The 46,670-nt window shown below is 71.1% G+C and carries 56 protein-coding genes; 36 read left to right on the top strand and 20 right to left on the bottom strand.

Annotated features, from left to right (window positions below; genetic code table 11):
* The 3 genes from ACSNOG_RS11970 to ACSNOG_RS11960 form a co-directional block, all read right to left on the bottom strand.
* A partial coding sequence (locus tag ACSNOG_RS11970) for a sporulation-delaying protein SdpB family protein (RefSeq protein ID WP_436752584.1) occupies positions 1-883 on the bottom strand: 883 nt, incomplete at its 3' end.
* Positions 876-1,475, bottom strand: a complete 600-nt coding sequence (locus ACSNOG_RS11965; RefSeq protein WP_436752583.1) for an SdpA family antimicrobial peptide system protein — start codon at positions 1,473-1,475, stop codon at positions 876-878. The genes ACSNOG_RS11970 and ACSNOG_RS11965, both read right to left, overlap by 8 nt.
* 3 nt (positions 1,476-1,478) lie before the next feature.
* The gene (locus tag ACSNOG_RS11960; protein ID WP_436752582.1) at positions 1,479-2,099 is read right to left on the bottom strand and encodes a hypothetical protein; all 621 of its coding nucleotides are present in this window, start codon (positions 2,097-2,099) and stop codon (positions 1,479-1,481) included.
* Between the two features lie 236 nt (positions 2,100-2,335).
* Here ACSNOG_RS11960 and ACSNOG_RS11955 point away from each other — a divergent pair, with 236 nt between their 5' ends.
* A complete protein-coding gene (locus tag ACSNOG_RS11955) occupies positions 2,336-4,735 on the top strand; it encodes an Orn/Lys/Arg decarboxylase N-terminal domain-containing protein (protein ID WP_436752581.1) in 2,400 nt (799 codons plus the stop codon).
* On the opposite strand, the gene ACSNOG_RS11950 is transcribed toward ACSNOG_RS11955, so the two are convergent.
* The 6 genes from ACSNOG_RS11950 to ACSNOG_RS11925 form a co-directional block, all read right to left on the bottom strand.
* Entirely contained in the window at positions 4,722-5,318 is a 597-nt protein-coding gene (locus ACSNOG_RS11950) for an HAD family hydrolase (protein ID WP_436752580.1), read from the bottom strand. The two genes, ACSNOG_RS11955 and ACSNOG_RS11950, sit on opposite strands and share 14 nt — an antisense overlap.
* A 7-nt stretch (positions 5,319-5,325) precedes the next feature.
* Positions 5,326-6,732: a sugar porter family MFS transporter gene (locus tag ACSNOG_RS11945; protein WP_436752579.1), complete on the bottom strand. Its 1,407-nt coding sequence runs from the start codon at positions 6,730-6,732 to the stop codon at positions 5,326-5,328.
* Positions 6,729-7,769, bottom strand: a complete 1,041-nt coding sequence (locus ACSNOG_RS11940) for a Gfo/Idh/MocA family protein (RefSeq protein WP_436752578.1) — start codon at positions 7,767-7,769, stop codon at positions 6,729-6,731. Before ACSNOG_RS11940 ends, ACSNOG_RS11945 begins: the two co-directional genes overlap by 4 nt.
* On the bottom strand, positions 7,766-9,271 hold the full coding sequence (locus ACSNOG_RS11935) for a GMC family oxidoreductase (RefSeq protein ID WP_436752577.1): 1,506 nt from the start codon (positions 9,269-9,271) through the stop codon (positions 7,766-7,768). The genes ACSNOG_RS11940 and ACSNOG_RS11935 overlap by 4 nt, the downstream gene beginning before the upstream one ends.
* Positions 9,272-9,377: 106 nt before the next feature.
* Positions 9,378-10,127 (bottom strand): SDR family NAD(P)-dependent oxidoreductase, encoded by a 750-nt coding sequence (locus ACSNOG_RS11930; RefSeq protein ID WP_436752576.1) that lies wholly within the window; start codon positions 10,125-10,127, stop codon positions 9,378-9,380.
* Positions 10,124-11,329 (bottom strand): sedoheptulose 7-phosphate cyclase, encoded by a 1,206-nt coding sequence (locus ACSNOG_RS11925; protein ID WP_436752575.1) that lies wholly within the window; start codon positions 11,327-11,329, stop codon positions 10,124-10,126. The genes ACSNOG_RS11930 and ACSNOG_RS11925 overlap by 4 nt, the downstream gene beginning before the upstream one ends.
* Positions 11,330-11,726: 397 nt before the next feature.
* Here ACSNOG_RS11925 and ACSNOG_RS11920 point away from each other — a divergent pair, with 397 nt between their 5' ends.
* Positions 11,727-12,014, top strand: a complete 288-nt coding sequence (locus ACSNOG_RS11920; protein ID WP_436752574.1) for a hypothetical protein — start codon at positions 11,727-11,729, stop codon at positions 12,012-12,014.
* 372 nt (positions 12,015-12,386) lie between these two features.
* Positions 12,387-14,033 carry a hypothetical protein gene (locus ACSNOG_RS11915; RefSeq protein WP_436752573.1) on the top strand — a complete coding sequence of 549 codons (1,647 nt, stop codon included), beginning with the start codon at positions 12,387-12,389 and terminating at the stop codon, positions 14,031-14,033.
* 47 nt (positions 14,034-14,080) lie between these two features.
* Here ACSNOG_RS11915 and ACSNOG_RS11910 read toward each other — a convergent pair whose 3' ends face one another.
* The gene (locus ACSNOG_RS11910) at positions 14,081-15,181 is read right to left on the bottom strand and encodes an alpha/beta fold hydrolase (RefSeq protein ID WP_436752572.1); all 1,101 of its coding nucleotides are present in this window, start codon (positions 15,179-15,181) and stop codon (positions 14,081-14,083) included.
* Between the two features lie 131 nt (positions 15,182-15,312).
* Here ACSNOG_RS11910 and ACSNOG_RS11905 point away from each other — a divergent pair, with 131 nt between their 5' ends.
* From ACSNOG_RS11905 to ACSNOG_RS11895, 3 genes are all read left to right on the top strand, one after another.
* Positions 15,313-16,086, top strand: a complete 774-nt coding sequence (locus ACSNOG_RS11905) for a TetR/AcrR family transcriptional regulator (protein ID WP_436752571.1) — start codon at positions 15,313-15,315, stop codon at positions 16,084-16,086.
* A gap of 294 nt (positions 16,087-16,380) precedes the next feature.
* Positions 16,381-17,490, top strand: a complete 1,110-nt coding sequence (locus ACSNOG_RS11900; RefSeq protein WP_436752570.1) for a serine hydrolase domain-containing protein — start codon at positions 16,381-16,383, stop codon at positions 17,488-17,490.
* The gene (locus tag ACSNOG_RS11895) at positions 17,487-19,082 is read left to right on the top strand and encodes an alpha/beta hydrolase (protein ID WP_436752569.1); all 1,596 of its coding nucleotides are present in this window, start codon (positions 17,487-17,489) and stop codon (positions 19,080-19,082) included. Before ACSNOG_RS11900 ends, ACSNOG_RS11895 begins: the two co-directional genes overlap by 4 nt.
* A 75-nt stretch (positions 19,083-19,157) precedes the next feature.
* On the opposite strand, the gene ACSNOG_RS11890 is transcribed toward ACSNOG_RS11895, so the two are convergent.
* The 6 genes from ACSNOG_RS11890 to ACSNOG_RS11865 all read right to left on the bottom strand — a co-directional run bounded on the left by ACSNOG_RS11890 (position 19,158) and on the right by ACSNOG_RS11865 (position 26,504).
* A complete protein-coding gene (locus tag ACSNOG_RS11890) occupies positions 19,158-20,435 on the bottom strand; it encodes an MFS transporter (protein WP_436752568.1) in 1,278 nt (425 codons plus the stop codon).
* A 29-nt stretch (positions 20,436-20,464) separates the two neighbouring features.
* Positions 20,465-22,327: an outer membrane protein assembly factor BamB family protein gene (locus ACSNOG_RS11885; protein WP_436752567.1), complete on the bottom strand. Its 1,863-nt coding sequence runs from the start codon at positions 22,325-22,327 to the stop codon at positions 20,465-20,467.
* 185 nt (positions 22,328-22,512) lie between these two features.
* Positions 22,513-23,289: a flavin reductase family protein gene (locus tag ACSNOG_RS11880; RefSeq protein ID WP_436752566.1), complete on the bottom strand. Its 777-nt coding sequence runs from the start codon at positions 23,287-23,289 to the stop codon at positions 22,513-22,515.
* A gap of 25 nt (positions 23,290-23,314) precedes the next feature.
* A complete protein-coding gene (locus tag ACSNOG_RS11875) occupies positions 23,315-23,983 on the bottom strand; it encodes a GTP cyclohydrolase II (protein ID WP_436752585.1) in 669 nt (222 codons plus the stop codon).
* A gap of 297 nt (positions 23,984-24,280) precedes the next feature.
* Positions 24,281-25,891: a D-alanyl-D-alanine carboxypeptidase/D-alanyl-D-alanine endopeptidase gene (gene dacB / locus ACSNOG_RS11870; protein ID WP_436752565.1), complete on the bottom strand. Its 1,611-nt coding sequence runs from the start codon at positions 25,889-25,891 to the stop codon at positions 24,281-24,283.
* Positions 25,892-26,102: 211 nt separating this feature from the next.
* Positions 26,103-26,504, bottom strand: a complete 402-nt coding sequence (locus ACSNOG_RS11865) for a MerR family transcriptional regulator (RefSeq protein WP_436752564.1) — start codon at positions 26,502-26,504, stop codon at positions 26,103-26,105.
* A gap of 765 nt (positions 26,505-27,269) precedes the next feature.
* Here ACSNOG_RS11865 and ACSNOG_RS11860 point away from each other — a divergent pair.
* Positions 27,270-27,557: a hypothetical protein gene (locus ACSNOG_RS11860; RefSeq protein ID WP_436752563.1), complete on the top strand. Its 288-nt coding sequence runs from the start codon at positions 27,270-27,272 to the stop codon at positions 27,555-27,557.
* A 79-nt stretch (positions 27,558-27,636) separates the two neighbouring features.
* Here the strand turns inward: ACSNOG_RS11860 and ACSNOG_RS11855 are convergent, their stop codons facing one another.
* Together ACSNOG_RS11855 and ACSNOG_RS11850 are read right to left on the bottom strand one after the other, a co-directional pair.
* Positions 27,637-28,632 (bottom strand): S1 family peptidase, encoded by a 996-nt coding sequence (locus ACSNOG_RS11855; RefSeq protein ID WP_436752562.1) that lies wholly within the window; start codon positions 28,630-28,632, stop codon positions 27,637-27,639.
* A gap of 308 nt (positions 28,633-28,940) precedes the next feature.
* A complete protein-coding gene (locus tag ACSNOG_RS11850; RefSeq protein WP_436752561.1) occupies positions 28,941-29,945 on the bottom strand; it encodes a winged helix-turn-helix transcriptional regulator in 1,005 nt (334 codons plus the stop codon).
* Positions 29,946-30,070: 125 nt separating this feature from the next.
* Here ACSNOG_RS11850 and ACSNOG_RS11845 point away from each other — a divergent pair, with 125 nt between their 5' ends.
* Positions 30,071-31,012 (top strand): SMP-30/gluconolactonase/LRE family protein, encoded by a 942-nt coding sequence (locus ACSNOG_RS11845; RefSeq protein ID WP_436752560.1) that lies wholly within the window; start codon positions 30,071-30,073, stop codon positions 31,010-31,012.
* A gap of 107 nt (positions 31,013-31,119) precedes the next feature.
* Here the strand turns inward: ACSNOG_RS11845 and ACSNOG_RS11840 are convergent, their stop codons facing one another.
* Together ACSNOG_RS11840 and ACSNOG_RS11835 are read right to left on the bottom strand one after the other, a co-directional pair.
* Positions 31,120-32,412: an integrase gene (locus ACSNOG_RS11840; protein WP_436752559.1), complete on the bottom strand. Its 1,293-nt coding sequence runs from the start codon at positions 32,410-32,412 to the stop codon at positions 31,120-31,122.
* Positions 32,413-32,843: 431 nt separating this feature from the next.
* Entirely contained in the window at positions 32,844-33,284 is a 441-nt protein-coding gene (locus ACSNOG_RS11835) for a helix-turn-helix domain-containing protein (RefSeq protein ID WP_436752558.1), read from the bottom strand.
* Between the two features lie 175 nt (positions 33,285-33,459).
* On the opposite strand from ACSNOG_RS11835, the gene ACSNOG_RS11830 reads away from it, so the two are divergent.
* From ACSNOG_RS11830 to ACSNOG_RS11695, 28 genes are all read left to right on the top strand, one after another.
* Positions 33,460-33,702: a helix-turn-helix domain-containing protein gene (locus ACSNOG_RS11830; protein WP_436752557.1), complete on the top strand. Its 243-nt coding sequence runs from the start codon at positions 33,460-33,462 to the stop codon at positions 33,700-33,702.
* A 1-nt stretch (position 33,703) separates the two neighbouring features.
* Complete coding sequence (locus tag ACSNOG_RS11825; RefSeq protein WP_436752556.1) at positions 33,704-33,982, top strand: hypothetical protein; 279 nt, start codon at positions 33,704-33,706, stop codon at positions 33,980-33,982.
* Between the two features lie 91 nt (positions 33,983-34,073).
* On the top strand, positions 34,074-34,331 hold the full coding sequence (locus ACSNOG_RS11820) for a hypothetical protein (RefSeq protein WP_436752555.1): 258 nt from the start codon (positions 34,074-34,076) through the stop codon (positions 34,329-34,331).
* Positions 34,331-34,507, top strand: a complete 177-nt coding sequence (locus ACSNOG_RS11815; protein ID WP_436752554.1) for a hypothetical protein — start codon at positions 34,331-34,333, stop codon at positions 34,505-34,507. The genes ACSNOG_RS11820 and ACSNOG_RS11815 overlap by 1 nt, the downstream gene beginning before the upstream one ends.
* Positions 34,504-34,827 carry a hypothetical protein gene (locus ACSNOG_RS11810; RefSeq protein ID WP_436752553.1) on the top strand — a complete coding sequence of 108 codons (324 nt, stop codon included), beginning with the start codon at positions 34,504-34,506 and terminating at the stop codon, positions 34,825-34,827. The genes ACSNOG_RS11815 and ACSNOG_RS11810 overlap by 4 nt, the downstream gene beginning before the upstream one ends.
* Complete coding sequence (locus tag ACSNOG_RS11805) at positions 34,824-35,150, top strand: phiSA1p31-related protein (protein ID WP_436752552.1); 327 nt, start codon at positions 34,824-34,826, stop codon at positions 35,148-35,150. The genes ACSNOG_RS11810 and ACSNOG_RS11805 overlap by 4 nt, the downstream gene beginning before the upstream one ends.
* Positions 35,147-35,458, top strand: a complete 312-nt coding sequence (locus tag ACSNOG_RS11800; RefSeq protein WP_436752551.1) for a hypothetical protein — start codon at positions 35,147-35,149, stop codon at positions 35,456-35,458. The genes ACSNOG_RS11805 and ACSNOG_RS11800 overlap by 4 nt, the downstream gene beginning before the upstream one ends.
* Entirely contained in the window at positions 35,455-36,126 is a 672-nt protein-coding gene (locus ACSNOG_RS11795; RefSeq protein WP_436752550.1) for a hypothetical protein, read from the top strand. Before ACSNOG_RS11800 ends, ACSNOG_RS11795 begins: the two co-directional genes overlap by 4 nt.
* Positions 36,127-36,678: 552 nt before the next feature.
* Entirely contained in the window at positions 36,679-36,927 is a 249-nt protein-coding gene (locus tag ACSNOG_RS11790) for a hypothetical protein (protein ID WP_436752549.1), read from the top strand.
* Complete coding sequence (locus ACSNOG_RS11785; RefSeq protein WP_436752548.1) at positions 36,924-37,856, top strand: YqaJ viral recombinase family protein; 933 nt, start codon at positions 36,924-36,926, stop codon at positions 37,854-37,856. The genes ACSNOG_RS11790 and ACSNOG_RS11785 overlap by 4 nt, the downstream gene beginning before the upstream one ends.
* Positions 37,856-38,815 carry an ATP-binding protein gene (locus ACSNOG_RS11780; RefSeq protein WP_436752547.1) on the top strand — a complete coding sequence of 320 codons (960 nt, stop codon included), beginning with the start codon at positions 37,856-37,858 and terminating at the stop codon, positions 38,813-38,815. Before ACSNOG_RS11785 ends, ACSNOG_RS11780 begins: the two co-directional genes overlap by 1 nt.
* A gap of 60 nt (positions 38,816-38,875) precedes the next feature.
* Complete coding sequence (locus tag ACSNOG_RS11775) at positions 38,876-39,235, top strand: hypothetical protein (protein WP_436752546.1); 360 nt, start codon at positions 38,876-38,878, stop codon at positions 39,233-39,235.
* Positions 39,232-39,429, top strand: a complete 198-nt coding sequence (locus tag ACSNOG_RS11770; RefSeq protein ID WP_436752545.1) for a hypothetical protein — start codon at positions 39,232-39,234, stop codon at positions 39,427-39,429. The genes ACSNOG_RS11775 and ACSNOG_RS11770 overlap by 4 nt, the downstream gene beginning before the upstream one ends.
* Positions 39,426-39,794 carry a hypothetical protein gene (locus ACSNOG_RS11765; protein WP_436752544.1) on the top strand — a complete coding sequence of 123 codons (369 nt, stop codon included), beginning with the start codon at positions 39,426-39,428 and terminating at the stop codon, positions 39,792-39,794. The genes ACSNOG_RS11770 and ACSNOG_RS11765 overlap by 4 nt, the downstream gene beginning before the upstream one ends.
* Complete coding sequence (locus ACSNOG_RS11760) at positions 39,791-39,985, top strand: hypothetical protein (RefSeq protein WP_436752543.1); 195 nt, start codon at positions 39,791-39,793, stop codon at positions 39,983-39,985. The genes ACSNOG_RS11765 and ACSNOG_RS11760 overlap by 4 nt, the downstream gene beginning before the upstream one ends.
* Positions 39,982-40,848, top strand: a complete 867-nt coding sequence (locus tag ACSNOG_RS11755) for a hypothetical protein (protein WP_436752542.1) — start codon at positions 39,982-39,984, stop codon at positions 40,846-40,848. The genes ACSNOG_RS11760 and ACSNOG_RS11755 overlap by 4 nt, the downstream gene beginning before the upstream one ends.
* The gene (locus tag ACSNOG_RS11750; protein WP_436752541.1) at positions 40,845-41,102 is read left to right on the top strand and encodes a WhiB family transcriptional regulator; all 258 of its coding nucleotides are present in this window, start codon (positions 40,845-40,847) and stop codon (positions 41,100-41,102) included. Before ACSNOG_RS11755 ends, ACSNOG_RS11750 begins: the two co-directional genes overlap by 4 nt.
* Positions 41,099-41,446, top strand: a complete 348-nt coding sequence (locus tag ACSNOG_RS11745; protein WP_436752540.1) for a hypothetical protein — start codon at positions 41,099-41,101, stop codon at positions 41,444-41,446. The genes ACSNOG_RS11750 and ACSNOG_RS11745 overlap by 4 nt, the downstream gene beginning before the upstream one ends.
* A 528-nt stretch (positions 41,447-41,974) precedes the next feature.
* Positions 41,975-42,244 (top strand): hypothetical protein, encoded by a 270-nt coding sequence (locus tag ACSNOG_RS11740; RefSeq protein ID WP_436752539.1) that lies wholly within the window; start codon positions 41,975-41,977, stop codon positions 42,242-42,244.
* Positions 42,244-43,563, top strand: coding sequence for a DnaB-like helicase N-terminal domain-containing protein (locus ACSNOG_RS11735; RefSeq protein WP_436752538.1), 1,320 nt, complete (start codon positions 42,244-42,246; stop codon positions 43,561-43,563). The genes ACSNOG_RS11740 and ACSNOG_RS11735 overlap by 1 nt, the downstream gene beginning before the upstream one ends.
* Positions 43,560-44,009, top strand: a complete 450-nt coding sequence (locus ACSNOG_RS11730) for a hypothetical protein (RefSeq protein WP_436752537.1) — start codon at positions 43,560-43,562, stop codon at positions 44,007-44,009. Before ACSNOG_RS11735 ends, ACSNOG_RS11730 begins: the two co-directional genes overlap by 4 nt.
* A 163-nt stretch (positions 44,010-44,172) precedes the next feature.
* The gene (locus tag ACSNOG_RS11725; protein WP_436752536.1) at positions 44,173-44,760 is read left to right on the top strand and encodes a hypothetical protein; all 588 of its coding nucleotides are present in this window, start codon (positions 44,173-44,175) and stop codon (positions 44,758-44,760) included.
* On the top strand, positions 44,757-44,885 hold the full coding sequence (locus tag ACSNOG_RS11720; RefSeq protein ID WP_436752535.1) for a hypothetical protein: 129 nt from the start codon (positions 44,757-44,759) through the stop codon (positions 44,883-44,885). Before ACSNOG_RS11725 ends, ACSNOG_RS11720 begins: the two co-directional genes overlap by 4 nt.
* Entirely contained in the window at positions 44,882-45,127 is a 246-nt protein-coding gene (locus ACSNOG_RS11715) for a hypothetical protein (protein ID WP_436752534.1), read from the top strand. The genes ACSNOG_RS11720 and ACSNOG_RS11715 overlap by 4 nt, the downstream gene beginning before the upstream one ends.
* Positions 45,124-45,345 carry a hypothetical protein gene (locus ACSNOG_RS11710; protein ID WP_436752533.1) on the top strand — a complete coding sequence of 74 codons (222 nt, stop codon included), beginning with the start codon at positions 45,124-45,126 and terminating at the stop codon, positions 45,343-45,345. The genes ACSNOG_RS11715 and ACSNOG_RS11710 overlap by 4 nt, the downstream gene beginning before the upstream one ends.
* Positions 45,346-45,485: 140 nt before the next feature.
* Positions 45,486-46,001, top strand: coding sequence for a hypothetical protein (locus ACSNOG_RS11705; RefSeq protein WP_436752532.1), 516 nt, complete (start codon positions 45,486-45,488; stop codon positions 45,999-46,001).
* A complete protein-coding gene (locus tag ACSNOG_RS11700; protein ID WP_436752531.1) occupies positions 45,976-46,389 on the top strand; it encodes a hypothetical protein in 414 nt (137 codons plus the stop codon). The genes ACSNOG_RS11705 and ACSNOG_RS11700 overlap by 26 nt, the downstream gene beginning before the upstream one ends.
* Positions 46,390-46,408: 19 nt before the next feature.
* Positions 46,409-46,639, top strand: a complete 231-nt coding sequence (locus tag ACSNOG_RS11695; RefSeq protein ID WP_436752530.1) for a hypothetical protein — start codon at positions 46,409-46,411, stop codon at positions 46,637-46,639.
* The last annotated feature ends 31 nt before the right edge of the window (positions 46,640-46,670 follow it).

Here is a 46,670-nt window from a genome sequence, read left to right as displayed (position 1 = left end):
CGGAGGGGGTGGCCAGAGGGGCGCGGTGGGGGGCGGCGGCGACCGCGGCACATCCGATCATGATGAGGCTGAAGCTCCAGAGCCCGATGGTCGCGATGATGCTCGCGTGGAGGAGGACGTCGAGCCCGAAGGCGGCCTTGCGCCACCGCTCGGGGCCCAGCAGGAACGCCGCGATCACCAACTCGATGACGATCCCTCCCCAGGTCAGTACTCCCAGGGTAAGACCGTGATCGGAAAGCCGGTGAGCCGGGCCGGTGAGCGGCTCGGCGGCCCCGAAAACGGGGTCCCGCAGGATGTAGTACTCGGCGGATCCGTTGAGCCAGTCCGGCACCCCGAACTTGCTGACGCCGCTCTGCACGTAAAGGATCACCAGCTGGATGCGCAGGGCCCACAGCGCCGCGAAGGCGGTGCCGCGTGCGGTCGCTCCGATCGGCGCCCGGGGGCGTTGCCAGTGCCAGCGCCGGTCGTCGGCCATGCCCATGGGGATCAGCAGCAGGCCGGCGATGCGGGCGATGGCCTCTCCGCCGTCGGGCAGGGCGATGCTGACGCCGATCGAGTACAGCAGCCAGGCGTGGATCCACACCGTCCAGCGCGGGCGGTAGCCGCTGGCGACGACGGCCAGCAGGGCGACCATGATCCAGCGGCGCCACTCCTGGCTCACCGCGTCGCCGCCCACGCAATAGGCGGATACGGCCAGGGCCTTCTGGCAGTGGGGGTACGGGGCCTCGTTGAGGAGCGGGTGCAGCAGCGCGGCCGTGGGGGTGAGGATCAGGGTGACCAGGTGCGCCGTGGCGATGAGGGTGCGGCCCCAGCCGAACCAGCGGGTCCGGGGGTCGAAGCGGCTCAGGGCCCGGTCCAGGGCCGAGGCGGGCCGGTCAGCCATGGCAGGTGATCCTCAGGTGCACGGTGCGGGTGATGTGCGACGTCTCGGGCGAGAGGTCGCGGTAGGCCCAGGGCACGGGGCGCTCGTTGGTCATGACGACGTCACCGCAGAGGGTGGGCTGGGGCGAGGTGTTGGTCACGGCGTGGGCCGGGCGGGCCGCGGCGGCGCGCAGGCACGCGTCGTTCGTGTCCTGGCAGGGATCCCAGCCGGGCACCGAGGCGTTGAGGAGCGCCTCTTCGGGGCCTTGGGCGCGCTGGCGGCGGGAGAGGCCGAAGAGGTTGGAGGCCTTCCCCTGCGGGGTCAGGGAGAGGTTGCCGGGCGCGTCGTCGCCGTGCGGCCGGTAGGCGCCCATCTGCTCGCTCTGCGGCGACTTGGTGAAGAAGGCCCAGCCCTGCGGGACGAAGGCCGAGGAGTAGAACTTGGCGGTGGGCGCCCAGGACGGGGTGGTGACGTTGTTCGGCAGGGCGAAGTAGACGGAGGCGGCCATGACGGCCATCAGGGCCGCGAAGGTTCTGGTGAAGGCAGCCCGCTGCCGGGCCGCGTCGTCCGCGGTCCGGCAGCCGGTGTCCTGTGAGGAGTCGTGCTGGAGCATGGTTTACAGAGCGCGAGCCACCGAGGCCGCCATGGCCTGCTTGGTGAACTGCGAGGTGTCGTCCGCGGAGCGGTAGGCGACCACGAAGACCACGCCGACCTCGGCGACCGCGGCGACGGTCGTGGCGACGGTGCCGGTCTGCACGACGGCCTGCTGGGTCTTGAACCACCAGGAGCCCAGCGCCACGGCGTCGGCGCGGTTGCCCTTGCCGTTGCTCACGGCCTGCACGTCGGCGGACAGGGTGGTGAGGGCCTTCTCCACCTTGTAGGGGTTGCCGCTCTGCACGTTCTCCGTGACCACCTGCCGGAAGGCCGGGTCGGCCTTGCGCAGCGCGGTCGTCAGACTCGCCACGCGGGCGGCGTCCACGTTCTGCCGGGGTATGCCGAACTTCTTGAGGAGCTCGGGGTGCTCGGTCGCCGCGCGGCCGGAGCCGAGGGTGAACAGGCCGACGATCTCCTCGTCGGTGTACCGGGCCTTCTGCGCGGCCTCGGCGGTGCTCTTCTTGACGGGCTCCGCGGCCTGGGCGGCCGGCGCGAACGTGGCCAGGACGGCGGCGGCCGTTGCGGCGCCGACGACGGCCGTCGTGGTGCGCCGGAGCGCCTTGCTCTTCATGTCGGTATCCACGATTCGATCTTGTCCGGCGGTCGGTTGCCCCACAACTGCCATCCGGCAGGGTGCCGAGTGGGGGGTGGCCCCGGCCACGGGCCCGTCTCCCGGCACCCCCGAGGCTCGCTGCCGTGCCTCCGTTTCCCCCGTCGGAGTGGTTTCCGCCCGGTCGCGGCTCTCGTGCCCGTGTTCTCGCGCTTACCTCGTCGGACGCTGCAGCAGATGCCGCAGCACCACAACAGCAGGGGGGCGTCATGGCAGACGGGACGGTTCTGTTCGCAGTGCGGGAGGGCTCGGGGGGCGGCGGCACCGGCGCCGAGCAACTGCGCAGGATCCGCGGCGAGTTGGAGGCGTCCGGATACGAGGTGCGCTGGGCTTCCACGAGCGACGACGCCCGGGCGGTGCTGCGCACCGAGGCCGGGCTGGCGGCGGCCGTCGTCGACTGGGGGCTCCCCGAGGGCTACGGGGAGGACGGCACGGGGGACGGAAAGGAAAGCGGCGCGGAAGGCGGCGAGCCGGGCGGCGCCGGGGTCCTGCGCCAAGTGGGGCGGCGCTTCCAGGGCCTTCCGGTCTTCCTGATCACGGCGAGCGAGGACCTCGACCACCTGCCGCTGTGGGTGGCGGAGACCGTCGTCGGCTACATCTGGCCCCTGGAGGACACCGCGCCCTTCATCGCCGGGCGGATCGCACGGGCCGCCCGCGGCTACCAGGAGGACCTGCTGCCGCCGTTCTTCAAGGCGCTGCGCCTGTTCGACGACACGCACGAGTACTCGTGGCACACTCCGGCCCACTCCGGCGGCGTCGCCTTCCTGAAGTCCCCGGTCGGCCGGGCCTTCTACGACCACTTCGGGGAGCGGCTGCTGCGCAGCGACCTGTCGATCTCGGTCGAGGAGCTGGGTTCGCTCTTCGAGCACACCGGCCCGGTCGGCGCGGCGGAGCGCAACGCCGCCCGCATCTTCGGGGCCGACCGCACCTACTTCGTCCTGCACGGCGACTCCACCTGCGACCGCATGGTGGGTCACTTCAGCGTCACGCGCGACGAGATCGCCCTGGTGGACCGCAACTGCCACAAGTCGGTCCTGCACGGCCTGGTGCTGTCGGGCGCGCGACCTGTCTACCTGGTGCCGACGCGCAATGGCTACGGGCTGGCGGGCCCGCTGCCGCCGGCCGAGGTCGAGGCCCGGTCGGTCGCCGCCCGGATCGCCCGCAATCCACTGACCCGGGGCGCCCTCTCCCCCGACGCCCAGTACGCGGTGCTCACCAACTCCACCTACGACGGCCTGTGTTACGACGCGCTGCAGGTGGCCCGGGCCCTCGCGCCCAGCACGCCGCGGCTGCACTTCGACGAGGCATGGTTCGCCTACGCCCGGTTCCACCCCCTGTACGCCGGGCGCTACGGCATGGCGGTGGGCCCGGACACCTTCCCCGAGCCGGAACGGCCCACGGTCTTCTCCACCCAGTCCACCCACAAACTTCTGGCGGCGCTGTCGCAGTCGGCGATGGTGCACGTCAAGCCCGCGCCCCGGGCGCCGGTGGAGCACGAGCGCTTCAACGAGGCGTTCATGATGCACGGCACCACTTCGCCGCTGTACCCGATGATCGCCTCCCTGGACGTGGCCGCCGCCATGATGGACGGGCCGCAGGGCCGCTGGCTGATCGACGAGGCGGTGGCCGAGGCCGTCCGCTTCCGTCAGACGGTCGTCCGCATCGGCCGGCGCATCGCGGCCGCCGGTGACCGGCCCGGCTGGTTCTTCGGCGTCTGGCAGCCGGAGACGGTGACCGACCCCGCCACCGGCGAGCAGGTGCCCTTCGCCGACGCCCCCGCCGAGCTGCTGCGCACCGAGCCGTCCTGCTGGCAGCTGGAGCCCGGCGCCGCGTGGCACGGCTTCCCCGGCCTGACGGAGGGCTACTGCCTCCTCGACCCCGTCAAGGTGACCCTCACCTGCCCGGGCATCGACGCCTCGGGGCGGATGTCCGACCGGGGCATCCCGGCCCGCGTCCTGACCGCCTACCTGGCCACCAGGAACATCGTGGTGGAGAAGACCGACAGCTACACCACGCTCATCCTGTTCTCCATGGGGATCACCAAGGGCAAGTGGGGCACCCTCATGGACGCGCTGATGGACTTCAAGGCGCTCTACGACGAGGACGCGCCGCTGGAGCGCGTCCTGCCGGAGCTGGTCGAGGCGTACCCGCAGCGCTACGCGGGCGGGACCCTGGGCGGGCTGTGCCAGGAGATGCACGAGCACCTGCGCGAGACGGACCTGGTCGACCTGCTCGACACCGCCTTCCAGGACCTGCCCGAGCCCGTCACCCCGCCCCAGCACTGCTACCAGCGCCTCATCCGCGGCGGAACCGAGCGGGTGCGGCTGGCCGAGGCGGCGGACCGGGTGGCCGCCGCCATGGTGACCGTCACCCCGCCCGGCATCCCCGTCCTCATGCCCGGCGAGAACACCGGCGCGCCGGACGGCCCGCTGCTGCGCTACCTGCAGGCCCTGGAGTCCTTCGACCGGAGCTTCCCCGGCTTCCACAGCGAGGCCCACGGCGTCACCCTCGACCCGGACAGCGGTGACTACCTCATTGAGTGCGTCCGCCGCATCCCGGCCCAGCAGGCCGGGCACGCGGCGTCGTCCGCAGAGGTCAGCGACGCGTGAACGGCCTCACGTCGATCACCGGCATGCCCGCCGCGTGCGCCGCGGCGACGCCCTCGTCGCTGTCCTCGTAGACCAGGCAGCGCGAGGGGTGCGCGCCGAGCGCCTCGGCCGCGGCCAGGAAGATGTCGGGGGCGGGCTTGCCGCGCTCGACGTCGTCGCGCGTGACGAGGGCCTGGAAGGCGTCGTGGAACGGCTGGTGCTTCAAGGTGGTCTCGATGATGTGCCGGGCCCCGCCCGAGGCCACCGCCATCGGGAGGCGGTGCCGCATGGCCTCCACCACGGCCAGGACGGCCTCGTGCGGGCGTACGGTGTGGGCCTCTTCGAGGAACAGGTCGTCACGTGCCGCGACGACCTCCTCGACGGGGCGGCCGAGCTCCAGTCCGCGCTCGTCGAGCAGCGTGCGGATCATCTCGGCCGAGGACAGGCCGGTCCGGGCGTCGAACCACTCCTGTGCGAGCTCGACGCCCTCCTGCCGCAGGGCGGCGGCCATGGCACGGTAGTTGGCGTACTGGCTGTCCACCAGGGTGCCGTCCCAGTCGAAGAGCAGGCAGGCGGCGCTGCGGGGTGCGAGGTCGGGGTGCATGGGGACATCACCTCTCTGTTTCCGGCGGATGGTCGGGAAGGACGGGGAGGACGGGAAGAGCGGGAGCGGCAGGGGCGGCGGGAGGGCCGGTGGCCGGGACGGCAGGGGGCGCGGCCACGCGGGCGGCCTTGGAGGCCGACTTCGTCTCCTGCATCCACGTGCCCAGCCCCACGGCCGAGGCGGCGGTGATCACCGCGTAGACGAGGAAGGCCCCTTCGAGCGACAGCCCCTGCACCAGCGGCAGGAACGTCGTGGCCACGACGAAGTCCGCGCCCCAGTGCGCCGCCGTGGCCAGGCTCATGAGGGCGCCCCGCGCGCGGGCGGGGTAGATCTCGGCGATGTAGACCCAGAACACGGCGGCCGGGCCGACGGCTCCGGCCGTGATGAACAGGCACAGCAGGACAGCCGTGGCCACGCCCGGGTCGCCGAGGCTCTGGACGGCGGCGATCGCCACGGCCGCGGCGGCCATCACCGCCAGTCCCCCGACCATGAGGGGCCTGCGCCCCCACCGGTCGAGGAAGACGATGGTGAAGACGGTCGCCAGGACGTTGCAGGTGCCCACGAGCACCGATCCCGCGACGCCTCCGCCGGGCGTCAGGCCGCTGTCGGCGAGGATGGTGGGGGCGTAGTAGATGGCCGTGTTCAGTCCGGTGAGGTGGACGAGGACGGCGATGGCCAGGCCCAGCGCCACCCACCGCGGCCCGGCGTGCGCCGCGGCCGCCCGCAGGCTCAGCCCCGGGGCGGCGGACGGGGCGTCGTCCGCGGCACGCACCGGCAGGCCCAGGCGGTGCGCCTCGCGCGCCGCACGGTCCGTCCGCCCGCGGCTGCGGAGCCACTCCGGGGACTCGGGGACGAAGGGGAGCCCGGCCAGCAGCACCAGGGCGGGGGCGGCGCCGAGCGCGAACATGGCGCGCCAGTTGCCGGAGGGCTCCAGTACGTACGCCGCGACGTAGGACAGCAACAGGCCCACGGTGATCATCAGTTGATTGAGCGTCACCAGCGCACCGCGGCGGGCCGGCGGGGCGATCTCCGAGATGTACAGCGGGACGGCGAACGACGTTGCCCCCAGCGCGAGCCCCACCAGCAGCCGTCCGGCGAGCAGCGATGCCGTGCCCTCCGCGGTCGCGGACAGCAGCGTGCCCGCGGCGTAGAAGGCGGTGGCGCCGCCCAGGACCGGCCGTCGGCCGAGGCGGTCGGCGAGCCGGCCGCTGGTGGGGGCGGTCAGCGCCGCGCCCAGCAGGGCGGCGGACACCGCCGCGCCCTGGGCCCACGACGACAGGTCGTAGGTGCCGGAGACCATCGGGAGGGCTCCTGCGATGACTCCCGTGCCGTAGCCGAAGAGGAGCCCTCCGAGTGAGGTCAGCAGCACCGTGAAGGCCCGCAGCGCCGATGGCCGGACATGCGTTCGGGTCACTGCGGAGCCGGGCTTCCGTCACCGCAGGACACCGGTGCGCCGTCCGCCGCCGCGGACGCCACGAGGGACTCCCCCACGCGGGCCGTCCGCCGGGAGTCCGCGAGCGGGACGCGTACGCCCGAGCCGGTGCGTACGGCTTCGGCGAAGTGGGCCACCTGCAGTTGGTAGTGGTTGGCGGCGGGCACCGTCTCCTCGCGGACGCCGTCCGCGGTGAGCACGGTGAGGACGCCGTCCTCCCCGCTCATGGCCCAGGCGTTCCGCACGGTGATGGTCCCGTGGGTGCCCTGGAGCTCGTACCAGGCGCGGGGACCGTAGTCGATGCTGTAGTCGACGACGGCGCTGCGGCCCCGGCCGAAGTCCATGGTCGCCACCGCGCTGGTGTCCACCTCGGCGGCGGGCCGCCGGCTGAAGCGGGCCGAGACGCGCTCGGGCGCCTGCGCGAAGAAGTACAGGGGCACGTCGATCGCGTAGCAGCCGACGTCCCAGGTGGCGCCGCCGCCGAGCGCCGGGTCGAGGCGGATGTTGCCGCTTCCGCTCTCGATGGCGAAGGCGAACGACGCGCGCACGACGCGCAGTTCGCCGATGGCGCCGGAGGCGAGCAGCTCGGCGGCGCGCGCCTGCTGCGGGTGGAAGCGGTACATGAACGCTTCCATCACGGTGCGGGAGGAGGCCTCCGCGGCCGCCTCGATGCGCGCGCAGCCCTTCTCGTCCATGGCCATGGGCTTCTCGACCAGGACGTGCTTGCCCGCTTCCAGGGCCCGTACGGTCCACTCGACGTGGTCGGTGTTGGGCAGGGCGACGTAGACCGCGTCGACGGCGGGGTCGGCGAGGAGGGACGCGTAGCCGGGGTGGGCGGTGGCGCCGAACGGCTCGCCCGCCGCCGCGGCCCGCTCGGTGCGCCCGGGGCGGCTGGCGACGGCGGTGAGCTCGCAGCCGGGGGTCGCGGCGACGGCCGGCATGAGGTGCGTGGCGATGTAGGACGTGGCGCCGAGGACGCCCCAGCGCAGGGCGGGCACGGGGGTGGGTGCGTTGCTCATGCCAGGTCCTCCTGTACGAACTCCGCCGCGCGCTCGGCCACTGCGGCCACGGCGGCGTGGATGTTTCCGGTGATCACGTTCGGGATGACCGAGGCGTCCGCGACGCGCAGCCCGGCGACACCCCTGACGTCCAGGCGCGGGCCGACGACCGCCATGCCGTCCGCCTCCTGCCCGAACCGGCAGGTGCCGACGGGGTGGAACTGCGTCTGGGCGTGGGCCCGGACGAAGTCCTCCAGCTCGCGGCGCGTGGCGGACGGGCCCAGCGGGCCGCCGGCGGCGACGTCCGACAGCGGGGCCGTCGCCGCGATGTCGCGGGCGATGCGCACGCCTTCCACCAGGGTGTCGACGTCGTGCGGGTCGGAGAGGTAGCGGGGGTCGATCAGCGGGTGGGCCGTGGGGTCGGCGGAGGCCAGGGTGAGGCTGCCGCGGCTGCGGGGGCGGGTGACGCCCGGCCCGATGGTGAAGCCGTGACCGAGCGCGGAGCCGTTGTTCAAATCCTTCATGGGGGCGAAGGACAGCTGGACGTCCGGGGCCGGGGAGCCGGGGTGGATCGTCACGAACCCGCCCGCCTCGCCGAGGTTGGAGAAGTCCGCGACGGGGTGCCCCTCGGTGGTGTCGTAGGCGAGGGAGACCTGGACGTGGTCGTGGAGGTTGGCGCCGACGCCCGGCAGGTCGGCGACGACGGGGATGTCCAGCGCGCCCAGTGCGGCCGCCGGGCCGATGCCGCTGAGCAGGAGCAGCTGGGGGCTGGCGACGGCGCCGCCGCACAGGATGACTTCGCCGGCGCAGCGCACGGTGGTGATCCGGCCCTCGCGCAGGATCCGTACGCCCGTGGCCCGCCCGTGGCCGGCCTCGACGCCGGTGACCGTGGCGCCGGTCAGGAGGGTGAGGTTGGGGCGGTCGAGGGCCGGGCGGAGGTGGGTGTGCGCGGTGTTGCCGCGGCGGGCGGCCGTGGCGTCCGCGGGGGCGGTGCGGGTGGTGCGGTAGAGCCCCGCGCCTTCCTGCACTCCCGAGTTGAAGTCGGGATTCGACGGCAGGCCGTACTTCTCCGCCGCCGCGACGAACGCGGCCGCGAAGGGGTGCGGGGCGGTGTTCTCCGCGACGGGGATCCGCCCGTACTGCGGCGCGTCCGCCGGGCCCTCCAGGGCTTCGAGGTACGGCATGACGTGCTGCGCGTCCCACATCGCGCCGCCCCAGCGGGCCCACGCGTCGAAGTCGGAGGCCGCGCCGCGGACGTGCACCATGGCGTTGACGGCTCCGGATCCGCCGACGACGCGGCCGCGGGGCCAGGCGAGGCGGCGGCCGCCGAGCGCGGCCTGCGGAACGGTGCGGTACTTCCAGTCCAGTTCGCCGCCCAGCAGGAACGGCCAGGACGCGGGGCGGGAGATTCTCGGGTCGTCGTCGGCCGGGCCCGCTTCCAGGAGCAGGACCGACCTGTCGCGCTGCTCGCTCAGCCGGGCCGCGACGATGCTTCCGGCTGCGCCTGCGCCGACGACGATCACGTCATAAGTGTCACGGGTGCCATCGGCACCGGGGGCACCATCGGTTTTCAAAGGGAGCCACTTCCGTTGGGGGGAACAAAGATGAACGTGGGCGCGTGCCGGCGGATCAGACCGCCAGGAAGCCGCCGTCGACGCCGATGGTCTGGCCGTTGACGTAGGAGGACGCGGGCGAGAACAGCCACATCGCCACGTCGGCGACCTGCCGCGGGGTGCCGATCTCACCCGAGGGGATCAGGCCCCGCCAGGTGGTCGCCCCGCCCACGGCCGCCTCGGAGGCGGCGAGCATCTCGGTCTCGATCGGGCCGGGGGCCAGCGCGTTGACCCGTACGCCGTCGCGGGCGTGTTCCAGCGCCGCGACGCGCGTCAGGGCCACGGCGGCGTGCTTGGACGCCACGTACGCCCCGATGCCGGGGAAGACGGTCCGCAGACCGTGGACCGAGGTGTTGTTCACGATGCTTCCGTGGCCCTGGGCCGCCATCAGCCGCAGTTCCTCGCGCAGGCAGAGCCACAGGCCCCGGGTGTTGACGGCGAACGCGCGGTCGAAGTCCTCCTCCGACACGTCGGCGAGGCGTCCGTCACCGGGCACGCCGGCGTTGTTGAAGGCGTGGTCCAGGCGGCCGTACGTCTCGGTGATGCGGGCGAACAGGTCGCGTACGTCCTCGGCTTGGGTGACGTCGCAGCGGAAGAACCGCGCCTTCCCTCCCCCGGCCCGGATCTCTTCGGCGGCTCGCAGGCCGCGCTCTTCGTTGCGGGAGGCGAGGACGACGGTCATGCCCGCTTCCGCGAACGCCGCCGCGGCTTCCCGTCCGATGCCGGCGCCGGCCCCCGTGACGAGGACGACGCGCTCGTCGCTCACCGGCTGCCCCGGACGGCGGCGGGGGCGGCGTCGAGCAGGTCCGCCATGGCGTCGCACGCCTGCTTGATCTCCACGTGTGTCACGTCGTTGAGGAAGCGGACCTCGCCGATGCCGGTCAGCATGGGGAGGTTCTGCCGGCCGTCGCGGTGGCGGACGGTGTCCTCCAGGGCTTCGAGGACCAGGTCCGTGTCGCAGAAGAGGGGGTGGGAGGGGGCCAGTCCGAGGCGGCGCGCGGCGGCGACGATGCGCCGGAGGTCCTCGGCGCCGATCAGCTCGCGGTGCGCGGCGATCACCGCGGAGAACACACAGTCCATGGCCACGGCCTCGCCGTGGAGGAGTTCGGGGATGGCGCGCATCTCCACCAGGGGGGAGAAGGAGTGGCCGTAGTCGACCGAGCGCTCGAGGTTCTTCTCCCAGAGGTTGGGCTCGAGTTCCTCGGCCATGCCCGCGATCGCGCGCCCGATCACCTCGTCGGCGATCTCGCCGGCCACGCCCTCCACGCCGTCGTCACCGGCGGCCGGGTCCTGGAAGCGCGCGCTGATCAGCGCCGCGCCGTACGTCTCCAGGAGCTCGAAGAGGCGGCGGTCCTTGATGAGGGCCATCTTGAAGATCTCGCCCATGCCGTTCCTCAGCTCCCGCTCCGGGACCGTGGCGAGGAACTCGCGGTCGATGAGCGTGCGGGGAGGCGGGCTGTAGCTGCCCAGGCGGTTGCGGTAACCGCCGTAGTTGATGCCGGTCTTGGCCGCGACGCTCACGTCGACCTGGGCCAGGAGGGTGGTGGGGACGCGGACGTACGGTATGCCGCGCCGGTACAGGCTCGCCGCCAGGCCCACCACGTCGGCCACCACGCCGCCGCCGATGACCAGGGGCGGGCTGCTCAGGCGGTGCGTGCCGACCTCGTTCAGCTTGTCGGCGACCTGCATCACCTGCTCGATGTTCTTGTTCTCCTCGGCGCCCTGGATCGTCAGGTACTCGACCGCGGCGCCGTGGTGTGCGAAGTAGTCGCGGATGCGGGTGCCGTAGAGGGCGTCGATGCTGTGGTCGAGGACCACCAGGCGGGTGCCGGCCGTGCTGCCGCCGCCCGGGACGGCTAAGAGGCTGTCGTTGCGGGGGTCGAGGAGGCCTCGCGTCTCGACGATCTCGTAGGCGATGGACTGCTGACTCCGCACCTGCCAGGTCTGGCTGCGGGACGCGTACACCATGCGGCGAATCTCTCTTTCGAGCTCGGCTCGGCGGGATCGGCGGCGGTGCGGCGGTCGCGCGCCGTGGCGCGGGCGCGCGGGGCTTCTCCCGTCGCCACCGAGCGGCGTTCAAGATCATTTCAATAGGAAGCTACTACCGCGCATCACGGCGAGGCAAGGGTTCCGCAGGCCGAAAGGTTCAAGACATCAATTACTTACAGGGAAGGGTCAGCGGCGTGTGTTCACCTTGTGAAGAGTGGCATCCTGGGCAGGCCCGGCTTACCGTCGCCGGGCGGAGGAACCGCCGCGAGTCGGCGGCGGGAGCAGCGAGTGAGGAGCCGAGGGTGCTGAGGCAGCGAGGCGGTGCGGCGCGGTCGCGCCGACGGCGTGGCGGGCACACGACGGCCCGGGGCGAACGGTGAACACCGAAGCCGCCGTGGGGCTGCTCCATCTCATCGCCGCCGAGCCCACACTGCTGCCGGGCGCGCCCACCGAAGCGGATGAATCGGATCTCCGCCTCCGGGTGCGCGAGGGACGGCACCTGTGCCTCGGCTGCGGGCAGCCCTCCCGGTGCACCGTCGTCGTCAACTCCGAGGCTCACGGCCCGCGTTGGCTGGACCTGTGCTCCCCCTGCTGGAAGACCGTGCAACTGGCCAACGTCGTGGGGGACGGGCCGGAGGGCGCGGGGGATCCCGGGGACGGGTAAGGGGCGGACGGGCTCGTAGGAAGTGGTGCCCCGGTCCGGAACGTCGCGCGGGGCCGCCGCCGGCCCCGCGAAAACCCCTGGCCGGGGGCGTCGCGGGGCTGGCAGGATCTTGGGCATGACCTACGGAATCGAGTCCCACCCCGCCTGGTGAGCCCCCAGGAAGAGCGCGCCGCGCTCCCCCCTCGGATCTCCCTGTACGCCTACGCCCTGCGCCTGCGGGACGCAGAACCCGACGGCCGCCCGCCTCGGAGCGGCTTCCGCCTGCCGGACCCGGAACCGGGCACAGGCACCCCGGCGCCCCCGGCCCCCTCTCAGAACCCCGGCAGTCCCGGCAACCCCGGCAGTCCCGCATGGACGGAAACCCGGGCAGCCGTGACCGCCACGGTCCTCCCGCTGCTGACCGACCGCGATGCGCTCCGCGCCGCGGGCGAAGTGCACCGCCGTCTTCACGAACTGGATGCCCGGGTCACCCATGTCCGGGGCATCCTCACCGATGTCCCGCTGGAGGACGAAGCGGCCGCCCGCGCCCTCGGCCGCCACCTGGTCCGTACGGGCACGAGCGCACCGGTCGTGAGCATCGGCCTCGACCTCCTGGCACGCCTCGGCGAGCCGGAGGACGTCCCCTGCCTCATGGCCCTCGGCCTCTTCAGGACGTTCACGCGCCCGGTCGTCACGGCCCTCACCGCCATCGACTGCCCGGCCGCCGCCCTCGTGTGGCTGAGCCGCTTCACCGAGGGCCGGGAGGTGCGCCGCCTGGTCGACGCCCTCCTCGCCCGCGACGAACGGGCGGCCCGCGCCGGGCTGCTGACCATCCCCCTCGACCCCCGTGCCGTGGGGTCGCAAACCGCCCGCCGAATCGCGGAGGCCGTCATGCTCGACGACATCATCGGTGACGACCCCGTCGACGCCGCCACCCTGGCCCAGGCCGGGCGCCTGCTGTGCAGGATGACGCGGGCGGACGACTACCGGTCCGAGATCCTCGCCTACGACCGCGCAGTCAACGCGTACGAAGCCTTCGTCACCCGCGCCTCACAGCTGGACCCCGGCCTCGACCACTACGCGATCCTGCTCTCCGTCGCCCTCGACCTGCACAGCGGTCCCGGTGTCCTCCTCGGCTGGCGCCCCGGGCAGCGCGAGGCGCTCCTGAGCACCCTGGAATCCGTACTGACGGCCCCTGCCTGGGCCGCCGTACCGGCCGGCGAACCCGGTGACCCCGCCGAGCGCCGCCGGATCCACTGGATGCGGCGCTCGGCGCGGCAGCCCTTCAGCCGCCCGGACGCCCCGGGCAGACTGCGCGTCGAGGTCGTCGTACGCGACCCCGCGAACCCGGAGAGCGTCGAGACACGGCTGCTGGTCGACGGCCGTCCCCTGGTGCCCGAGGTCTTCGGCCGCGGTCCCGCCAACCCCCCGGAGCACCTGCTCGACACCGGCCGCCTGCGGGCCACGGCCGAGCCCCGGGAAGTGCAACTCGCCGAGGCCTACTGCACCGAGGGCTGCTGCGGCGCGCTCTACGTCACCATCCACCGCGAGGGGGAGCACGTGGTGTGGCGCGACTGGCGCCGCCCGCTCACCCTGCCGGCCGGGCGTCCCGCGCCCGGGCTCCCCGAGTACCGCTTCGACGCGGGCGCCTACGACGCCGAGATCGCCCGCGCGGAGAGCGACCGCTCGTGGGCGTGGCCGGCCCGGAACACGGCGCGCCTCATCCGTACGGCGTTGCGCGACCGGCCGGGCATCCTGGCCCGGTGGGACGCCCGCCTCGACTGGGTCTCCACGCACTTCGCCGAGCCGGACACGATCGAGGTGTCGTTCACGTTCCGGCCGGGGATCGCTGCCGGGCGCGAGGACAAGGACGGTCCTTCGCTGCAGTTCGTCCGGGAGTTCCCGGACGACGGCACGCCGCCGGAGGAGCGGGCCGAGGCGGCGCTGCACCGTCTCTCGACGGAGGACCCGAAGGGCTACGCGGAGGTCAGGGGCGGCAGCCGCGCCTCGGCCGAGGCACTCGGCTACCCGTGGCCCTGAGGGCCACGGGGCCGGTGAACTCCCGGGGGGCCTCAGGGCCCGGGAGTTCACCGGCTCGCGCATCCAGCCGGTGACGCATCCGCCTGCGCGGCGACGACGGGCCGGACCTTGGTCAGCATGAGGTCCAGGAACCGGTCCGGGTGACGGAAGGAGGCGAAGTGGCCGGCGTCCTCGATCAGCGCGAAGTCCTTGACCGGGGCCTGCACGGCGTCGACGAAGCGCTGCGCGCGCTCCGGCGGGGTGAACGGGTCCCGGTCGCCCTGGAAGACGAAGAAGGGCAGGTCGAAGCGGGTGCCGTCGGCCCAGTCGTCGAAGGCGGCCGTCTCGGGCACGATGCCCGCGGAAAGCTTCATGCCCTTGGCGAGGTCGCCCAGTTCGCGCAGTGAGTGCAGCGGGGAGGACCAGAGCGACTTCATGACCACGCTCTTCATGGTGGCGAGGGTCAGCGGCTCGCTACCGGCAGTGATCTTGGCGTAGGCGGCGTGCTGCTCGGCGGTCCGGGCGCGGGCGTCGGGACCCATCCCCTCCACGGTGTCGGCCTCCTTGCGCTTGCCCGCCGCGCGCAGCCGTGCCAGGAGCGCGCGGTGGGCAAAGTCGTCGCGGCCGCCGCCGTGGAGGTTCTGGTCGGTGCCGACGTAGGCCGCGTAGAGCTCGGGGTGCCGGCGGGCCAGGCGCAGGCCGAAGACGCTGCCGAAGGAGCTGGCCACCAGGACGACCCGGTCGGCGCCGAGCCGGGTGCGGACGTGCCACGTGACCTCGAGCGCGTCCTCGTACATGCGGGTGAACGTGATCTCGCCCTGGCCGTCGGCGCCGGTGCGGCCGAGGGTCTTGCCCGTGCCGCGCATGTCCCAGCGGACGATCGTGAAGTGCTTCTCCCAGGAGCGGGTGCGCGGCCCGTAGATGGAGTGGGAGGCACCGGGGCCGCCGTGGAGCTCCAGCATCACGGGGTTGTTCAGGTCCTCGCCGCGGATCGAGATCCACTGGTCGATCCCGCCGATGCGGACGAAGCCCTGCTCGTCGATGCCGTTCGGGGCGTCGATCCGCATCAGGCGGGCGTTGCGGGCCTGCTGGAGCCGCCGGTGGGCCAGTGCACCGGCCACGGGCGCGGCAAGGGCGGCGACGGATGTCATGACGACGATGCTGATCACAGGTGCTCCCTCGGGGAATCTGGAACTGCGTATCTCGTACGCAGTTGCGTTTATGTTATACACAGTTCTGAGAGGGCGGTCAACGGCCGTCATGGGAACGGGAGCCGGATACCGTCCGGGAGGGGGCCGACATGGCCGGAAGCAGAGACAAGAAGCGCGACGCGAAGGCGAGCCTGGCGCTGCTGTGGGGAGAGCAGGCACCGCCGCGCCGCGGCCCCAAGCCCTCGCTGACCGCCGAGCGCATCGTCACCGGCGCCATCGCGATCGCCGACGCCGAAGGCCTGGACGCGGTCTCCATGCAGCGCGTCGCCGCGGAGCTCGACGTCACCACGATGGCGCTGTACCGCTACGTCCCGGGCAAGGCCGAACTGATCGACCTGATGGTCGACGCCGCCCTCGGCACGCCCCCGGCCGTCACCGCCGCCCCGGACGGCTGGCGCCCCCGGATGACCGCATGGGCCCACCAGTGCTGGGCGCTCTACCGACGCCACCCCTGGATCCTCACCGCCACCGCGATGCGCCGGCAGCTCATGGGACCCCGTCAACTGGCCTGGCTCGACGCCGCCTTCGCCGCCCTGGCGCCCTCCGGGCTGCCCGCCGCTCAGCAGCACGACGTCGTCCTGCTGGTCATCGGGCACATCCGCAACCTCGCCCAGCAGCTCGTCGACGCCGACGCAGCCGGCAACGAGGAATGGGACCGGCTCGCCGCCGGCGTACTGGAACGCCACGGCCACCGCTACCCGGCCCTGACCGCCGCCATCGCCGCGGGAGCCTTCGCTCCCCGCGACGCCGACGGCGACGGCGACGGCGACACCGGCCCGGGCACCGGCACCGGTCATGACCCGCTCGGCTTCGGTCTGGAACGCATCCTGGACGGCGTCGCCGCCTTGATCGCTGCGCGGTAGCCCCGAAGAGCGCGGTAACCCGAAGAGCACGGCCTGCGGTGGAGCAGGCCCCCGCAGCAATACGGGGGCCTGCCGGAGTGATCGGAGGCGGGCGCCTCACTAGCGTTTTCGTGTATGACACGCGTACGGCACAGCCAGAGAAGCCCCTCTTCGGCCGGGCGCCGGGGCAGGCGTGGCGCGGCGGCGAGCGCCGCGGCAGCGGTCGTCCTGGCGCTCACGGCTCCCTCGGCCGGCGCGGTCCGGACCACGTCCGGCACACCGGTCCGCCCCGGTTCCTCCGCCGGGTGCGACACCGTGCGCCAGGCGCTCGGCCGTTCCCTGGACACGCTCACGCGCCGCCACGGCTTACCGGGAGCGGCCGCCGAAGTGACCGACGGGCGCTGCGGGACGTGGAGCACCGCCCGGGGCGTGGCCGACCTGGGCACCGGCCGCCCGATGAACGCGCAGGACCGGCTGCGGATCGGCAGTGCCAGCAAGACGTTCACCGCCACGGTCGTCGTGCAGCTCGCCGCGGAGGGCCGGATCGGGCTGGACGCTCCGGTCGAGCGCTATCTGCCGGGGCTGATCCGGGGCAACGGCCACGACGGCCGCACGATCACCGTGCGCCGGCTGCTCCAGCACACCAGCGGACTACGCGACCACGTCGAAGCCATCGCGGACCGGCCCGTGAAGGAGTGGCGCTACCGCCACTTCGAGACCCGCGAGCTGATCGCCATGGCGCTCGGGCTTCCGCGCCCGGACAAGACGTGGCACTACTCGACGACCAACACGCTCATCGCCGGGCTCGTCGTCGAGAAGGTCACCGGGCGCGGCGTGGAGGCGGAGGTGACTCGCCGGATCCTGAGGCCGCTCGGCCTGCGCGACACGTACTGGCCCGGCGACGAGACGCGCATCCGGGGCCCGCACTCGCGCAGTTACTTCACGGGCCCCGCGGCACCCGGCGGCACGCCGTCGCCCCGGGCCGACGGCACCGAGTGGAACGTCACCTTCGGTGGCGCGGGCGGCGCGCTGATCTCGACGCCTTCCGACGTCAACCGGTTCTACGGCGCACTGCTCGGCGGCAGGCTGCTGCCCGCCCGGTGGCTCGCCGAGATGAAGCGCACCGTCCCGGCCGACCCGGACCGGCTCTGGCCCGGCGCCCGCTACGGGCTGGGCCTGATCGCTTCTCCCCTGGAGTGCGGCGGCTGGTGGTGGGGGCACGGCGGGACGGTGCCCGGCGGCCACCGGGCCCTGGGCGCTGTCGGCCCCGGGGGCCGGAGCGTGTCCCTCGCCCTCAACCAAGTGCCCGGCACCGACCGGGCCGAGGAGGACTTCCAGTCCGCCGTGAACACCGCTTTCTGCGCCGACCGCCCCCGCCCCGGGGGCGGCACCGATCCCTCCGGCCACGCCAAGGAGACCCCGTGACCGTCCTCGCTTCCGTCGCCGCGCGCCGCGCCGCGGCCGCCGGCCTCGCCCTCACCGCCTGTCTCACCGCAACGCCGGCGGCCTTCGCCTCCGCCGGCACGGCCCCGGACCCGGCGGCGCAGGCCGCAGCGACACCGCCCGGGCCCGGTCTCGACCGCTACTACCGGCAGAAGCCGGACTGGCGCAGCTGCGTCAAGGGGACCGACGACACCACGGGCCACGACCTGGACAAGGCCGGCGCACAGTGCGCGGACGTCACCGTGCCGCTCGACTACGCCGACCCCAAGGGCCGTACGATCACCGTCGCGATATCCCGGCTCAAGGCCACCGACACCCGCCGCCGCGTGGGCCCCCTGCTCCTCAACTTCGGGGGCCCGGGCGGGCCCGCGCTCGGGGATCCGCCGGACATGCGCAAGGCGATGAAGGACGTCGGTACGCGCTTCGACCTCATCGGCATGGACCCGCGCTTCGTCGGCCGCAGCACCCCGCTCGACTGCCACTGGCCCGTGGGCACCTCCATCTTCTCGGCGGGCCTCGGCCGGGAAGGCTTCGACCGGCAGGTCGCCCTGCACAAGGACCTGGCCGCCAAGTGCCGCGCCACGAACGCTTCCGTGCTCCCGCACGTCAGCACGCGCAACACGGCCCGCGACATGGACGTCATCCGGGGCGCGCTCGGCGAACGGAAGATCTCCTACCTGGGCTACTCGTACGGCACTTATCTGGGGACCGTCTACACCCAGATGTTCCCCGGCCGCTACGACCGGATGGTCCTGGACGGGGCGCTTGACCCGCGCCGCTACCACCCCCGGCTGCTGCAGGGCGTCCAGGAGGAGAACGAGCAGGCGCTCGCGGACTGGGCGGCCTGGGCGGCGAAGCGGCACGACGCCTACGGCCTCGGCCGCACCCGCGCCCAGGTGCTCGCCACCGTCGACCGCATCGTCAAGGCGTCCGCGCGCGGGCTGACCCTCGGCACGGCCCCCGAGGTCTTCCGGCTCGACGACACCCGGGTCCCGACCCTGATCTTCGCCGGGCTCTCGTCGGACACCGACAGCGCGCGGGCGGAGCTGGGTGAGCAGGTCTCCGTGCTGGCCAAGGCGGCCGAGGGAAGGCCCGCCCGGCTCTCGGACGCGGTCAGGAAGACCCTGAAGGACCTGCTCACCAGCCAGAATTCGCATTACGGCAGCGTGCAGACGGCCATCCTCTGCGGGGACGGGGCCGCCCCGCGCGACCCGGAGGTCTACTGGCGCGACATCGAGCGCAGCCGTGCCGCGCACCCGCTGCTCGCCCCGCTCGCCCACAACATCGGCCCGTGCGCGTTCTGGGACCGCCCGCGCGAGGAGCCCACGCGGGTGCGGCACGACGCCCGGGCCCTGATCGTGGCCGCCACGGGTGACCCGCGCACCGACTACGAAGGCGGGCGCGCGCTGCACGGCATGCTGCCCGGTTCCAAGCTCATCACCCTTAAGGGCGCCAACCAGCACGGCGTCTACCTCGAATACGGCAACGCCTGCGTGGACCGGCAGGTCAACGCCTACCTGGCCACGGGCGAGCTTCCGGCGAGCGACCGGACGTGCGTCAAGACGACCGGCTGAGCCAGGAGGGCCGCGTGCGGGCGGAGGGCCGGAGAGACCCCGGCCCTCCGCCTGTCGCTCCTCTCTCCCCCTGCTTCACGCCGAGTTGTCGCTTTCCGCGGGCACCGCCGGTCCGGCGGGGGCCCCGGAGGCCGGATTCCCGTAGCGCAGCGCCGAGCGGTGGCTGAGCAGCCAGGCCAGCGGCACGACCGCGACCACCGCGAGCACCACGAAGATCGCCCGGGGCCCGAGGAAGCCGCCGAGGAACGCGATCACCGAGGGGGCAGCGGCGGTCGGAAGTCCGGTCGCCAGCCGCCACATCCCGGTGGCACGCCCGATCAGCTCGGGCGGTACGGAGCTGAACATCTCCATCTCCGTGGCCACCGCGATGACGTTCTCGCAGACGAAGAAGAGGGTGAGGGCCGCCGTCGCCGCCACGAGGCCCACGCCGGAGGCGATGAGCAGCAGGGCCCCGCCGGCGCTGGCCAGGCCCAGGACGGTGACGGTGCGGATCTTCCAGCGGGGGATCTCGGCCGTGATCAGCGCTCCCGTGAGCCCGCCGACGTTGGCCACGGCCAGGGCGGCGCCGATGGAGCTCGGCGACGCGTCCAGCGCGTCGCGGGCGAGGAAGACGAAGAGCGCCGTGGTGCCGGTCGAGAAGGTGAAGCTCGCGGGGACCATCAGGAGCAGCAGCGTGCCCATCTTCTCCCCGCGGGAGAAGATGCGCAGCCCGGCGCGCAGCGATGCGAGGAGGGAGACCGGGGCCGAGCGGTAGCGCTGCTGCCCGGCCACCGGGTTCACGCCGAGGAACCAGACGAGGAGCGGTGCGAGGAACGTCGCGCTGTTGAGCCAGAGCAGCCCGGTGTAGCCGAGCGGGCCGACGAGCAGAGAGGCCAGTGCCGGCCCGAGGATCAGGCTCGTCTGGAACAGCACGGTCAGCGATCCCCGGGACCGCCCGGTGCTGTCCGGGAACATGGCGGGGATCCCGGCCAGCCAGCCGGCCCGGTACGAGACGGCCCCGATCTGTACGAGCGCCTCCGCCACGTACAGGCTCCACACGGGCGCGGGCCCGCCCAGCAGCGCGAAGTTGAGGGCCAGCGAAGCGCCGAGCTGCAGCAGCAGTCCGGGCACCACCAGGACGCGTGAGCCGTAGCGGTCGACCACGTGGCCGAGGAACGGCCCCGCGACGGTGATCACCAGCGGGGACACCGCGACCAGCAGGGCCATCGTCGCGAGGGAGCCCGTGTAGCTCAGGACCAGCAGGGGCAGGGCGAAGCCGTACATGCCCTCGCCGAGGTTGTTGGCCAGGTTCCCCGCCGCGAACACCCGGAACCGGGAATCCCGCCACGGACTCGGCTCGGTCTGCAGACTCACCCGACTACCGTCCTCACCCGACTACCGTCTCACTTCCCGTATCCGGCCGGCAGGTAGACCGTCCGCAGCAGCACGGGCCCCTCCTCGGTGACGTCCCGGATCTGCAGGAATCCGCCGCGTCCTCCCACCAGCAGCAGGTCGCGCGGCGAGCCCTCCCGGCCGGTGCGCCTGGCCAGGGCTTTGGGGAAGTCCTGGAAGGGTTCGACGACGCCCAGCACTTCGGGCGAGCGCGTCTCGTACACCGCCATCTGCAGGCCGTAGGACGTGGCGTACACCCGGTCGCCGATGACCGTCACGCTCTCGACGGTGTTCTCCAGCATGTCGAACCAGTGGCCCGTCACCTTGCCGGTGGCCACGTCGACGGCCTTGACGGCGAATTCGCCTCCGGTGACCAGGACCGCGTCCTCGTGGCGTTGCATCCGCTTGCAGTAGCCGCCGAGTTCCACCCGCCAGCGTTGCTCGCCGGACGGCTCGAAGCAGAAGAGGACTCCGTTGCGGGTGCCGAAGAGCAGCTCTCCGCCCGGCCCGTAGGCGCAGGTCCATGCCACCAGCCCGGCCAGGTCCAGCTCGCGCAGCCGTTCTCCGGTGCGCGCGTCGTGTTCGAAGGCGCCTTCGTTGGCCGCGACCAGCACCCGGTCGCCGTCGGCGCCGGGGCTCAGGTCGTGCAGGTGCGGTGCGAAGGGGACCTGCCAGAGGGAGGCTCCCTCCCGGTCGTGGCGGAAGAGCGTTCCCGACCGGGTGACGCCGAGGAACGTGCCGTCCGCGAGCGGACGGACCCGGCGGACGAAGCCGAGGCCGAGGTCCCACCGGCCGGTGACCCGTGCGTTCGGGTGGGAGGCCTCGACGTCCGTCAGGGCGACGGCGAGCACCCCGGTGTCCGTCGCGACGAGATAGCCGTCCTCGGTGAGCGGGTCGGGCTGGATGTCCCACACGCACCGGCTGTCGAAGTCGAGGCGGGCCAGCCGCTCGCCCTCCGCGGAGACCCGCTCCATCTGCCCGTCCTGGGTGAGGACCACCAGATGGCCGCGGGAGGTGATCGTCATGTCGGTGATCTGGTGGCGGAACGGTGCGATGGTGCGCACGATGCGCGGCTCGCTCTCGCGGTTGTCGAAGACGGTGATCTCGCCTTCGAAACCCGCGCAGAAGGCGAAGGAGAAGGTGTCGTCGAACTCCAGGGCCTCGACGTCGTCGGCCGCGAACTTGAAGTTGTGCAGCATCCGCCCGTCCGGGCTGATGACCACCACCCCGTTGGCCACGTACAGGGCCTCGTCCTCGCCGGCGTCCTGCGTCACCCAGTACCGGTCGTGGCGGCGGTCGTAGCGGACCCGGTGCAGGTTGAGCTTGTCGTCCAGCCGCACGTGGACGGGGAAGTCGAAGGCCGTGAGGTCACCGATGTAGAGGTTGCCGTGCTTGTCGGCGACGCACTGCTCACCGGGCCGCTCGGTGCAGAACCACTCGAGGAAGTGGTCGGTGATGGAGGGCCGCACCTCTATGAGGTCGAAGGTGCGCGCGTCGATGACCGCGATCTCCATGTAGCCGTTGTTGACGTACAGCTTGTCCTGCCAGACGCAGATCCCTCGGTTGATGAGGGTGGAGGGTTCCTCGCCCTCCAGGTACTCGCCGTCTCCCCGCAGGTGGTGCGCGTCGAGCGAGTTGACCGGGTGCAGCGACGGCAGGCTCCACTGGGTCACCGTGCCGCGGGCGTCCTTGGTGTAGACGAAGTCGCCCGAGGTGGTCACCGCGTAGACCGGCGCGACGGACTCGGGGTTGCGGCCGGAGCGGATCAGCTCGAAATCCTCGTCCAGCAGGTGGAGGCCGCCGCGGATGTCGGTGACGAGGAGCCCGTGGCCCTCGACCCAGACCACCCTGGCGGCGCGCTGAGTAAGCTTCATGGGTGTGCTCTTCTCCCGGCGTCGTCGGCGGAGGGGCCCGGAAGCCCCGGTCGAGGGGGCTTCCGGGCCTGTCATCGCTCTACGGAGCCCGCTCCCGGTTACTTGACCGAGAGCGTGTAACGGCGGACGGCCTTACGCATGCTGTTCACCTCCCTCCAGCAGGGTGTCGGACAGGGGTCCACCGGTCACGGCGTCGGCAGCGCGACGCGTACGGGCCGGCAGTCGGGGCGGGCGACGATCAGTGCGTCGCCCGGTAGGGGGGCTCGCGGCAGCTCGATGACGACGTCCAGGTCCTCGCCGTCGCGCACGGTGCCGACGGGGATCTCCGGGCCGCCGGCGGCCGGGGACAGCGTCACGGTCCACGGCACCGGCTGCTCCGGGTCGTCGACGCCCTGCGCGGAGGCGCACAGGCGCACGGTGCCGTCGGGGAAGGCGGTGGCGGAGCCGGTCACTTCCCGGCTGAGGATCCGCTCGCCGAGCTCGTACATGCCCCCGTGTTTGACGAGCGGGGTGGCGTTGCGCTCCGGGTCGGCCGTCATCCACACGGCCTCTCCGACGATCAGCGCGTAGTCGGGGAGGTCGACCACCGACCGGACCCGGCACTCGGCGCTGAGGGTGCCGCCCTCGACGGTCGGTGTGCCGGTCACGGCCGGCTCGCGCAGCCGCAGGCCGGACGCCGAGCTCTTGTCCACCTCGGCGCCGGTGAACGTGCCGGCGAAGTTGGCCAGGGAGGCCATGGTCGCGTCGCAGAGGGTGAGGCCGAACTCCTGCCGTTCCAGGATGAGGCCCGTGGTGTGGTTCTTGATCTGGCAGCCGACGGCGAAGTGCGGTGGCCGCCGGGCCACGAGGTAGGTCCACTCCGCGGACATGAGGTTCACGCCGCTGCGCCCGGTCGCGGTGATGATGCCGACCGTGGACGTCCCGTACCGCATCAGCTGCTCTATCAGGTCCTGGCTGATCATCGCTGCACCCCCTCGCCGGCTCCGGTCACGACAGCGCTTCCTTGACGTCACGGCCGGAATCGAGGGTGAGCCCGTGCCGGGTGATCGTGGATTTCGCCGCGAGGTAGCGGATGTTGTGGGGGTTGGCGTACGTCTCGGTGGGTATTTCGCGAACGACGTCGATACCGTTCCGGCGCAGCTGTTCCGACTTATCGGAGTTGTTCGTCAGGAGATCGATCCGGTGCATGCCGGCGGCCTGGAGCATTTGCGCCGCCACCGCGTAGTCGCGGGCGTCGGGCGCGAATCCGAGCGCCGTGTTCGCCGCGAAGGTGTCCATTCCGGTGTCCTGCAACGCATAGGTGTCGATCTTGTTGTAGAGGCCGATACCGCGCCCCTCCTGCCGGAGGTAGACGAGGGCCCCGCCGCGTTCGTGTATGCGGCGTTGCGCTTCGCGCAGCTGAGGGCCGCAGTCGCAGCGTAAGGAGCCGAAGACGTCGCCGGTCAGGCACTCGGAATGGACCCGGACCAACGGGACGTCCCCCGGTGTTCCCATGCCGATCAGCACGTGCTCGCCGCTGTGGGAAAGAGCGTCGAACGAGGTGACGGTCGCTTCCACGGGCCGGCCGATCCCTATGTCCAGCGGGACGACCACGGTCCGGCGAACAGTGGCTCCGCCGCGTTCCTCAGGGAAATGCCCCGGTCGCTCTGACGCCATCATGCCCCTTCCGATACGTGATCGGCACAACTGCCCCGTCCGACCGCATCACAGGGACAGTTACGCGCATCACTCCCACCCCGAGCACCACCGCACACACTAGCTAATGCCCGCCCCCTGAACCGTGCCTGAATGCGCCAGAGTTCACGGGTCATACATCAGTCAAACACGAGGCAAGTAAGCGCCGCTTTTCAGGAGCTGCACTCCACTTGGTCCGGTTTTGAGTTGTGACTCATGGTGCGGGTGAGAATTCTGAAGAGGCCGCGGAGATCGACACCGGGGCCGGTACCCGTCGCTTCAGCGTCGCGGCCGCGGCCCGTTCCCCCGCGCGGCCGCCTGCTGCTGCAGGAGCGCCGCGATGTGGTTGATGTCGTCCATGACGGCCAGGAGGCCCTCGATGTCCGGCGCGGAGGCGCCGTTGACGCCGATGAAGAACGTGTGGTGCCGGCCGTGGCCGGCGTCGAGGTAACCGGCCAGGGTGTCCCCGGCCACGGCCAGCCGGTCGTTGACGGCGTCGAAGCCCGCGACCGTACCGGGCTTGGCGAAGACCTTGCCGTGGGCCGGGCAGGTGGCCGCGCGGGTGCAGGAGCCGGCGAGGGAGCCGTCCACGCCCAGGATCGGCAGGGACCTGCGGAACCGGGCCGCGTCGGGGGTGCGCTCCCAGTACCTCAGCAGGCGCGGGAACGCCGTCGGGGCGATGCGGTCCACGGGGTTGCCCCCGCGCCCGTCCAGGAGTTGCAGCTGCCGCGGGTCGACCCCGGCCTCGCGGAGGAACGCGGTCAGCGGCCGGAAGCCGTCGTCGCAGCGGTGGCTGCCGGCGTGCACGGCCATCAGGCAGATGCCCAGGTTCGCCCCGAGGTTGTGGCTGACCTTGAGGATGACCTTGGCGTACTCGGTGTAGGGAGGCGAGACGTACGCCGCGACGCGCTCCGTGGTGTGCCGGCCCCGCTGCAGGAGACCGGCCGGGTTGGAGCCGGTCGCGTGCGCGTGGACGGTCACGCCCGCCCGGCCGAGGGCCTCGATGAGGGCGGTCCGCCCGAAGGCGTCGGGGTCGCGCACCGGGGAGACCCGGAGCACGGGCTTCGCTCCGGCCGCGATCGTCCCGGTGAGGGTGATGCGGGTGCCGTCGGGCGAGGCGGTGACGGAGACGTCGGTGGCGCCGCCCGCCGGGACGGTCCGCACCTGGGAGTCGACCTGGTACGGCGCGACGTGCGGGCGCCAGTCGAGCCGGGCGGGGCGGCCGGCGGACGTCGGGGTGGTGAGCAGGTCGATCACGTTGTCGTTGACGATGAGCGGGGTCGGGCCCGGGTCCAGGTTCGCGGAGGAGGTGAAGAGCCGGGAGTCGACGACGACGTCCCCGTTGACCTCGGTGATGCCGGAGCGCCGCACCTGGCGGGCCAGTTCGTCGATGCCCGCCAGCGGGTTCTGCGGGGTCAGCGTCGCGCCGGGGACGTCGTTGGCGTAGGTGTGGTCGACGTCGGTGTACTCCAGGGTGCCGTCCGGGCCGGTGCGGCCGCCCAGGCTGAGGTCGCCCTGGCCGACGAGCACGAGGTGACCGTCCAGCGCCGAGTCGTGCCGGTGCCCGACGGCCAGCACGGGGGTGGTGAACCGGTGGCCGCCGCCGAGGGTCCGCCAGGTCGCCGAGACGCTGAACAGCTTGGCCGCGGAGCCCGGGATGAAGAACTCGCCGGCGTTCTTCGACCGGACGGTGCGCCCCTTCTCGTCGACCTCCAGCAGGCCCCACCGCGCGTGTTCGTACCCCGGCTTCCGCATCACCGCCTCGATGGCCGCGTCCGGCCCGCGCTCGCGCACCGCCGCAGCGGGGCCCGCGGTCGCCGCCGTCACCGCGGCGGTCACGGCGACCGCCACGCCCGCCCGTGCTCGCCATCCCCGCGTGAGGCCACTCATCGCGCCACCTGCTCCCGCTCCGGGTCGTCCGTCGTCCGCCGTCCGTCACGGCCCGGTGTCGGCGCCGATCGCGGCAGCCGTACCGCGCGGAGCACGCCGCCGAACGCTTCCGCGGGGTGCCTTCACCCGCGCGGGCGAGCTCCGGCGCGACGAGTCACGCGTTCGGCCCAGGAGCCGTGCGCCGGCCCGGCCGCGGCCGACTGACGCGCCGTCATGCGTGCACGGGCGCCCCGAGCGCGGCGGCCGCCCGGTCGGCCACCTCGACGGGCGCCGCGGCGATGACGTCATCGAGCGCGGCCCGGGAGGACTGCAGGTCGGTGATGGCGCGCGTGATCCGGTCGCGTTCCCTGAAGAGGTCCGCGACCAGGTCGGAACAGGTGGGGACGAGCCGCTCGCCCTCGTCCCGCAGACAGGGCAGGATCGCGGCGATAGTGGCGGTGTTCAGTCCGGCGGCGAGGAGGCTGCGGATGCGGCGCACGGCGGCGACGTCCGTCTCGGCGTACGCGCGGTAGCCGCTGGGGAGACGCTCGGGGTGGAGCAGGCCCTGGGCCTCGTAGTAACGCAGCAGCCGCTCGTGAACGCCGGTCCTCCGCGACAGTTCACCGATCCTCATACCGTCCCCCGTAACCGCCGTGCGGGCCCCGCCGGCTTGACTCTGACACAGATGTCAGAGTTTAGCGTCCGCGGCATGAGCAAGAGCTTCCTCCGGCTCGCCGTCGGTACTGCTGCGTCTGCGGCGCCGCGCTCCCGAAGAACGCGACACGGCGGCGACTGTGCTGCGGCTGCTGTGCCGTGCGGACACATGACCTACGCCGCCGGCTCCCGGCGCCGCGATAGTACGTACCGTTCGAATCGCTGCCGAGACCGTGCTTACCGGCGACGGCACCGGGCCGACGATCTGTAGTTGGGCTCCGGCCCGTCATTTGACCATGCAGCGAGACCCTGCCCCGTCGTACACGTACGGCTGCTCCCTGGCGGCATGTACACGGATGCCGGGCTGCGGTGCATTCGGACCGGTGCGGGATCGGGCCGACCGCTGGATAACGACTAGGCGGTCGGGCCGAACGGTGATCGCCCGCCGGCTGATGCAGCACCCGTACTTGCCTGGTGCTGTCCGGGCGCAGAGCTCGGAAAGGGGCACGGGCCCGTGGTCCGGGGCACGGGTGCCAGGCGCCCGACCGGAGCCTCGTCGGCAGCCGCCTCCCTCAGGGGCGCACGGACATTGGCGAGCGCTGGGCGAATGTCAAGTGCACTGGCGACTCACCCGCGAAGTCGCGTAACCGCCCTTCACATTGTGTGGTTACAAGACTGAGCGACCGGAAGCCAACGCTCCGGTCGGCTCATTCGTTTCCCACCCCCATCGCAGCGAGGAAACCTCATGAACCGAAAGCTCACAGCCCGTCTCGCCGGTTTCGTAGGCGCCTCGGCTCTCGCCCTGGGCGGCGTGGTCGTCGCCGCCCCCGCCGCGCAGGCCGACGGTGCCGGTTGCGCGAACTACCTGGCCCAGGTCCCGAACTCGCGGAGCACCACCGACGGCAACCTCGCCTGCGGCCTCGGTGCCGCGGGCCTCCCCGTGAGCCCCGTTCTGTGCAGGACGGTGCTGGCCACCGTCTCCCAGGTCAACGGAACCGCCACGGACGCGGCCTGCAAGCAGGCCAAGCAGTAGGCAGTACCGCCACCTCCACGCGGACCATTACCCCCGGGCAGACTGCCCGGGGGTAATGGTCCGCGTTTCCCTTACGGAGTTACCCGACGGTCGCGCCGAACGCCGTCAGCGCCTCGACCACCGGCTGGAAGTAAGTGGTCCCACCGTCGGTGCAGTTGCCGGTTCCGCCCGAGGTGAGGCCGATCGCGTCGGTGCCGGAGAAGAGCGGACCCCCACTGTCGCCGGGCTCGGCGCAGATGTCGGTCTTGATCAGTCCGGTGACCTGGCCCTCCCTGAAGTTCACGGTCGCGTTGAGGCCGGTGACCGTGCCGCCGTGCAGGCCGGTGGTGGAGCCGCTGCGCTGGACGGCTTCGTTGAGGACCGCGTCACGGGCGGCGGCGATGGGCTGCGCGTCGCCGTCGTAGAGGTTCACCTCACTCGGGTGCTCGGGCGCGCCGGCGTTGTACTCCGCGATGGCGTAGTCGTTGCCGGGGAAGCTCGAACCCCCCTCGGGCACGAGCGCGATTTCCGCACCGCCGTCACTGGTGGACCAGGACGTGACCCGGTTGCCGCAGTGCCCGGCCGTCAGGAACGCGTCCGGCTTGCCGGACCTCTTGACGTTGAAGCCGAGCGAGCAGCGCGCCCGGACGCTGGACACGTTGGAGCCGTGGATCGGGTCACCGCCCGAGAGGTACATCTTCAGCTCGGAGTCGGTCCGCTCCAGCTTGACCTTCTCCCCCAGCGGCTTGAGCACCGTGGTGAGCTGGGTGAGCTTCGCTCCCGTCACCGTGGGGTCGGCGGTGACGACGACCTTGTTGACTCTCGGGTCCGGCACCCACGCGGTACCGGGGATCGGCTCACTGGCGTTCAGGGTCACCATGGTGGCGGCCAGCGTGGAATCGTCGAAACGGACCTTCCTCGGCTCGGCCCCCGCCTTACGGACCTTTCCGGCGGCCTCCGACGTGGTGGGGTTGACGACGAGCTTCTGGCCGGCCGAGGCGCCGGCGCTGTGCGGGGAGAGGGCGACGGCCGCCACCACGGCGAGTGCGGTGGCTGCCAGAGTGGCGACGCGGCGGAGTGGAGCGGAAGGTTGCAAGGAATCTCCCGAGTGAGTGCCGGAACCACGGTCCGGAAGGCGCGTCCGCACGCCGTGCGGCGTAGGCGGAAAATCCATCCTCACAGCGGCCGGCAACCCCTGGAGCAGACGGGCGGCACCGCCGGAGCAAACCACCCATAACAGCGACAGAACCACCAACTCCAGTTCGTTCAGAGCCAGTTAGTCCTAGCCGTGACACGCGGACCACCGTGACCCGCGGTCACCCCGAGGAACGGGAGAACCGCCCCCGAGATCCCTCTACGGCAGCCAGGCGGTCGCGTATCACCCCGGGGCAGCCACGCCACGGCTCACCCCGGCAGCTCCTCGTACGCCGCGCGCGATCCGGGACGGGCCACGCCGAAGGCCGCGGCCATGCGCACGCCCGCCTCCGGGTCGCCCGTGGCCGTCGCCGAGCCGCCGGTGAAGGCGTCCTCCAGCGACAGGGTCCCCGCGCCGAGCTGGAGCAGGGTGGCCAGGCCGGTGATCAGCGTCGCGGCGGGACCGTCGGCGGGCCCCTGGCCCATGTCCACGGTGCCGTCGTCGACCCGTGCGTGGAAGACGAAGTCATCGATCCGGAACTCGTAGGTCTCGTGGAGGCCGCGGGCCGCGGCCGGCCGGAAAGTGGCGCCGACGGCCCCGATGACGCCGTACCGGCCGTCGGTGGCTTCGAGGTGCGCGCCGAGGATCGCGACCGCGCGGGCGACGGCGTCGAGCCCGCCCTCCAGCCGGGCGATCCCCCGCTCCAGGGCGTCTTCGACGGCCAGCAGCCGGGCGCCGACGGCCATGAAGGTCGCGAGGTCCGTGCTGACCACGCACGCGGCCTCCCCGGCCGAACCGTGCCGGACGTCGAGCGTGCCGTCGTCCACCCGGAGGTGGAACACCTCGCCGTCGACGCGGAATTCGTACGTCTCGTGCAGGCCGCGGGCGAGTTCGGGCCGGAAGCCGGCGCGTACGCAGCCGAGCAGCCAGCTGAGCCGGATGCGCTCGCCGGGCCGCGGCGCACCGAGGAACCGCAGGCCCCAGCGGGTGAGCTCGTCGACCACGGGGCGCATCGCCTCACCGAGCGCGGTCAGTTCGTAGACCGCCGACGCGGCCGGGGGCGGCAGCTGCGACCGGCTGACGACCCCCGCCTCCCGCAGCTCCCGCAGCCGCTCGGCCAGCACGTTGGGGCCGATGCCGGGCAGGCCGGCGACGAGGTCGGTGTAGCGCCTCGGCCCGAGCAGGAGCTCCCGGACGATCAGCAGGGTCCAGCGGCCGCCTATCACGTCGAGGGCCCGGGCGGCAGGGCAGAACTGGTCGTAACTACGCCCCATGCGCACCTTCGTCCTCTATTGATAGCTGCTGCTTAGTTTTTTATAGTAGCCATCAACTGAGCCACGACAAGCCTCAGTTGAGCAGAGAATTCACGACGCAGGACGGGGCGGCAGGGGCGATGACTATGCGCATACGCAAGGCGTTCTTCGCGGCGGGCCTGGCCTCCGCGCTCCTGGCGGGGGCCTCGCAGGTGCCGGCGGCTGCCGCGGGGGCACCCGCCCGGGCCGGTGCCCGCCTCGGGACGTGCGCGCAGCAGGCGAACATGGAGGTGTTCCGCAAGGGCGGCGTCCCCGTCCTCGACTGGCGGGAGAACCTGGAGTTCGACGGCCGCGGCACCCTCTGGGTCGCCCACCTCGTCAAGAACCGCGTCGAGGGATACGCCCCCGACGGAACGCTGAGGACGAGCTTCCCGGTGAGCGGGCCCGGCGGGCTGCGCCGCGGCCCCGACGGCATGATGTACGTCAACTACGGCGTGAGCCCGCTGGCGACGGACGGCGGCATCCTGCGCTTCGACCCGGCGGCCGCCGCCCCGAAGCCGGAGAAGGTGGTGAGCGGCATCCGGGGCATCAACGGCCTGGCCATCGACGCCTCCGGCAATTTCTACCTCAGCCGCGAGCTGTCCACCGGCATCGTCAAGGTCCGCCCGGACGGCACCAAGGACGAGCAGTGGACCCGGGCGGCGGACGTCTTCGGCGCCAACGGCCTGGAGATCGCCGGCGATCAGCTGTACGTGAGCGCCATCACCGACACCTCGTCCCCGGTCTACCGCATCCCGCTGAACGACCCGGCGCGCCGCACGACGGTCACGCATCTCAGCAGGAACCTCCTGGACATGAAGTTCCTCGACGACCTCACGTACGCCGACGGCAGCCTGATCGTCGCGTCCTTCCGCGACGGCGAGCTCATCCGGGTGGACCCGGACACGGGCCGCTCCTGCGTGGTGGCGAGCGGCCTGCGCATGCCCAGCAGCGTCCGCGTCGCCCGGGGCTTCGGCGAACACAGCGACCAGCACGCCCTGTTCGTAGTGGAGGCCTCGGGCCGCATCCTCAAGGTGACGCTCCGCTGAGCCGGTTCGGCAAGCGCCTCAGGACGTGGGGCCCTGCATGTGCTCGCTGATCCACTGGATGAGGCCGCCGGTCTCCATGTTGGGCACGCGACCTGCGAAAACATAGATCATTTCTCTTCTGGTGGGAGAAAACTGGGAACAGGCGGCAGCCACTCGGGCTTCTCGTCCCGCAGGAACCTCTCCCATCGCTCCTGCAGCTTCTCGGCGATCGCTTGCTCCATCGCCGTCGTGAGGTTGGCGTACAGTCCCCGCACCCCGGCCACTTCGTGACCCATGCGCGTCTCGACCGCGATCTCGGCGTGCCCGTCCTCGTCCAGCATCTCCTTGTGCCAGTGACGAGTGAGGTAGCTTCGCTTCCCCTCCATCGCCGGCACTCTGGGGATCTCTTCGCGCCGCCGGTCAACGCGCCCCGTGCGGGCTGGTGCGCCGTCTCTGATCGGATGCCAGTAGTCCCGCTCGAAGGACGTGCCTAGCAGTGGCCCACCCGTCATCGACGGGAACACCCACGGCGACCGATGCGACGCCAGGAGGTTGGTATGCATGTGATGGAGGAAGGGCGGAAGGACCAGGTTCCGCCAGGACTCGTACTTCGGCTCCACCAGCCGCTTTGCTCCGCTGACGTACCGGTGTTGGTACTGGACCCGGAGGGCTGGCATGTCCGCGTAGCGTTCGGCAAAGGCTTCTCGCCGCCCCCTATCCGGATCCGACAGGGGCCAGCTTGGGGAAGCGAACTGCCGCTGCAGGCCCCGAATCTCGCCTGGGCGCATGCCCGTGAATGGGAGGGTCCACTGATAGACCCAGCCCGTATAGCCCCACACCACATAGGCGTTCTTTGCCAGGGCGTAGATGACTGCCATCTCGTGGGGTCGCTTCGTCTCTCTCCGTGTCCGCTTGTACCTTCCGCGCCGGCCAGTCTCTCTCACTACTGGTGAGCTCTGGCGCAGGTGGTACTTGGTAACAGCGTCATCCATGATCATGCCGAAGAGCATGAGGATGCTCTTGACGTAGGTTTCTGAGAGCTCGCCGTCCGAGGCCCGAGCCCTGAGGCGTTTCCTCCACGCCTCGAATTCCAGAGTCGAGACGGACTCGACGGTCCGTTTCCCCCAGTAGGGAAGGATCTGGCGCTTGATCATGAACTTGTAGGCATCCATGCTGGCCGGCCGTAGGTCTTGAGCGTCGTGCCAAGTCCAGCAGTAGTCCTCCATGAGGGCTCTTCCATCGGCGACTTTGACATTCATGCCATGTCGGACTTCGTATTCTCGATCAAGTCCGTACTCGCGCGCCTTGTCCTCATCTGTGAAGCCGCTCTTCGCCTCGTACTTCTTTGCTCCGTTGGGCAGGTACTCGCCAGCCCACCACTTGACTCGACATCTGGCCCCTCGCCATTCGACGTAAGGCATACGACCCCCTTCGCCCTGGTCGCCTGCGTGTGGCGGGCAGCTGCTAGCCGGGCTATTGCGACTCCCGGCCGCGCCAGTTACTCGGTAGTGCCGATGAGGCACCGCCGGCAGCTGCTGCAGTCGCCGCCTTGGCGCCGGATGAGGTCTCGCATGACGGCCCTCGCTTGGGGGTCGTGCTGGACTCTCGGCGTGGCGACGCACACGAGTGTGCCATCAACCTCGCCCCGGAATCCGATGAACGCCGGGCCGAAGTCCTTGATGAGCAGGTTGTACATGGGCCCCCCTTGCGAGTTGTTGCGGGGTGCCTCCCAAGTGACTTTCGATGGTGCCAGGTTGAACGAATCTTGGGACCGGGTTGGGCAGAGAAAACTGCCGGTTAACCAGTAACGAAACGGTAAAGCCGCCAGGTGGGTGCAGCAGTAAGGTCAGGCTTACCTGTTGACATCGCTGTCACGGCCGCCCTCGCTGCGTAGCTCGTCCACGACGCGCTGCTTCAGGGCGCGGATCTCGGAGGCGGGCAGGTTGGTGACGGCGATCGCGGCGTTCTGCACTGCCTGCTCGACGAGGCGCTCCAGGTCTCCGGGGAGAATCGGCGAGAGGTAGACGCCTGGGGCTCCAGTCGGCTCGGCGATGACCGGCTCGGCGCCACCGAGGATGGCGAGGCAGCTGCCGTGGGCCCACTGGAGGACGGGCTCGACCTTGGCGTAGGTCGTCTCGCGGACCCATTCGCCATTCTCGATCTTGTAGTAGGTCTTTGCTGTCAGCCCCGCCTGCTCGGCTACGGCAGCTTTGGGCAGGTTGAGCTGTGCGCGCCGCGCGGTTACGCGGTCACCTAGGCGCTTGAGGGCTGTGGGGGTAGGTCGGGTGGCCATGGGCGCCATCATCGCAGGAGCAGGTAGGAACAGCTAGGAACAGGGAGAAGTGTGACCGAAACCGTCCCGGCTGGGCCGACCCTCCGTTGCCCGGGGCCGCGCGCTTCTACATGTTTCTACATGTTACTGCTTGGTTCTACTTGATGCTCCTCTTCTTGAGGCGTAGCTTCAGTGCATGGAAAGACCCCCAGCCACCTACCAGGTGAACGGGACGGAACTCCGTAGAACCCGCATGCGCCAAGGCCTCGGCATCAAGGAGGTCGCGGCGGCAGCCGGCATCGATCGCAGCTACCTGCAGCGACTCGAAACCGGTGTCCGCCAGCACATGAGACCCGGGACCTACGCCGCACTCCGCACAGTCCTCAACATCCACGACGACCGGCTCCTCGTAGGTGAGGAGACCGCAGAGAAGAGGTGACATGCCCAGCGTCGAGGATCACGCCACGCCCATCGTGACCACCATGGAACGCGACGGCTTCATGCGCCCCAAGGAAGCGGCCCAAGACATCGGCTGCGGCGAACGCTGGCTCAAGGACGGCGCCAACCAGCGGGGGTTCCCCCACACGCGGCTCGGCAAGTTCCTGTGGTTCAGCCCGGAAGACCGCGTGCAGATCCGCGATATGCACCGCGTCCCGGCCCAGCCGGCCAAGATGCGCCGCCGCAAGACGGGGCCAAAGCCTCTCACCCGCGCCGCTTAGAGCGGTATGCGGCCCCAACCGCCGGGCTCTCACACACCGGCAGCCGGGGCCTGGATCACCCTCACACCACTCCGAAGAGAAGAGGCCGATCGTGTCTCCATCATCTCCCATCCCTCCGGTTTCAATCGCCGGTACGTCGCCGCTGGTCGAGCGGATCGCCGCGTTTCCCGTCGACGAGCCAGTCGCGTATCAGCTGGCCGACGGACCGGCGCAGCAGCTGGCCGAGGTCGACGTGCTGCGTGCCCGGCTGGCAGCGGTCGAGGCTCTGGTCGTCAAGGCGGCCGAGAACGGCATCACGACGATCGACCGGGTGCTCGTCGCCCGCGCCGCTGAGGGCGGTGAGCGGTGATGGCGACGACGACCGACCCCCGTCTCCAGGCGGCCCTGCTCCTGGACGCCCTGCAGCAGGCGATGCCCGTCGACGAAGGCCAGCTCGCCAAGCAGCGGCATCTTCTCGACGCGGATCCCGACACGTGCGTGCCCCTGCCGGGCATCGCCCACCCCAAGCCCGGAGGTGCAGCGTGAAGGCCCAGACCCTGGCCGATATGTCGGCCACTGCGGAGGCGCTACACCGGCTGCTCGCGGAGCACGGGGACTTGCCCGCTGCTGTCGTGCGAATCTCGCCGATCAACCCGAGCCTTCTGGACGTCTCACTGCACTCCGCCCGGTCGCATAAGTCGACGGACGACTTCGCGACATGGCGACGGGCCCTGGGCCTTCCCGACGAAGACGTGACGAAGGACTCCGGTGGCGGGAGTTCCTGGCTGACGGTGGAGGGGACGTTCGGCGAGGCCCGAGTGCAGCTGACGGCGTTCCTTCCCGATGACGAGCAGGAGGAGTCATGACCTTCCTCAACGACCTCGCCGCTGCGGCGGTAGCGCAGGATCTGCCGCAGGCGGACCGCCAGCAGATCGCCTGGATCATTGGCGAGTACGAGGTTGTCGATGGCGTCGAGTTCGACCTCGCCCGGACGCTGCGGGATTCCCGTGGCTGCCTGTGGTGGTGGACCGGGGACCGGGACCAGCACGGCAGGGCAATGATGGAATCGTCCCTCGGTGAGATGCAGCCGCTGGTGTCCGTCTATCTGGCTCACGTCCCGCTGGTGCCCCAGCCCCGCCGGCTCGGCTCGGGCGACTACCGGCAGGCGCTCGCCGGAGGTGCGGCGTGATCGGCGACTTCGAGCTGTACGAGCAGCGGGCCCGTCGCAGCAGTGAGCCGGCAGCCTGGCGGAACGGGTTCCTTGCCGGGGCCGTGGCCCAGCCGGGCGACGACACCGAGATGCGCCTGTGGCTGCTCCTTGAGGGCCGGGAGTTCGCGGAGGCGGCGGGTCTGCTGGAGGGCTTGGCGGTGACGCGGGTGTCCCTGATCCCGCATCCGGTGAACTGCATCTGCCCCGAGTGCCGGCTCCGGATCGACGAGTGGAAGCGCGCCCAGTGGACCGGGCCGCGCGCCTGGAGGACGGAGGAGGCGGCATGAGCACGATGGACGCCCGCGAGGCCGAGATTGCTGAGCGGTTCCGCCGGGACACGGCTCAGCACAAGATGACGGTGCTCCACGACGATGGCCTCTACCGGCACCTGCGGTTCATGGCCCCGTGCACCTCGGAGTACTGGTTCGACCTGATCACCTGGCCGGGACGGCTGGCCGTGTGCGGTGATGTCGGTGACGACTACGTCTTCAGCCGCCTCCCCGACATGTTCGAGTTCTTCCGCGCCGACAGCAGGTGGGGCATCAATCCTCACTACTGGTCCGAGAAGCTCGGTGGTGGGCGGCGGTCCGTGAAGGAGTACTCAGAGGAACTGCTGCGTCAGAGGGTCGTCGCGCAGTTCGTCGAGGACGCCCGCTGGGACGGCGTGCCGGCCGGGACTGGGAAGCACCTGCGCAGGTGGGTCCTCGACGACGACCTGAGTGACGAGCACACGGCGCGGAACCTCCTGGAGGACTTCACTTATCAGGGCTACGAGTTCAGCGACGTCTGGGAGTGGGACTTCCACGACTACGAGCTGGCCTTCCTTTGGGCCTGTCACGCGATCGTCTGGGGCATCGCCCAGTACGACGCCGCAAAGCAAGAGCCTGCGGCCTTGCCTCCCAAGGACAGCACCCGCCTCTCTGAATGCAGTCCTGTCTCCGGAGGCGCGCGATGAGTGTCGGTGACGTCCTCGTGAACCTGTGGACATTCTCGATTATTGCGGCCCTCCTCTGGGAGATGGCCCGTGAATGGAGGGAGGAGCGATGAGCCGCTGCCCGCGCTGCGAGCGCACCTTCGAGGACTGCCGCTGCACCAGCACGTGCCCCGCTCGCCCGCACCTGCCCGAGACCTGCATCGCATGCCGGTCGCAGGCCCGGGAACTCCAGCACCCGTCGTACAGCGCAACGCGGCACGTGCTGGCCCTGCCGCAGCAGAGGAGGGCGTCATGAGCGGCCAGTTCTTCGGCCTGGTGGTCGCCGGCCTCGTCGGCGTCATCCTGGCTCTTCTCGGCCACCTGCCGGACCGCAGCAACGACTCGGACGACCGCTAGTCCGCTGATCTGCCTGCCGCCGTAGATGACCTCTGGCTCCGGCGGCAGGCCCCCAAATCCATTCTCCGCGCGGCCCCCGGCGCCACCTCCCCCCGAGCGCCCCAGGGCCGCAGCCACCGGCCCCGCACCTCCCTCCCGGCGGGGCCGGTGGCACCCCACACCCTGAAAGCAGGCCACATGAGTCACAGTGACCCCAACATTCCTGCTGAGACCGCCCGTCACGTGCTCTGGCACTTCGGAGCCGACGGAGGCTGGCAGCCCGGCACCTTCACCCAGCACCTCCTCCACGCCATCGCCACCGCGGACCACGGCAACTTCGAGTGGCTCCGCACCGTGTACCCCGCGGAAGTCGCCGCCGTCGGCATCGCGACGAGCGACAAGAACGGCATCGCCACACTGCAGAAGATCGCGGCAGGTGGCCAGTGAACGCCCCGACCGGCATCCTCCTCGGCACCTTCGAGCCCGGCACGCCAGAGTGGGATCAAGCCCGCGCCGGCCTGTGCATCACCGCCACCGAGATCGCCGCCGTCGTCGGCCTCGCTCCGCCACGCTGGCCCTCCGCATTCACCCTCTGGCACAAGAAGGCCGGGCTGCCCGTCCCACCCTTCGAGCCGAGCCAGGCCATGGAGTGGGGAAACCGGCTAGAGCCTGCGGTCGTCCAGAAGTTCTCCGACGAGCACCCCGAACTCCTCGTCCTGGAGACCGGGACGTGGCGGCACGCGGAACGCGAATGGCAGCGCGCCACGCCCGACCGGATCCTGCACCACGTCGAGGACCTCCGCCACACCGAAGGACCCCTCCCGGCCACCCTGCTGGAGATCAAGACCAGCCCCTACGGCGGAGACGGCTGGGGCCCCTCCGGGAGCGACGAGGTCCCGCTTCACTACCGCTGCCAGGTCCAGTGGCAGCTCGACACCCTCGGGCTCAAGGCCTGCCACGTCGCCGTGCTGATCAGCGGCCACGACTACCGCACGTACCTCGTCGAGTACGACGAGGCCGACGCAGAGCTCCTGCGCGCTGCCGCCGAGGAGTTCCTCGATTCCGTCCGCCGCGGCGAATGCCCCGACCCGGACGGCTCGCAGATCACCTACGACACGGCCAAGCTCCAGGCCGCCGGCCGCGACGACACCGAGATCGATATCGGCCCTCACCTCGCCGACCGCTACCGCGACGCCCTCGACCTGTCTCGCGCCATGGACGACGAGCGCCGCCGCATCGCCGCCCAGATCCTGCAGCGCATGGGCACCGCCCGGTACGCCACCAGCCTCGGCCAGCGCATCGCGATCCGCACGGTCAAGGAAGACGGCACCACTCACTCCCTCATGCCCTGCCGCACCGGAGAGAAGGCCCACTGATGGCCCAGCGCATCACCGACGCCGTCACCGCCCGCCAAGCACCCCAGGGCAGCGACTTCGACGACCTCGACTTCGCATTCCGGCCCGCCACCAAGGAACAGGCCAAGGCCCGCATCGCCCTGCAAGGCGTCTCCGGCTCCGGCAAGACCTGGACAGGGCTGGCCCTGTCCGCCGGTCTCGGTGACCGGTTCGCCGTCATCGACACGGAGCGGGGCGCCGCCTCCAAGTACGTCGGCATCAACGGCATCCAGTTCGACGTCCTGCAGATGAGCCGCTACGACCCCCGCGACCTCGGCAAGGCCCTCGGCGCCGCGGCCCAAGCCGGCTACCCGACCGTCATGGTCGACAGCCTCAGCCACTTCTGGAAGGGCACCGACGGCACCCTCGAGCAGGTCGAGCGAGCCAAGTCCCGGTACGGCGGGAACTCCTTCGGCGGCTGGAAGGAAGGCACGCCGATCCAGAACGCCATGATCGACGCCCTGCTCGCCTACCCCGGCCACGTCGTCGTCACCATGCGCTCCCACACCGAATGGGTCCTCCAGGCGAACGACCGCGGCCGGACGGAACCCGTCGCCGTCGGCACCCGAGCCGAACAACGCAAGGGCGTCGAGTACGAATTCGACGTCGTGGGCGCCATGGACGTCCACAACACCCTGACCATCCTCAAGTCCCGCTGCCCCGCCCTGCACCAGCAGGTCATCCAACGGCCCGACGGCGGCAAGCTTGCCCAGCAGCTTCTGGAGTGGCTGAACGACGGCGCGCCGGCCACCGACCCGGCCGACTACATCACCCGCGCCACCGCCCACGACGCCACCTACAAGGGCCTCCTCGACTTGTACGCCGAGGTCGACAGCCGCGGCCTGCTGGCCACGCCGATGCTCGACCCCGCCGACGGCAAGCCCACCTCGCTCGGCGAATTCATCCGCACCCGCGGCACGAGCCTCAAGCCCGCCCAGTAGCCCGCCGGGCCGTCCCCGCGGGAATCGGGGGCGGCCCGCCACCCACCAGGAGACCACACCATGACAGACGTTCCGAAGTCCGCGGCCAAGTTCGTCGAGGCCACGCTCCGCAGCTGTATCGAAGCCGACCGGATCGCCGCCAAGACCAAGAGCCCCCAGATCCGCCGGGCGGAGTCCCGCGTGGCCACCAACGGCTTCGTCGCCGCCCTGGCAATGAGCAGCCTCCGCCGACACGCACCGGCCCGCGCCGACGTCCTGGCTGGCTTCCTCGACGACGTCTTCGCCCGCGGCAACCTCACTATCCCGGCCCGCCGCATCGCCACGGCCCTGGACTACGACTACGACGCCTGGATCGCCCAGGTCGACGAGCGCGTCGAGCGGCGCGCGCAGCAGGAGTTGACGGAAGGCGGTGCGTCATGACCGCTCCGGACCGTACTCCCATCGACCGCATGCTCCTGATCGACCGCCTGCGCCTGGCCGAGAGCGTGCGCATCGCCCTCACCGGCGGATGCGGCCTCTGCGACACCGACGCCGTCGAGCTGTGCGCCGCCTGCAAGCGGTGCCGCTGCCACCGCCACGACGACTGCACCCGCCCGGAGAAGGAGTCCCGATGACCCGCACCCTCACGCCGGCCGAGCGTCTTGCCGCGGCCGGTAAGGACATCACCCTCGACGCCATCGTGAAGCACTCCAACTGGGACCGGTTCCTCGTCGAGCAGGCCGTCTTCGCTTTCGGCCTCGAGCGCGACACGTTCAGCTGCAACGACATCCGCGACAAGCTTCCCGAGCAGGGTAACGGGTTCCTCGGTGCCGCGGTCAACGCGCTCCGCGGCGCCGGGATCATCGAGCACGTCGGGATGGTCCCCTCCACATCCGGCCCAACGCACGGCCACCGCATCGCCCTGTGGCGCCTGTCCGCCAAGGGCCGCCTCATCGCCCAGAGCCGGCGCCCGCAGCCAGGACGGCAGGCCGCGGCATGACCATCAGCCTCTGGACCGTCGCCCTCTTCGCCGCCGGCCTGGCCTACATCGCCAGCCACGACGCCATCGAACGCCGCCGCCGCGACCGCCGCGTAGCAGCCGTCCGCGAAGCCCGCATCCGCGACGAAGCCGCCCTCGGCATCCACGACATCACCGCATACCTCGACGAGCAACGGGAGGCAGGACAGTGATCACCGAGCCTCGCCGAATCCGGCGATCAAGTGAGAGTGTCGATCACGGCGACGTGCGCCGCTACCAGCGCGGATGCAGGTGTCGGCCGTGCACGACAGCAGCTACTGCGGCAGCCAAAAGGTGGAAGTATCTCCGCGAGACAGGGCGCGGCAGCCTCGTCCCGTCCGACAAGGTCATCGCCCGGATCTGGCGCCTTCGCGCTGTCGGCCTCACCGACGCCGAGATCCAAAACGCTGCCAAGATCGGGTCCGGGCACCTTTACCAGATCATCAACAGCAAAGCACTCGTCCTCCGTTCCACCGCCACCCGGATCCTCGCCGTCCCAGTCCCGGCCCCATCGGGTCAGCCATCCCGCAATGGGGCCCACGTCCCTGCCCTTGGCACACGCCGTCGCCTGCGCGCCCTCACTGCCGAAGGGTGGCCCGCCAAGACCCTTGACAAGCACCTGGCCACCGGCGACGGCTACATCAGCTATCTGATCCGCGGCGAAGGCGGCACCGTCCGTCTGTTCACGGCCGATGGCGTCCGCCTCTTGTGTGGCCGACTCCAAAGGACTCAGCCCGAAGAGCACGGAGTGCTGCCAGGCGTGGCAGCCCAGACCCGGGCACGTGCTGAAGCGAAAGGCTGGGCGAGCCTCGCCTACTGGGACGAAGACGACTTCGACAACCCAGACTTCACGCCAGCCACCAGCGACGAGGGTCTCAGCTTCATTCAGCTCGGTCGCCAGCGTCGCGCAGAGATCAGTCACCTCGCCTCCTTCGGCGTTCCCGAGGCTGAGATCGCGACACGGCTCGACATGCCGCCCAAGTATGTCCACGACATCCTCCGTGAGTTCAGCAAGCAGCAGGGGCTGGCCGCATGAGCGCCGCCTGGGAGGCCTCAGCCCGCTGCCGCGAGATAGGGCCCGACCTCTTCGAGCCGTCCAGCTACACCAAACAGGACGTCGCGGAAGCAAAGAAGATCTGCGCCCGGTGCCCCGTCCGGAAGCCCTGCCTCGCCGACGCCCTCCACCGCGAAGCCGGCCTGCCTCAGCAATCACGCGCCACCGTCCGCGGCGGACTCACACCCCGCGAACGCACCGCGCTCGACCCCAAACGCCGCGAGGCCGCCGCATGAGCGCCGCGACCCCGCACACGGCCAAGGTCATCGCTCTGCGCCCTCGCCGGCAACAACAGGACCCCGCCGCCAACAAGCCCGTCGAGGAGCGGCGCACCGCCCTCTATCCGCCCGCGGACCATGAGCCGCTCCAGGACCCCGGCGAGGAGCCGGACGAGCCCGCGGGCACCCCGGCTCGGGTGCCCTGGGCCCGGATCCCCCCACCACCGCCCTGCGTGGTCACCCCGTACCGCTGCCAGTGGGGCGTGACCGCCTGCGGCCAGCCCGCCCGCCTCTACCCCTGCGGCTGGCGCTGCGACCTCCACCGGCCCGGCGCTAAGGGACCGCCAGAGCCAGCTGCCTGATCCCGTCCATCTGCTCGCCCCAGCCGAAGGAAGCTCGCCGTGACCCTGGACGCCATGCACTGGGTGTGGAACCACTCCCAGTCCAAGGGGAACACCCGGATCGCCCTGCTCTACGTGGCGGACCAGGTGCGATCGTCGGCCTGCGAGGCGCGGCTGAGTCACGCCGACTTCATGTCCGCCATGAACGCCCCCAAGACAAGCGTAAAAGGGGCGATCCGGGCCGCCGTCGACAGCGGCGAGCTGGAGATCATCGAGCTGAACAAGGGGACCAGGGCCTCGCTGTACCGGCTCCCGAAGGCGGTCGGTTTCATCCGGCCCACCTCCGCTAGGGGGTCGGATTCTGACCCTCTACGAGATCAAGGTGAAAACGCTAGGGGGTCAGAATCCGACCCCCTAGGACCCGCTAGGGGGTCGGATTCTGACCCCCACTCCCCATTCTTTCCCAGCAAGCATGCGGGAGAGCCGGAACAGCCAGCCGCCGACGACGACTACGGCATCCCCTCAACCGTCCGTCCGCTCATGGACAGCATGACCGCCAGCAACATCAACGTCCGCTGGCCGTTCACCGGCAACCAGTGGTTCCCCCTCATCGCCCTGATCAAGAAATGCGGCGTACCGGCCCTCGTCGACTACGCCCGCCGCACCGTCGACCGCACCGACGTCGACTCCGCCCGCTACTTCATGCGCGGCTGGAGCGAACTCCCGCCCATGCCAGCCGAAGGCGCACCCGTCCACCGCCCCCGCCCGCACCTGCGTGCCGTCGGCGGCCAGACCCCCGAAGAACGAGGGATCTTCTAGTGACTATCGACCTCGAGCCGCTGCCCACCGACTTCGACCGCGCGATGCCGCAGGACATCCACGCCGAGCTGTCCGTCCTCGGCGCCTGCATGCTCAGCCCGGCCGCCTGCCGCGAGGTCCTCGACATCCTCGACCCGGCCGCGTTCTACCGCCCCGCCCACACCGCGATCTTCAACGCGATCGGCCGGCTCCACGCCAAGGGCCTGCCCGTCGACCCGATCACCCTCACTAAACACCTCGCCGACACCGGCGAGCTCAACCGCGTCGGCGGCGCCCACTACCTCCACGAAGCCACCCACGCCGTGCCCACCACCGCCCACGCCGGCTACTACGCCGACATCGTCCAAGACCGTGCCCTGCGCCGCGCCCTGATCGAGCTCGGCACCCGGCTCGTGCAGATGGGCTACAGCCCCGACGGCCACACCAGCGACCTCGTCGAGCAAGCCGTGACCATGGCCCGGGAGATCCGCGACCGCGGCATGGCCACCGCAGACCTGCCGACCGAGGACATCCTCGACTTCGTCCAGCACGAAGACACCTACGACTGGCTCGTCCCCGGTCTGCTGGAGCGCGGCGACCGGCTGATCCTCACCGCGAGCGAAGGCGGCGGTAAGTCGACGCTGCTGCGCCAGTTCTCCGTCACGCTCGCCGCGGGCCTGCACCCGTTCCGCACCTGGGAGATCATCGACCGCTGTCGGGTGCTGACCCTGGACTGCGAGAACGGAGCCGCGGCCTCCCGCCGCAAGTACCGGCCGCTCCTCGATGCCGCCGCGGTCGTTGAGCAGCCGGTCCGCCGCGGCCAGTTCCACATCGAGTGCCGGCCCGAGGGCCTGGACCTGACCCGCCCCGCGGACCGGGCGTGGATGATGCGCCGGGTCGAGCAGCTCAAGCCCGACGTCCTGATCATCGGGCCGGTGTACCGGCTCCACGCCGGGAACCCCAACGACGAGGAACTCGCCCGCAAGGTGAGCACCGTCGTCGACGAAGCCCGCGCCACCACCGGCTGCGCCGTGCTCCTCGAGGCACACGCCCCGCACCACAACGGCTTCGGACAGCACCGCAACCTGCGCCCCCTCGGATCCTCGCTGTGGATGCGCTGGCCCGAGTTCGGCTTCGGGCTCCGCCCCGTTGAGGACGAGAAGTCCGCCGCGAACACCGACGGCTGCCGCGGCCGCCGGGTCGTCCCCTGGCGCGGCATGCGCGACGAACGCGACTGGCCCCACTTCATCCGCCAGGGCGAGACCTGGCCCTGGATCTCCTACAAGCCCGCCGACCTCGACGAGATCACCGGCTACTCACCGACAGGAGCGATCTGGTGACCACCCACAACCCGCTGCCCGACCTCGGCCTGTGCCCCGCCTGCGAGGGCGAGATCCGCATCCGCAAGTCCGGTGCCCTGTACGCACACGGCTGCTGCGGGGACGGACGACAGCCTGTGGCCCGGCTGGAGCCCACGTTCGCCCGCTGGCTTCATGCACAGGCGCCTCGCCGCGACTACTACGAGAACCGGATCACTGCCCTGGCGCAGAGGGTGTTCCGCTGTTGCCCGCGAATCCCTAACCGCACCCCGGCCGAAGTCCGTTGGAGCACAGCCGAGGAACTTCACGATCACGAGCATCGCGTCCAGCTGCAGTGGACCGGCTCAGACGTCCGCCAGCCCTACGACGGGCAGCGCTGCGACTGGCTGTGCGGCGACATCCAGCACGCCGCCGAGATGTACGCCCGGCTGCTCGTCATCCAGCATCTGGACGCCCGGGAGACGTGATGACCGACTCCTGCCCTGCCTGTATCCGCCGTGGCATACCGCCGGCCGCCGTGCGTCGCCGCGGCGAGAGCGTCGTCCACGGCTACCGCTGCCCCGCCTGCGGCCACACCTGGGCCACCGCCCGACACCTCCCCGCATACGACCTCTCCCGAAGGAGTGCTTGATGCCCGACAACGCCACCCCCGCCGAGATCCGCCTCGCCCAGTACAGCCAACGAACCAAGACCTGGGCCATCGCCACCTACAACGACGGCACGGAGAAGGCGCTGCACAAGATCGCACTCGAATTGAAAGACGAGATCGACCGCCTCCGCACCCAGCGCCGGTTCCTCATCAGCCAGCTCGCGAAGAAGGACGTCCGATCGGGCGAGGGTGACAGGAAGCTCCGCGAGTTCCTGGGTATCGAGGAACAGCTGGCCGCCGCCGAGCCGCAGCCGGTCTCACCTTGCTGGCCGACCGCGGTGATTTGCGGATCGACCAAGCACATGGATCGGCTCCAGGCCGCTGCTGCCACGTGCACGCGTCAGGGCTGGGCGGTGCACATGCCGCATCTGACCGAGGTGGACGACCGGCTGGCGGAGACGCTGGCCGCGATGTGGCGGGCCCTGATCGCCGAGGCGACGGTCGTCGTGGTCGTGCCGAAGCCCGACGGCAGCCTCGGCGACGCGACGGCCGGCGAGCTGGCCTATGCCGAGGGGCTGGGTAAGCCGGTTCTGCGCTGGGACCCGCGGATCAAGGACGTGGTCTGGTGACTGCGACCTGGTGGTCGGAGCCGTGCCTGTGGGACGACGAGCCGCTGCCGGACTGGGAGTTCCCCGAACCCGAGGAGCGGGAGCGGGGCGTCGAGGACGTGATCGTCGTGGGCGGTGTGCTGTGAAGGCCCCGCACCTGTCGCCGCGCCAGGCCGAGGTGCTGGCTGCCGCTGCTGACGGCGTTCCGCTGTCCGTCGTGGCCCTGCGCCTCGGGATGCCCCGCACCCAGGTTGCGTCCCGCCTGTCCGAGGCCTACTGGGCCCTGGACGTCGCCTGGAAGCCCCGTGGCCAACGCCGGGCCGCCGCTGTGCGTGTGGCCCGGCAGCACTGCCTCATCCCGAACGAGTCGAAGGAGCAGATCGCATGAACGACCTTGACCGGTGGGGCCCGACTCGCCGGCCGCGCGGCCGGGTCCGGGGGCTGACCCCGGAGCAGCAGGAGCTGGCCGACGATCTGCACGTGAAGGCCCTGGCGATCCGGGCTGCGTCCGACGGCGAGCTGTCCATTCGCGACGCCGTACATCTCGCTGCTGTTCAACTCGGCCTCGAAGCACCGCAAATCGCCACAGAAGGAGCCTCGGAGTGACGCGCCAGGATTCCCTCAACCCAGAACGCCCCCCGCGAAGGGCCCTGAAGGGCCCTGAGAGTGCCGAACCCCCCGAGGCTGGCACCGAGCGGCGCCCCGGGGGTGAGTTCGACCCGCAGAGCGGCGCACAGAGCCTCGGTGTGAACGCACAGCCTGCCGTCGTCCGGCGATCCGCCACCGAGGAGGATCGGCTCCGCGCTCTGCTGGTCCGTCTGATCACCGACGGCGCCCACCACAACCGCTGCGCCGGCCTCTCCCGCATCGACGAAGGCCGCATCGCCCACGACGCGTTCGCCGCCGCCTTCCACATCGCTGCCCTGTACACCGCGAACCTCCTCACCACCGGCACGATCCAGGCTCACGGAGGCCACCGCCCGGACCCCGCCGACCAAGCCGCCGCCGAGCACCTCGCCGACAACCTGCCGGACGATCCAGCGGAACGAGCGTCGAGCCTGGGCGCGATCATCCGACCCCACGTGGCGTCGCCCAAGCCGGCATCGGGCCACCAGTACCTGTCGACCGGCTGCCTGCACGACGAGCACGGCTACTGCCAGAGCAACACCGGGCTCGGAGGGGCCAAGGTGCCGGCGAAGTGCAAGTGGTGCGCAGCCCAATGTATCTGCCCCTGCCATGCGCAAGGCGCTGGCGATGCCTGATCTCCACGGCTGGATCACCGCCCGGGTCGAAGAAGCCGAAGCAGCTAACCGGAATGACACAGCAAACGTTCGCCGATGCGAATCCGATCGGCGGATTCTCGCCCGCCACAACACCGACCCCCAGCGGGCAGATCACTACGACGCCACCGCCTGCGGCGGCTGCGGCACCTACGGCGACTGCGACGACCCCGTCACCGACAACATCAACGACTGCCCCGAACTCCTCGACCTCGCCCACGCCCACGGCCTCACCGACGAGACCCTCGCCCAGCTCGACCGGCCCACGCCGCCACCGGCACCCAAACGCGGCAAGCCTGCGCCAGTCCTCACGCTCACAGACATTTGCGACGTGCCAGACGCACTCCGCGGCCCCCGCTGGTCTGCCTGAATCCCGAAAGGAGCCCGTTATGCACGAGCCCCTCCCCCCTGGAACCCGCGTCTTCCACGCCGCGCAGCAATGGGCGTGCCGACTGCCGGGCGGCACCGCCGAGATCATCCGGGCGGAAGGCCCCGACCACCACGGCGAGTACGAGTACCTCGTCCGTACCGGCACCGACTTCTCCCGGAAGCCCGGCCCGGACAACCCCGACACCGACGAACGCTGGTGGTCCTCAAGGGCCACTTCCCGCGCCGCATAGCCCTGCCCCACCCGCGCGCCACCCCGCAAGG

The organism is Streptomyces sp. URMC 124, assembly GCF_051386455.1.
GTDB lineage: Bacteria > Actinomycetota > Actinomycetes > Streptomycetales > Streptomycetaceae > Streptomyces.
This window is presented reverse-complemented; position numbering and strand designations above follow the sequence as displayed.

What these genes read in the sequence shown, in the direction of transcription:
- ACSNOG_RS11965 (WP_436752583.1), bottom strand. Translation starts at nt 1,475, where the DNA reads ATGCTCCAGCACGACTCCTCACAGGACACCGGCTGCCGGACCGCGGAC.
- ACSNOG_RS11955 (WP_436752581.1), top strand. Translation starts at nt 2,336, where the DNA reads ATGGCAGACGGGACGGTTCTGTTCGCAGTGCGGGAGGGCTCGGGGGGC.
- ACSNOG_RS11950 (WP_436752580.1), bottom strand. Translation starts at nt 5,318, where the DNA reads ATGCACCCCGACCTCGCACCCCGCAGCGCCGCCTGCCTGCTCTTCGAC.
- ACSNOG_RS11940 (WP_436752578.1), bottom strand. Translation starts at nt 7,769, where the DNA reads ATGAGCAACGCACCCACCCCCGTGCCCGCCCTGCGCTGGGGCGTCCTC.
- ACSNOG_RS11925 (WP_436752575.1), bottom strand. Translation starts at nt 11,329, where the DNA reads ATGGTGTACGCGTCCCGCAGCCAGACCTGGCAGGTGCGGAGTCAGCAG.
- ACSNOG_RS11905 (WP_436752571.1), top strand. Translation starts at nt 15,313, where the DNA reads ATGGCCGGAAGCAGAGACAAGAAGCGCGACGCGAAGGCGAGCCTGGCG.
- ACSNOG_RS11885 (WP_436752567.1), bottom strand. Translation starts at nt 22,327, where the DNA reads ATGAAGCTTACTCAGCGCGCCGCCAGGGTGGTCTGGGTCGAGGGCCAC.
- ACSNOG_RS11880 (WP_436752566.1), bottom strand. Translation starts at nt 23,289, where the DNA reads ATGATCAGCCAGGACCTGATAGAGCAGCTGATGCGGTACGGGACGTCC.
- ACSNOG_RS11875 (WP_436752585.1), bottom strand. Translation starts at nt 23,983, where the DNA reads ATGGCGTCAGAGCGACCGGGGCATTTCCCTGAGGAACGCGGCGGAGCC.
- dacB (WP_436752565.1), bottom strand. Translation starts at nt 25,891, where the DNA reads ATGAGTGGCCTCACGCGGGGATGGCGAGCACGGGCGGGCGTGGCGGTC.
- ACSNOG_RS11865 (WP_436752564.1), bottom strand. Translation starts at nt 26,504, where the DNA reads ATGAGGATCGGTGAACTGTCGCGGAGGACCGGCGTTCACGAGCGGCTG.
- ACSNOG_RS11860 (WP_436752563.1), top strand. Translation starts at nt 27,270, where the DNA reads ATGAACCGAAAGCTCACAGCCCGTCTCGCCGGTTTCGTAGGCGCCTCG.
- ACSNOG_RS11850 (WP_436752561.1), bottom strand. Translation starts at nt 29,945, where the DNA reads ATGGGGCGTAGTTACGACCAGTTCTGCCCTGCCGCCCGGGCCCTCGAC.
- ACSNOG_RS11845 (WP_436752560.1), top strand. Translation starts at nt 30,071, where the DNA reads ATGCGCATACGCAAGGCGTTCTTCGCGGCGGGCCTGGCCTCCGCGCTC.
- ACSNOG_RS11840 (WP_436752559.1), bottom strand. Translation starts at nt 32,412, where the DNA reads ATGCCTTACGTCGAATGGCGAGGGGCCAGATGTCGAGTCAAGTGGTGG.
- ACSNOG_RS11835 (WP_436752558.1), bottom strand. Translation starts at nt 33,284, where the DNA reads ATGGCCACCCGACCTACCCCCACAGCCCTCAAGCGCCTAGGTGACCGC.
- ACSNOG_RS11830 (WP_436752557.1), top strand. Translation starts at nt 33,460, where the DNA reads ATGGAAAGACCCCCAGCCACCTACCAGGTGAACGGGACGGAACTCCGT.
- ACSNOG_RS11825 (WP_436752556.1), top strand. Translation starts at nt 33,704, where the DNA reads ATGCCCAGCGTCGAGGATCACGCCACGCCCATCGTGACCACCATGGAA.
- ACSNOG_RS11815 (WP_436752554.1), top strand. Translation starts at nt 34,331, where the DNA reads ATGGCGACGACGACCGACCCCCGTCTCCAGGCGGCCCTGCTCCTGGAC.
- ACSNOG_RS11805 (WP_436752552.1), top strand. Translation starts at nt 34,824, where the DNA reads ATGACCTTCCTCAACGACCTCGCCGCTGCGGCGGTAGCGCAGGATCTG.
- ACSNOG_RS11795 (WP_436752550.1), top strand. Translation starts at nt 35,455, where the DNA reads ATGAGCACGATGGACGCCCGCGAGGCCGAGATTGCTGAGCGGTTCCGC.
- ACSNOG_RS11790 (WP_436752549.1), top strand. Translation starts at nt 36,679, where the DNA reads ATGAGTCACAGTGACCCCAACATTCCTGCTGAGACCGCCCGTCACGTG.
- ACSNOG_RS11780 (WP_436752547.1), top strand. Translation starts at nt 37,856, where the DNA reads ATGGCCCAGCGCATCACCGACGCCGTCACCGCCCGCCAAGCACCCCAG.
- ACSNOG_RS11775 (WP_436752546.1), top strand. Translation starts at nt 38,876, where the DNA reads ATGACAGACGTTCCGAAGTCCGCGGCCAAGTTCGTCGAGGCCACGCTC.
- ACSNOG_RS11770 (WP_436752545.1), top strand. Translation starts at nt 39,232, where the DNA reads ATGACCGCTCCGGACCGTACTCCCATCGACCGCATGCTCCTGATCGAC.
- ACSNOG_RS11765 (WP_436752544.1), top strand. Translation starts at nt 39,426, where the DNA reads ATGACCCGCACCCTCACGCCGGCCGAGCGTCTTGCCGCGGCCGGTAAG.
- ACSNOG_RS11760 (WP_436752543.1), top strand. Translation starts at nt 39,791, where the DNA reads ATGACCATCAGCCTCTGGACCGTCGCCCTCTTCGCCGCCGGCCTGGCC.
- ACSNOG_RS11750 (WP_436752541.1), top strand. Translation starts at nt 40,845, where the DNA reads ATGAGCGCCGCCTGGGAGGCCTCAGCCCGCTGCCGCGAGATAGGGCCC.
- ACSNOG_RS11745 (WP_436752540.1), top strand. Translation starts at nt 41,099, where the DNA reads ATGAGCGCCGCGACCCCGCACACGGCCAAGGTCATCGCTCTGCGCCCT.
- ACSNOG_RS11740 (WP_436752539.1), top strand. Translation starts at nt 41,975, where the DNA reads ATGACCGCCAGCAACATCAACGTCCGCTGGCCGTTCACCGGCAACCAG.
- ACSNOG_RS11725 (WP_436752536.1), top strand. Translation starts at nt 44,173, where the DNA reads ATGCCCGACAACGCCACCCCCGCCGAGATCCGCCTCGCCCAGTACAGC.
- ACSNOG_RS11710 (WP_436752533.1), top strand. Translation starts at nt 45,124, where the DNA reads ATGAACGACCTTGACCGGTGGGGCCCGACTCGCCGGCCGCGCGGCCGG.
- ACSNOG_RS11700 (WP_436752531.1), top strand. Translation starts at nt 45,976, where the DNA reads ATGCGCAAGGCGCTGGCGATGCCTGATCTCCACGGCTGGATCACCGCC.
- ACSNOG_RS11695 (WP_436752530.1), top strand. Translation starts at nt 46,409, where the DNA reads ATGCACGAGCCCCTCCCCCCTGGAACCCGCGTCTTCCACGCCGCGCAG.